General features: G+C 55.1%; 47 protein-coding genes, 1 pseudogene and 1 riboswitch. Of the genes and pseudogenes, 17 read left to right on the top strand and 31 right to left on the bottom strand.

Translation table 11 applies throughout. The features are described from left to right. Positions 1-335, bottom strand: a 335-nt coding sequence (locus tag APU02_RS24845; RefSeq protein ID WP_275477532.1) for a DNA-binding protein, incomplete at its 3' end; no start/stop codon positions are given. A 4-nt stretch (positions 336-339) separates the two neighbouring features. Continuing rightward, positions 340-603, bottom strand: coding sequence for a helix-turn-helix domain-containing protein (locus APU02_RS24850; RefSeq protein ID WP_038637756.1), 264 nt, complete (start codon positions 601-603; stop codon positions 340-342). 159 nt (positions 604-762) lie between these two features. Here APU02_RS24850 and APU02_RS03435 point away from each other — a divergent pair, with 159 nt between their 5' ends. After that, a complete protein-coding gene (locus APU02_RS03435) occupies positions 763-1,530 on the top strand; it encodes a helix-turn-helix transcriptional regulator (protein WP_239692845.1) in 768 nt (255 codons plus the stop codon). A 169-nt stretch (positions 1,531-1,699) separates the two neighbouring features. Here APU02_RS03435 and cpsG read toward each other — a convergent pair whose 3' ends face one another. The 15 genes from cpsG to APU02_RS03510 form a co-directional block, all read right to left on the bottom strand. Continuing rightward, a complete protein-coding gene (gene cpsG / locus APU02_RS03440; RefSeq protein WP_060569270.1) occupies positions 1,700-3,067 on the bottom strand; it encodes a colanic acid biosynthesis phosphomannomutase CpsG in 1,368 nt (455 codons plus the stop codon). A gap of 121 nt (positions 3,068-3,188) precedes the next feature. Continuing rightward, entirely contained in the window at positions 3,189-4,625 is a 1,437-nt protein-coding gene (cpsB, locus tag APU02_RS03445; protein WP_060569271.1) for a mannose-1-phosphate guanyltransferase, read from the bottom strand. A gap of 3 nt (positions 4,626-4,628) precedes the next feature. Next, a complete protein-coding gene (wcaI, locus tag APU02_RS03450) occupies positions 4,629-5,852 on the bottom strand; it encodes a colanic acid biosynthesis fucosyltransferase WcaI (RefSeq protein WP_060569272.1) in 1,224 nt (407 codons plus the stop codon). Then, positions 5,849-6,328, bottom strand: a complete 480-nt coding sequence (locus APU02_RS03455; RefSeq protein WP_060569273.1) for a GDP-mannose mannosyl hydrolase — start codon at positions 6,326-6,328, stop codon at positions 5,849-5,851. Before APU02_RS03455 ends, wcaI begins: the two co-directional genes overlap by 4 nt. A 2-nt stretch (positions 6,329-6,330) precedes the next feature. Further along, a complete protein-coding gene (locus APU02_RS03460) occupies positions 6,331-7,296 on the bottom strand; it encodes a GDP-L-fucose synthase (RefSeq protein WP_060569274.1) in 966 nt (321 codons plus the stop codon). 2 nt (positions 7,297-7,298) lie between these two features. Further along, a complete protein-coding gene (gene gmd, locus APU02_RS03465; protein WP_042284320.1) occupies positions 7,299-8,420 on the bottom strand; it encodes a GDP-mannose 4,6-dehydratase in 1,122 nt (373 codons plus the stop codon). Positions 8,421-8,450: 30 nt separating this feature from the next. Next, positions 8,451-9,044 carry a colanic acid biosynthesis acetyltransferase WcaF gene (wcaF, locus tag APU02_RS03470; protein ID WP_060569275.1) on the bottom strand — a complete coding sequence of 198 codons (594 nt, stop codon included), beginning with the start codon at positions 9,042-9,044 and terminating at the stop codon, positions 8,451-8,453. 15 nt (positions 9,045-9,059) lie between these two features. Next, a complete protein-coding gene (gene wcaE, locus APU02_RS03475) occupies positions 9,060-9,806 on the bottom strand; it encodes a colanic acid biosynthesis glycosyltransferase WcaE (RefSeq protein WP_042284324.1) in 747 nt (248 codons plus the stop codon). Positions 9,807-9,819: 13 nt separating this feature from the next. Further along, complete coding sequence (gene wcaD, locus APU02_RS03480) at positions 9,820-11,040, bottom strand: colanic acid polymerase WcaD (protein ID WP_042284327.1); 1,221 nt, start codon at positions 11,038-11,040, stop codon at positions 9,820-9,822. Further along, on the bottom strand, positions 11,015-12,232 hold the full coding sequence (gene wcaC / locus APU02_RS03485) for a colanic acid biosynthesis glycosyltransferase WcaC (protein WP_060569276.1): 1,218 nt from the start codon (positions 12,230-12,232) through the stop codon (positions 11,015-11,017). Before wcaC ends, wcaD begins: the two co-directional genes overlap by 26 nt. Beyond that, positions 12,229-12,717, bottom strand: coding sequence for a colanic acid biosynthesis acetyltransferase WcaB (wcaB, locus tag APU02_RS03490; RefSeq protein WP_060569277.1), 489 nt, complete (start codon positions 12,715-12,717; stop codon positions 12,229-12,231). The genes wcaC and wcaB overlap by 4 nt, the downstream gene beginning before the upstream one ends. Before the next feature lie 2 nt (positions 12,718-12,719). After that, positions 12,720-13,562, bottom strand: a complete 843-nt coding sequence (wcaA, locus tag APU02_RS03495; protein ID WP_042284758.1) for a colanic acid biosynthesis glycosyltransferase WcaA — start codon at positions 13,560-13,562, stop codon at positions 12,720-12,722. A 61-nt stretch (positions 13,563-13,623) separates the two neighbouring features. Further along, positions 13,624-15,786, bottom strand: a complete 2,163-nt coding sequence (gene wzc / locus APU02_RS03500) for a tyrosine-protein kinase Wzc (protein ID WP_060569278.1) — start codon at positions 15,784-15,786, stop codon at positions 13,624-13,626. Continuing rightward, complete coding sequence (gene wzb, locus APU02_RS03505) at positions 15,786-16,232, bottom strand: low molecular weight protein-tyrosine-phosphatase Wzb (RefSeq protein ID WP_042284338.1); 447 nt, start codon at positions 16,230-16,232, stop codon at positions 15,786-15,788. Before wzb ends, wzc begins: the two co-directional genes overlap by 1 nt. Positions 16,233-16,237: 5 nt before the next feature. After that, positions 16,238-17,374 (bottom strand): polysaccharide export protein, encoded by a 1,137-nt coding sequence (locus tag APU02_RS03510; RefSeq protein WP_042284340.1) that lies wholly within the window; start codon positions 17,372-17,374, stop codon positions 16,238-16,240. A gap of 674 nt (positions 17,375-18,048) precedes the next feature. Between APU02_RS03510 and APU02_RS03515 the strand changes: the two genes are divergently transcribed. Continuing rightward, positions 18,049-19,632: a TerC family protein gene (locus APU02_RS03515; protein ID WP_060569279.1), complete on the top strand. Its 1,584-nt coding sequence runs from the start codon at positions 18,049-18,051 to the stop codon at positions 19,630-19,632. Positions 19,633-19,701: 69 nt separating this feature from the next. Here the strand turns inward: APU02_RS03515 and asmA are convergent, their stop codons facing one another. From asmA to udk, 3 genes are all read right to left on the bottom strand, one after another. Next, complete coding sequence (gene asmA, locus APU02_RS03520; protein WP_060569280.1) at positions 19,702-21,555, bottom strand: outer membrane assembly protein AsmA; 1,854 nt, start codon at positions 21,553-21,555, stop codon at positions 19,702-19,704. A gap of 21 nt (positions 21,556-21,576) precedes the next feature. Next, positions 21,577-22,158: a dCTP deaminase gene (dcd, locus tag APU02_RS03525; RefSeq protein ID WP_042284348.1), complete on the bottom strand. Its 582-nt coding sequence runs from the start codon at positions 22,156-22,158 to the stop codon at positions 21,577-21,579. Between the two features lie 91 nt (positions 22,159-22,249). After that, entirely contained in the window at positions 22,250-22,891 is a 642-nt protein-coding gene (gene udk, locus APU02_RS03530) for a uridine kinase (RefSeq protein WP_042284352.1), read from the bottom strand. A 259-nt stretch (positions 22,892-23,150) separates the two neighbouring features. Between udk and APU02_RS03535 the strand changes: the two genes are divergently transcribed. Further along, positions 23,151-26,123 carry a diguanylate cyclase gene (locus APU02_RS03535; RefSeq protein WP_060569281.1) on the top strand — a complete coding sequence of 991 codons (2,973 nt, stop codon included), beginning with the start codon at positions 23,151-23,153 and terminating at the stop codon, positions 26,121-26,123. Here the strand turns inward: APU02_RS03535 and alkA are convergent. Continuing rightward, positions 26,091-26,960: a DNA-3-methyladenine glycosylase 2 gene (alkA, locus tag APU02_RS03540; protein ID WP_060569282.1), complete on the bottom strand. Its 870-nt coding sequence runs from the start codon at positions 26,958-26,960 to the stop codon at positions 26,091-26,093. The two genes, APU02_RS03535 and alkA, sit on opposite strands and share 33 nt — an antisense overlap. 136 nt (positions 26,961-27,096) lie before the next feature. Here alkA and yegD point away from each other — a divergent pair, with 136 nt between their 5' ends. Beyond that, entirely contained in the window at positions 27,097-28,449 is a 1,353-nt protein-coding gene (gene yegD / locus APU02_RS03545; RefSeq protein ID WP_060569350.1) for a molecular chaperone, read from the top strand. A gap of 101 nt (positions 28,450-28,550) precedes the next feature. Here yegD and APU02_RS26840 read toward each other — a convergent pair. Further along, positions 28,551-28,607 (bottom strand): annotated as a pseudogene (locus APU02_RS26840) (type I toxin-antitoxin system Ibs family toxin); the annotation flags it as partial. Between the two features lie 279 nt (positions 28,608-28,886). Here APU02_RS26840 and APU02_RS03555 point away from each other — a divergent pair. From APU02_RS03555 to yegS, 8 genes are all read left to right on the top strand, one after another. Next, positions 28,887-30,134 carry an MdtA/MuxA family multidrug efflux RND transporter periplasmic adaptor subunit gene (locus tag APU02_RS03555; RefSeq protein ID WP_060569284.1) on the top strand — a complete coding sequence of 416 codons (1,248 nt, stop codon included), beginning with the start codon at positions 28,887-28,889 and terminating at the stop codon, positions 30,132-30,134. Continuing rightward, a complete protein-coding gene (locus APU02_RS03560) occupies positions 30,134-33,256 on the top strand; it encodes an MdtB/MuxB family multidrug efflux RND transporter permease subunit (protein WP_060569285.1) in 3,123 nt (1,040 codons plus the stop codon). Before APU02_RS03555 ends, APU02_RS03560 begins: the two co-directional genes overlap by 1 nt. Next, complete coding sequence (mdtC, locus tag APU02_RS03565; RefSeq protein WP_060569286.1) at positions 33,257-36,337, top strand: multidrug efflux RND transporter permease subunit MdtC; 3,081 nt, start codon at positions 33,257-33,259, stop codon at positions 36,335-36,337. Beyond that, entirely contained in the window at positions 36,334-37,749 is a 1,416-nt protein-coding gene (locus APU02_RS03570; protein ID WP_060569287.1) for an MFS transporter, read from the top strand. Before mdtC ends, APU02_RS03570 begins: the two co-directional genes overlap by 4 nt. Next, entirely contained in the window at positions 37,746-39,149 is a 1,404-nt protein-coding gene (baeS, locus tag APU02_RS03575) for a two-component system sensor histidine kinase BaeS (RefSeq protein WP_042284375.1), read from the top strand. The genes APU02_RS03570 and baeS overlap by 4 nt, the downstream gene beginning before the upstream one ends. Next, positions 39,146-39,868: a two-component system response regulator BaeR gene (gene baeR / locus APU02_RS03580; protein WP_060569288.1), complete on the top strand. Its 723-nt coding sequence runs from the start codon at positions 39,146-39,148 to the stop codon at positions 39,866-39,868. The genes baeS and baeR overlap by 4 nt, the downstream gene beginning before the upstream one ends. 172 nt (positions 39,869-40,040) lie before the next feature. After that, on the top strand, positions 40,041-41,402 hold the full coding sequence (gene yegQ / locus APU02_RS03585; protein ID WP_042284379.1) for a tRNA 5-hydroxyuridine modification protein YegQ: 1,362 nt from the start codon (positions 40,041-40,043) through the stop codon (positions 41,400-41,402). A gap of 306 nt (positions 41,403-41,708) precedes the next feature. Beyond that, the gene (gene yegS / locus APU02_RS03590; RefSeq protein WP_060569289.1) at positions 41,709-42,608 is read left to right on the top strand and encodes a lipid kinase YegS; all 900 of its coding nucleotides are present in this window, start codon (positions 41,709-41,711) and stop codon (positions 42,606-42,608) included. Between the two features lie 55 nt (positions 42,609-42,663). Here yegS and fbaB read toward each other — a convergent pair whose 3' ends face one another. Continuing rightward, on the bottom strand, positions 42,664-43,716 hold the full coding sequence (fbaB, locus tag APU02_RS03595; protein WP_042284383.1) for a class I fructose-bisphosphate aldolase: 1,053 nt from the start codon (positions 43,714-43,716) through the stop codon (positions 42,664-42,666). A gap of 249 nt (positions 43,717-43,965) precedes the next feature. Here fbaB and APU02_RS03600 point away from each other — a divergent pair, with 249 nt between their 5' ends. Genes APU02_RS03600 through APU02_RS03610 form a run of 3 tightly spaced genes read left to right on the top strand, consistent with a single transcriptional unit; the run spans position 43,966 to position 47,197 of the window. Then, a complete protein-coding gene (locus tag APU02_RS03600) occupies positions 43,966-45,237 on the top strand; it encodes a nucleoside permease (RefSeq protein WP_060569290.1) in 1,272 nt (423 codons plus the stop codon). Further along, positions 45,234-46,238: an ADP-ribosylglycohydrolase family protein gene (locus APU02_RS03605; protein ID WP_060569291.1), complete on the top strand. Its 1,005-nt coding sequence runs from the start codon at positions 45,234-45,236 to the stop codon at positions 46,236-46,238. Before APU02_RS03600 ends, APU02_RS03605 begins: the two co-directional genes overlap by 4 nt. After that, a complete protein-coding gene (locus tag APU02_RS03610; RefSeq protein ID WP_060569292.1) occupies positions 46,235-47,197 on the top strand; it encodes a PfkB family carbohydrate kinase in 963 nt (320 codons plus the stop codon). The genes APU02_RS03605 and APU02_RS03610 overlap by 4 nt, the downstream gene beginning before the upstream one ends. Before the next feature lie 69 nt (positions 47,198-47,266). On the opposite strand, the gene APU02_RS03615 is transcribed toward APU02_RS03610, so the two are convergent. Genes APU02_RS03615 through thiM form a run of 3 tightly spaced genes read right to left on the bottom strand, consistent with a single transcriptional unit; the run spans position 47,267 to position 49,640 of the window. Further along, entirely contained in the window at positions 47,267-48,013 is a 747-nt protein-coding gene (locus APU02_RS03615) for a GntR family transcriptional regulator (protein WP_060569293.1), read from the bottom strand. Between the two features lie 41 nt (positions 48,014-48,054). Further along, on the bottom strand, positions 48,055-48,855 hold the full coding sequence (thiD, locus tag APU02_RS03620) for a bifunctional hydroxymethylpyrimidine kinase/phosphomethylpyrimidine kinase (protein WP_060569294.1): 801 nt from the start codon (positions 48,853-48,855) through the stop codon (positions 48,055-48,057). After that, on the bottom strand, positions 48,852-49,640 hold the full coding sequence (gene thiM, locus APU02_RS03625; protein ID WP_060569295.1) for a hydroxyethylthiazole kinase: 789 nt from the start codon (positions 49,638-49,640) through the stop codon (positions 48,852-48,854). The genes thiD and thiM overlap by 4 nt, the downstream gene beginning before the upstream one ends. 31 nt (positions 49,641-49,671) lie before the next feature. After that, positions 49,672-49,768, bottom strand: a riboswitch (TPP riboswitch). A 499-nt stretch (positions 49,769-50,267) separates the two neighbouring features. Here thiM and APU02_RS03630 point away from each other — a divergent pair. Next, the gene (locus APU02_RS03630; RefSeq protein WP_060569296.1) at positions 50,268-50,663 is read left to right on the top strand and encodes a hypothetical protein; all 396 of its coding nucleotides are present in this window, start codon (positions 50,268-50,270) and stop codon (positions 50,661-50,663) included. Between the two features lie 243 nt (positions 50,664-50,906). Next, positions 50,907-51,239, top strand: a complete 333-nt coding sequence (rcnB, locus tag APU02_RS03635; RefSeq protein WP_060569297.1) for a Ni(II)/Co(II) efflux transporter accessory subunit RcnB — start codon at positions 50,907-50,909, stop codon at positions 51,237-51,239. Between the two features lie 43 nt (positions 51,240-51,282). On the opposite strand, the gene APU02_RS03640 is transcribed toward rcnB, so the two are convergent. The 5 genes from APU02_RS03640 to apbC form a co-directional block, all read right to left on the bottom strand. After that, on the bottom strand, positions 51,283-52,305 hold the full coding sequence (locus tag APU02_RS03640) for a fimbrial protein (RefSeq protein ID WP_060569298.1): 1,023 nt from the start codon (positions 52,303-52,305) through the stop codon (positions 51,283-51,285). A 15-nt stretch (positions 52,306-52,320) separates the two neighbouring features. Further along, positions 52,321-54,807, bottom strand: coding sequence for a fimbrial biogenesis outer membrane usher protein (locus APU02_RS03645; RefSeq protein WP_060569299.1), 2,487 nt, complete (start codon positions 54,805-54,807; stop codon positions 52,321-52,323). 28 nt (positions 54,808-54,835) lie between these two features. Beyond that, positions 54,836-55,516 (bottom strand): fimbrial assembly chaperone, encoded by a 681-nt coding sequence (locus tag APU02_RS03650; protein WP_060569300.1) that lies wholly within the window; start codon positions 55,514-55,516, stop codon positions 54,836-54,838. Between the two features lie 55 nt (positions 55,517-55,571). Continuing rightward, positions 55,572-56,105, bottom strand: coding sequence for a fimbrial protein YehD (gene yehD, locus APU02_RS03655; protein ID WP_060569301.1), 534 nt, complete (start codon positions 56,103-56,105; stop codon positions 55,572-55,574). Between the two features lie 436 nt (positions 56,106-56,541). Then, positions 56,542-57,651, bottom strand: coding sequence for an iron-sulfur cluster carrier protein ApbC (gene apbC, locus APU02_RS03660; protein WP_060569302.1), 1,110 nt, complete (start codon positions 57,649-57,651; stop codon positions 56,542-56,544). Between the last annotated feature and the right edge of the window lie 20 nt (positions 57,652-57,671).

The following is a 57,671-nucleotide window of genomic DNA, read 5'->3' on the forward strand; positions in this document are numbered from 1 at the left end:
CCCACCTCACGTTCAAGAAGAGCCGGGCACTGGCGGATTAATACCAATTCTTCGCGCGGTTTGACTGAGCTGTTTTTTCGTGACACTTCACAAACATCATTTTTTGTTGTGAGTATGCTCTGATAGAGCTGGTCACGTAGGGCTTCTTGGGCAGTAAGAGGTAAGCTATCTACTGAATATTCAATACCTCCCCCCCGACCAGATCTTGATCGTGAAATCCATTGGTGCTTTTTAGCTCTTGCAGCTATACCTGGTCGTGTCTCCGGCAATCCCGGTAAGCGCAACAAGGCCAACTCTTGAGCTGTATAATGTGTTTTCAGGTTAATCTGGTTCATATGATTAATTCCATTCACCTGAAAATGCTTTATGATAACGAGTAGGCCAGATGCTTTCTGGTGCGATGCCGATAGCTTCAGCAATGATTTGCTGACCTTTCGGCCACGGTCGGTCCAATGCGTTTTTCAATGCCCCAGCACTTTTGTATCCATGGTGCAAAGACAAACGACGAAGCGACCAACCTTGCTTATGAAGAGCTGCAACGATATCGGCTCTATGCCAGTCAGAATCTTTCTGGCTTTTTTTTGCGCTCTCGAATGTACTCATTAGTTAATCTCCGTGGTTCAACTCATAAGTACAATATGATCGAATTCGAGTTATGTAAACCTGAAAACAAACTAAATTTTCTGTTTTCAGGTTACTCTCGCCATCAAAACAGCCAAAAAAAAGACTGTTTTGTTTTGAATTCAATCTCTTACATCAAACATGAAAAACTTGAAAATAAGTTGGGAGATTTTTCTAGATATGGCCAATAAACCTGAAAACGAACTGAAGAGTGAAATTGGTACTCGTATTCGAACTCAGAGAGAGGCTTTAAAGCTTTCGAGGAGTTATGTTGCGGATAAGCTTGGGGTCGCGCTATCAACGCTCCAGGCATGGGAGAATGAAGACAGGGAACCAAGTGCTACCCATATACTCAAGCTTTCTGAGTGCCTGAATGCATCTGTAGCATGGCTAGTCGCAGGTGATGAAGTGGCAGAGCCTTCCAGTTCTTTGCCAGTAGTAACATCAGGTTCAACTGCCGTTGATGTAAAGGGCAACGAAGTGGATCTAGAAGAGTTTGTCTTTGTACCTAGATACAATGTCTCTGCATCGGCTGGTTACGGGGCTTTAAATGACGATGAAAGCCCGATGTTTACTGTCAGCTTCCGCCGATATTGGGTTGTGAATCATCTTAAGGCTGACCCTAGGAAACTATCTGTTATCAGTGTCATAGGTGACTCAATGATGGGGGTCCTAAATGATAAAGACGTCATCCTTGTTAACCATGGGGATAGAGATCCTCATGAGGGCATTTATGTCATTCGCTTAGATAGCCAATTGCTTGTCAAACGTGTGCAACGCTTACCGGGTGCTCAGCTCAGGATTAGCAGCACAAATCCAGCCTTTGAGCCTTTCCTGATTGATTTGGATAACATCCCAAGTGATTTCGACGTGATTGGTAAAGTAGTCTGGTACGGAAGAGTAATTTAATAGGCTTTAAAATGTGTTTAATAGCGATCCTCTCGCTATCATAACAGTGCAAAATTTAGTGCAATTTTCCTCATAATTTATCATTTTTCGTCGAGCCGTGCGGAATACCCCTCGCGCCTCGCATCCCTTGCTATCCAAGGCTTCCGCCGACTTATCAAGCTTCTTTCCCTCATGCAGAAACGATCACCTCCCCACACGTTCGCGCTTCCATCAGCGGGATATCACCGCGCGATTCGACGTTCAGGCGTACCACCGGCTCGGTGTTTGACGAACGCAGGTTAAAGCGCCAGTCGGCAAACGACATGCTGATGCCGTCAGTGCGATCCACCGACAGCGCCTCTTTCGCGAAATGCGCCTCCACGCGGGCGATCGCCGTCGCCGGTTCCGCCAGTTGGCTGTTGATTTCACCGCTCGCCGGGAACGCCGCCATCCGGTCGCGAACCAGCTCGCCCAGCGACTGCCCCTTCAGGCACACCAGCTCCGCCACCAACAGCCACGGGATCATCCCGCTGTCGCAGTAGGCGAAATCACGAAAGTAGTGGTGGGCGCTCATTTCGCCGCCGTAAATAGCATCTTCCGCACGCATCCGCTCTTTGATGAACGCATGACCGGTTTTCGACATCACCGGCGTGCCGCCTGCGGCCTTCACCACGTCGACAGTGTTCCAGGACAGGCGCGGGTCGTGGATGATCTTCGCGCCCGGGTGTTTTTCGAGGAACGCTTCCGCCAGCAAGCCGACGATGTAGTAGCCCTCAATAAACTGCCCTTTTTCGTCGAACAGGAAGCAGCGGTCGAAATCGCCGTCAAAAGCAATCCCCATGTCCGCGCCGTGCTCAATCACCGCATTGCGGGTATCGTCGCGACATTCCGGCAGCAGCGGATTAGGAATACCGTTCGGGAAGTTGCCGTCCGGGGTGTTATGCACCTTGATGAACTCCACCGGTACGCCCCGGGCCTTAAAGCGCGCTTCAATAGCGTCCACCACCGGACCCGCCGCGCCGTTACCCGAGTTGATCACCAGCTTCAGCGGGGTCAGGTTGTTGACGTTGATGTAGCCAAACAGATGATCGATATAGGCGTCGCGCAGGGTGATCTGTTTATAGCTGCCGCGCTTAGCCATATTGACCGGCGGGAAGTCGTTGGCTTCCGCCAGGCGCTGGACGTCGCGCAGGCCGGTGTCGCCGCTGATTGGGCGCGCACCCTCGCGCACCAGCTTCATGCCGTTGTAGTCCATCGGGTTATGGCTGGCAGTGACTTCAATGCCACCGTCAACGCCGAGGTGGAAGGTGGCGAAATAGATCTCTTCGGTGCCGGAAAGGCCGATATCCAGCACATCGACGCCCGCGTCCTGTAACCCCTTCGCCAGCGCCAGCTTCAGCGCCTCACTGGTCAGACGCACGTCGCCGCCGAGTACAATGGTTTTCGGTTTGAGAAATTCGCCGTAGGCGCGGCCAATCCGCCACGCAATATCTTCGTTTAATTCTTCGCCCAGTCTGCCGCGAATATCGTAGGCTTTGAAACAGGTTAATTTTGTCATGTTTTTTTACCCTTCTTCAGGCAACAGTTAGCCCTCTCCCGGAAGGAGAATAATCATTTCGGATACCCATTCTGTTTCGCGTTACAGGAAGCCTGCGCCCCTGCGCCGCGAAAGATGATGGTCAGACGCGGCCGTAGCGATCCTCGAAGCGAACGATGTCGTCCTCTTCCAGATAGGCGCCGGAGCGCACCTCAATTAAGTCGAGCGGAATTTTTCCCGGGTTTTCCAGACAGTGGGTCGCGCCCAGCGGAATATAAACAGACTCGTTTTCACCAAGCAGTTTGATCTCGCCGTTGATGGTGACTTTGGCGGTGCCCGCCACCACCACCCAGTGTTCGGCGCGGTGGTGGTGCATCTGCACCGACAGCCCCTCGCCCGGTTTAACGGTAATGCGTTTCACCTGGTAGCGGTCACCGGCGTCGATAGAGTCGTATTTGCCCCACGGACGGTACACTTCACGGTGAATATGGTGTTCATGACGCCCGTCGGCTTTGATTTGTTCAACCACTTTTTTGACATCCTGCACCGCGTTGCGATCGGCAATCAGCACCGCGTCTTTGGTCTGCACCACCACCAGGTCTTTCACGCCAACGGTCGTCACCAGGCCAGACTCGGCATAGACGTAGCTGTTCTCGGTTTTGTGGCTGATCACATCGCCGTGGTGTACGTTACCTTCGGCGGTATGCGCGCTAATCTCCCATAGCGAGGACCAGGAACCCACGTCGCTCCAGCCCGCGTCCATCGGCATCACTACCGCATCCGCCGTGCGTTCCATCACCGCGTAATCCACCGATTCTTCCGGACAGGCGAGAAACGCCTCTTCATCCACCCGAATGAAGTCCAGATCCGGGTCAACGACGCTCATCGCTTTTTCGCAGGCCGACAGAATATCGGGACGGTATTTTTGCAGTTCTTCCAGATAACGACCGGCGCGGAACAGGAACATACCGCTGTTCCAGTAGTAATCGCCGGTTGCCACATACGCCTGAGCGGTCTCCAGATTCGGTTTTTCGACAAACTGCGCCACCTCAAAGGCCACCGCGTCTTTCTCGCCCGGCACCACCTCACCGCGACGAATATAGCCATAGCCAGTTTCCGGCAGATCCGGCACGATGCCAAAAGTCACCAGCTTACCCGCCTCAGCGTACGGCATGGCGTTACGTACGGCCTCACGGAAAGCGTCTTCGTTGGCAATCACATGATCGGCTGCCAGCACCAGCATCAGCGGATCGCTGTCCGGACTGTGGCGTTTTGCCGCCAGCGCAGCCAGCGCGATCGCCGGCGCGGTGTTACGACCCGCCGGTTCGAGAATGATGTTTTCCGTGAGTTTATTGAGCTGTCGCAGCTGTTCGGCGACAATAAAACGGTGCTGCTCGTTGCAGATCACCACCGGGCTTTCGCACTCCACGCCGTTCAGACGACAAATGGTCGTTTGCAGCATGGTCAGATCGCCCTTCAGGCATAAAAACTGTTTTGGATAAAGTACGCGGGAAAGCGGCCACAAACGGCTACCGGAGCCACCAGCCATCACAACCGGATAGAGTTTATTTTGCCCCATGATTCATCCCCGAATATCTGTAATAAATTGACGTAACACGTTCTCTTTATCGAGCGTGCGTTCGGCATATTCACGTGCCACCGTGTTGTGTTTTGGCATGGCGAGTGCAGAGGTAATCCCCGCGACCAGCGCCGGGACCGATTCCGGCTCAACGCAAACGGCGATACCCGGCGCGTTGCTGCACAGCTGGCCCAGTTCCGTTTCCGGTTCGGCGGTGATGACCGCGTTGCCGCCGACCGCCAGAATGTTGGTTAACTTGGACGGTAAAACCGCATCCGCCGCGCCGCGCTTTTGCACCACCAGATGGCAATCGCCCATTTTCAGCAGCGCAGGCAGCGCTTCGTAAGGCTGCAACGGAAAAAACCTGATGTTATCGAGGCCGCGCTCACGGGCCATTTTTTCCAGTCGCGCTTTGCCGCCACCCTGCCCGACAATGGCGAACACCAGCGGCTTATCGCGCAACTGAGCCGCGGCTTCGATGACGTTTTCCAGCCCCTGCTTTTCGCCGATATTGCCGGAATAAAGCACGATTTTTTTGTCATCCGGCAGACCAAGCTGATTGCGCAGCGCAAGCACATCCGCGTCATTGACGTTCTGAAAGCGCGCCACTTCCGACCAGTTCGGAAAGAAAATCACTTTTTCCGCCGGGACGCCTTTTTCCTGCGCTTTATTCATCATTGAACGCGAAATGGTGGAAACGTTGTCGACGTTATGCAGGCCGCTGCGCTCAAAGGCGGAGGCCAGCTTTGCCACTTTGCCGCTCTTGCCCTTTCCGGCCAGACCGAGTCCAAGCATCGCGTCCACTTCATAATCCTGAATATGCAGTAAGGTGCGCGCGCCAGAGAGCTTCGCCAGCAGGCGCATGCCCGGTGTGCAAAACAGCGTCGGCACCACGCCGATAATGCGATCCGGCTTCCAGCGGCGCTGGGCCATCAGCGGGAAAAAGCTGCTCAGCGCGAAACTGCCGAGATGCAATAATCGTTTCAGCGTCGAGGGCTGCTTCGGCACATACAGCGGGCAACGCCAGACGGTGGCATCGCCCTCTTCCCGGCGGTAGCGCCAGGCGGAATAGCGCTCGCCCACCTTCCACTGCGGGTAGTACGGCGGCGCGGTAATGACCCGCACCTCATGCCCCTGGCGCGCCATCCACTCGACCATCTCGCCGGTGTATTTGCCGATGCCGGTCAGCTCCGGCGAGTAGTTGATTCCATACACCAAAATTTTCATAAGCCCGGCACTCCGGACTGACGATCGGCCAGGAAATAGGCACGACTGTTGTCGTGCACGTTGTCGCTGGCAAGCAGCGCCTCTGGCGTCAGCCAGCGGTAGTCGTCATGCTGAGAATCAGGCAGAGGCAAGTCTGCCTCTCTCACCTTCAGACGGAACCCCAGCACGATGTAGTGCGTGGTGAAGTCGCTGCCCGAAAAGTTATCGTCATAGAAGTGCTGCCAGACCCCGTAAAACTGGCCCGCTGCCATCGGCAATCGCAGACCCAGTTCCGCCAGAGTAAGGCGCGCAAAGGCATCGCTGAGCGTCTCATCCTTCTGCACACGCCCGCCGGGCACGAACCAGAAGCCCTGTGCAGGACGATTCGTTCGTTTTCCCAGCAGGAACTCGCCGCGTTCGTTTTCCACAATCAAATCAATGGAGATCAGCGGCGTGGAACGAACGATCGTGGCAAAATCTTCCTGACGTAAAAACATGCTTACCCCCGGAACCGGTGCTGATTCTCAAGGAACCACTGGTAGGTGCTGGCAAGGCCTGCGTCCAGCGAGATCTCGTGATACCAGCCCAGTTGATGCAGGCGGGTGACGTCGAGCAGTTTGCGCGGCGTGCCGTCCGGTTTGGTGGCGTCGAACACCACGCGGCCCTTGTAGCCCACCACCTGCGCGATCGTCTGCGCCAGCTCGCGGATGGTGCAGTCAATGCCGGTACCGACATTAATGTGCGACAGCATCGGCTGGGTGTTTTCCTGCCAGACTTCGCGATCCAGCTCCATCACGTGAATGCTGGCGGCGGCCATGTCGTCAACGTGGAGGAATTCACGCATCGGCGTACCGCTGCCCCACACCACCACATCCGGCGCGTTTTCCACGGTCGCCTCATGAAAACGACGCAGCAGCGCCGGGATCACATGGGAATTGCTCGGGTGGAAGTTGTCGTGCGGCCCGTACAGGTTGGTCGGCATCACCGAGCGATAGTCGCGGTCATACTGACGGTTGTAGGACTCGCACAGCTTGATCCCGGCAATTTTGGCAATGGCGTACGGTTCATTGGTTGGCTCAAGCGTTCCCTGCAACAGCTCGCTCTCAGCCATCGGCTGTTTCGCCAGCTTCGGGTAGATGCACGATGACCCGAGGAACAACAGCTTATTGACGTTATTCAGGTGCGCGGCATGGATGATGTTGCTTTCCATCATCATGTTCTCAAAGATGAAATCCGCCGGGTAGGTGTTATTCGCGACAATGCCGCCCACTTTCGCCGCCGCCAGATACACCTGATCGATGCGTTCACTGGCGAAGAAGTCATGAACGGCACGACTGTCCAGCAGGTTCAGTTCCTCGCGGGTGCGCACGATCAGTTCCACGTCGCCGCGCTGTTCAAGCTGGCGTTTTATCGCGGAACCGACCATCCCGCGATGGCCGGCAATGAAAATTCGTTGTTTGCTCATTCTCAGGACTCCAGCGCGATGGCAACCTCGTAGCCGTGAGACTTCAGCAGGGAGTGTTTCTTCGCCGCTTCCAGATCTTTCGCGACCATTTCGGAAACCATTTCCTGCAGGGTAATTTCCGGTTTCCAGCCCAGCTTCTCGTGCGCTTTACTCGGATCGCCCAGCAGGGTTTCCACTTCCGCAGGACGGAAATAACGCGGGTCGACGGCAACAATCACATCGCCTGCCTTCACGCCTGGCGCGTCGTGGCCCGTGACGGAGACGACAATGCCTTTCTCATTTACGCCTTCGCCTTCAAAGCGCAGTTTGATGCCCAGCTGTGCCGCGGCCATCTCAACGAACTGACGCACTGAGTACTGCACGCCGGTGGCGATAACAAAGTCTTCCGGCTGTTCCTGCTGCAGCATCATCCACTGCATCTTGACGTAATCTTTCGCATGGCCCCAGTCACGCAGGGAATCCATGTTGCCGAGGTACAGGCATGACTCCAGGCCCTGCGCGATGTTAGCGATCGCGCGGGTAATTTTGCGGGTGACAAAGGTTTCGCCGCGGCGTGGAGATTCGTGGTTGAACAAAATGCCGTTACAGGCGTAAATGCCATAAGACTCGCGGTAGTTAACGGTGATCCAGTAGGCATACAGTTTCGCCACGGCATACGGTGAACGCGGATAGAACGGCGTAGTCTCTTTCTGCGGAATTTCCTGTACCAGACCGTACAGCTCAGAGGTAGACGCCTGATAGAAACGGGTTTTCTTTTCGAGGCCCAGGAAACGAATCGCTTCCAGCAGACGCAGGGTTCCCATGGCGTCAACGTCGGCGGTGTATTCCGGCGACTCGAAGGAGACCGCAACGTGACTCATCGCGCCCAGGTTATACACTTCATCCGGCTGCACTTCCTGCAGGATACGGGTCAGGTTGGAAGAGTCCGTCAGGTCACCGTAATGCAGATGGAATTTGGGGTTGCTGGCGTGCGGATCCTGATAAATATGATCAACACGTTCCGTGTTAAAAGAAGAGGCACGACGCTTAATACCGTGCACTTCATACCCTTTTTCCAGTAGCAGCTCTGCCAGGTAAGAACCATCTTGTCCGGTAACGCCGGTGATGAGAGCGACTTTAGACATGTTTATTTTCCTCTGTACTTATCAAAGTTTTCAAACCCTGCTCATAAGGCTATCTGTCTTGCCATTCTGAACCGGGCTCTTCGTTTCAACGCGTTCGCGTATCACCACTGCGGGATTGCCACGGCAAATCGTATTTGCCGGTAGCGATTTAAAAACGCTGCTGCGGGCGCCAACGACCGTGCCATCGCCAATCGTCACACCGGGTGCAACGAAGACATCGGTTGCCAGCCAGCACTTCTCGCCAATCACAATCGGCGTGGCGGTAATATCAAAATGCGCGCTGGCGTGATCGTGACTGCCGGTACATAAATAACTTTTTTGCGAGACCACCGAGTTTGCGCCGATAATAATCTCGCCGAGGGTGTATAAATTGACCTCATCGCCGACCCAAGCGTAATCCCCTAACGTTAATTTCCACGGATAGGTAATTTTTACCGAAGGTCGGATGACTACGTTTTTTCCTATTTTTGCGCCAAATAAACGAAGCAAAAATGCGCGCCAGCGATAAAGGACCTGCGGAGACCAGGCAAATAATGTCGCCTGTACCGCCCACCACAATTGAACTTTTATGCCATTCGCGCCACGAAAACCTTTCGGCACGGAAAAGCCGCGTAAATCCTGCATATTATTTCCTTATATTTATGATTTGTTATATAAGGCTTTCGTTTTACCCGTCGTGCGCTGGCGTAAATGCCATGACAACTCCGCCCAGAAACCGGGGACACGTAATATGTTACGCTGAACCTTTTTCGCATCTTCGCAGAGTTCAAGATTATTCGTTGTCGACACGCCGCCCATAGAAAATTCAGACACCAGACCATTTAATTTTTTAAAACGATAACCCGCTTTATACATTCTGGCGGCCAGCGCATAGTCGGATGACACTTTATATTGCAAATCGTAATGCCAGATTTTTAACCCTCTGACCGGGAAAAAGATCGCCTGATGGCTGGCTGGCAGACTGTGATAGATATACCAGCCGGGTTTCGCGCTGCGTTTAATTTTATGACCATTGCCAAAATCCAGCAGCGCATCACCGGTCATCATGGCGTCATCTTTTTGTGTCTTCAGCTGACGCACGAACCGGGCAGCATCCGGATGAAAAATATCACCGGAATTGAGGAACAGCGCAAACGTTCCCTGCGCCATCTCTATGCCTTTATTCATCGCATCATAGATGCCATTATCCGGTTCGCTCACAAAGCGTAAGTCGTACTCGCCATTGAGGTTTTCGAGAAACTCGCGGGTCCCGTCGTTCGAGCCGCCATCCACCACAATCCACTCGAAGCTGATATCATTTGCCTGGGCCAGGTGCGCAAGTGACGCATGGGTTTTGACAATGCCGTCCAGATTGCGAAACGCGACGGTGATAATGCTGAGCAGCATAGGAATAACCTCATCATACTTTTGTAATATTGAGCGCTTTGCGCAAAATAAACGGACAGACAATTAGAAACGCATATTCCGGGCTAAATATTGAACCGGTAAAAAACAGTGACACCGGGGTAAAAAGATAAAGCTGCACCCGAAAATTCTGATTATCACCAAACGCATTAAGCGTCATTTTTACCACTTTCCCCATGTACCACAGAGTCATGAGCACCGCGAACCAGGAAAAATAAATAATCAGCAGATACAAACCATTGTCTATTGTTTTTCCGACATCCGCACCGTTAAAGATTCCGAATGATGCGACATATTCGTAAAGTGAGCCAAATCTGACAACGCCGTCAATATGGGTCAAAGAATAGCCGACCATAACCAGCGGGCCGACGATACGATAATAAGACGATGACCCTTCTGTGCCTAAATCACCGAGGCGCGTGGAGATATAAGGAAATGCGAACATCACCCCCACCAGAAATACGGTTAATGAAATTATCGCCAGCGGCAGTTTTTTCTTAATCGCATCCTTATTCAGATACTGAAATGCCCATTCCAGCAGGTAAAACAAGATAAATGTCATTACCCCTGAAAACGATCCTGATAATACTATCCCTGCCAGAATCATAGCATCGGTTTTAGGTGTTTTGATACCAAACTGTTTGATGCTGAGCCAAATTGAGATTAACGCCAGAGCAAAAAAGGCCGGTTCGAAATAGAGTGCGGTGGTTCGCTTGCCGCCAAATTTAATAAAGTTCAGTACATAACTGTTACTGTAAATAAGATATTTCGAAATCGCTTCCATTAAGCTGCTGCCGCCGGTGAGGATAATTTGCGCCATCTCGGCAGCGGCGAGCAGTACCACCAGCCCTACCACCAGATAAAAAAAGCGCAGGATCTTGCGGTGGTTGTGCGGCGAAATGGTTTTAAAGCGAATACTCCAGACCATGCCGATAATGATCACAATGTAAACAAACAGCATGGTGGAAGTGACGTACTTGCTGGCGTCCAGCGACTGGCCGAAAAGGTAGTTAAACGCCGTCAGCCCGGCGCCGATCCCCAATGCAATCATCAGTTTTTTCAGGTTGATGCGTTCCACATAAAGCAGCAGCAAAACCGGCAAAAAGGTGACGATGGTGATGGGAAAACTTTCGCCCAACTGGGCAATTTTGACGTTGACCAGCAGGTAGATCAGCGGCAGCAGCAGATAGCTACAGATTCTGATAGAACGAGACATATTCCTCCAGCATCTGTTGTCCACTGTAGGCCGCCCGGCTGCGCTCGCGAAAGGCGTCGAGCGAAGTGCCAAAGACGGCCTGCGCGATATCGGCTTTGCTTAACTGCGCCAGGCGAAGTACGTCGCTGTCGTCGAAGGTTTTACCGCCGGATTTTTGCAGGACCTCCTGCGCCGCCTCGCTATGGGTGGCAATAACCGGCACGCCAATCGACAATGCTTCGCAGAGAATCAACGGATAGTTATCCACCCGTGAACTGAACACCAGCGCGTCCATCTGGTTCAGTGCGCTCATCAGCTTACGCTTGTCGGTTTCAAATCCGTGATTGACCACGTTCGTTCCGTCAAACGGCGAAAACTTACCAAAAGTATGTAATTCGATCGCCTCGCCCAGCGCCATCATTTCGCGCACCAGCCGCTGGTTGGTTTTACCGTCATAGCGCAGATCGTGGGCCACCACCGCGATTTTCGGTTTTCCTTCCGTCGCGCTGACCGGGGTCAGCTCCGCGAGAATCGCTTCGGTCGCCACGTCGATACCGTTATTGATGATGCGGCAACGCCCTGCCCCGTACAGGCTGTTAAAGGCATCGGCGACGTGCTGGCTTGGTGAGATAAACTGACAGCCGAGCGCCAGCATGTCACGGAAAAGCTGGCGCTTACCGTGCACCAGCGCATGGGCGCGGTCGACCTTCACCGGTGGGTAATTGTTCAGCGTCGGGCATTTCCGGCAGTCCGACTTCCAGCCTTCGCAACCGTCGGTAAAGGCGCAGCGGCCAGTTACGCTCCAGTGGTCGTGCAGCGTCCAGACCAGCGTGACGTCCGGCTTGTGGTTTTTCACCTTTTCGCAAAACGCCACCACCTCGGCCAGATTCAGCCAGTAGCTGTGCAGGACGTGAAAATGCAGCACCAGCGGCCCCGGCGTGCGGATCACGCTGCGGTATACATTATTGAGATTGCCAAACAGGTCGCGGTTAAACAGACGAAACAGAGCGATATTCGCCACCGACGTCAACCGTGGCGTCTGCTTACTCACATGCGGATAATGATTGTGGCTGACGCTTTTCTTTCCGCCTTTGCCGTAGCCGTACACGAAACGTGAAGCCAGTCCTTTTTGCAGCGCGCGCTGATGCAGATCTAATGCCACCCCAGCTGCACCGCCTTCCGCCAGACGCACATTAAATTGCAGAATGTTCATTTTATTCCCTTCATTCGTGCCTTCTCGCCTACCACCAGCGCATTGTCCGGCACAGCGTCAAGCACCACGCTCCCGGCGCCAATGGTCACGTTATTACCAATAGTGATATCACCCAGCACAATGACGTTCGCGCCCAGCTCCACACCGTTGCCAATCACCGGGCAGGCGAGGCTGTCGGCGCCGCGGTTGCCAATAGTGACACCATGACGAATCGTAAAATCGTCCCCGGCGACCACGTTTTTATTTATCACCACGGCATAACCGTGATGAATAGTGAAACGTCGGCCAATGGTCGCTGCCGCCTGTATCTCGTAGCCAAACAGGCATTCGGTGATCAGGCGATACAGCACCAGCACCGGCGCGGCCCACAGGTTGTTAAGGACATTTTTTTTGCGCCAGACGGAACAAAAGTGGGCGACGCGATAAGCCAGCACCATGCAGCACGGGCGCAGACTCCAGCTGTTGGCGCGAATATCTTCCAGCATGCTTAACGCCCTCGCAGTCCGTCAGCCAGCCGTTTGCCGTTACGAACGGACAGCAGCGTGAGCAACGTGCGCCAGGTCATCCGTTTATTGCGGATCTGGTAAAGGGTGAACAGCTGATATTTCTTGCTCGCGCGGTCGAATTTATCTTTGTGCTTGCGATAAAAATGGAAATAGCCGGAGAATTTTTTCGGCGACGAGGTGATCTGCATTTCGCCGTGGTTGATATGCAGGATCTGCGTCGCGTCTTCCACCTTCCACGGTTCGCCGTACTCCACCACCATGCGCAGGAAAATATCGTAATCCTGCGCCGCCTTCAGTTCAGTGTCGAACAGGCACTCTTTAAAACGCCACGCCCAGGTAAACACCTGGTTGCCGATGATGTTGCGCTTGTAGAACAGGCGGCGAGAGTACGGGGACTTCGGGTAGAGCGGCAGACTGGCCGGTTGCGAATAGACTTCGCCTTCACAGACATAATCGTTCGCGTAAAGGAACGCATGAGTGACTAACTGATGCTTATGGGCGAGAAACACGCTCAGGCGATTTGGCGTCCATTCATCGTCATCGTCAATACCCGTGATGTACTGCCCGTTCGCCTGTCGGATCGCCTGGTTACGCACCGCGCAGGCGCCGGAATTGACGTCGTTATGGGTATAACGCACCCGTGGATCGTTTAACCCTTCGACGAACTGTTGCAGCTGTTCATAGGCGCTGGAGCAATCATCGACAATGATCATTTCCCAGTGGGTATAGTCCTGGCGCAGCACCGATTTGATGGCCCGAATCGCCAGTTGTTGCCTGTTCCAGGTGGGCATATAGATTGAAATCAGCGGGTTGTCTTTATTCATGCTCGTTCCCCAAAGCGTTTTCGCCGGATGGCGTTTCGCTGCCATCCGGCATTCTCGTTTTTTATTTGGAATCTGACTTATATTCGTACTCGTAATACCCGTAATCCTGGTATCCGGTGGCGCGACGGAAGATAGAGTTGAGGATCACCCCTTTCACCTGAATGCCGTTTTGCCCGAAGCGGCTGAGGCTGGTCTCCACCTCTTTCAGAGTATTCACGGCGTAACGCGCCACCATCAGGGTGGTTCCCGCGTGGCGACCGACAATCGCCGCGTCAGTCACGGCCAGAATCGGCGGCGTATCGATCAGCACCAGGTCATAGTGACTGCTGGCCCACTTGATCAACTCGCCAAAACGTTCACTCATCAGCAGTTCCGACGGATTTGGCGGCACCTGGCCGCGCGGGACGAGATCGAAGTTTGGGATAGAGGTTGGTCTGGCGCAGGCGGAAATATCTCCCTTGCCGACCAAGATATCGGACAGGCCGTTCACGTTGTTGGTGCCGAGCAACTCATGGGTGTACCCCTTACGCATGTCGCAGTCGATCAACAACACGCGCTTGTTGGTCTGGCTGATGACCGCCGCCAGGTTGGCGCAGACAAAAGTTTTACCGATTGATGGGCTGACCCCGGTCAGCATCAGCACGTTGTTCTGCGCCTGCATCATGGCGAAGTGCAGGCTGGTACGCAGACTACGCACCGCTTCAATCGCCAGATCGGTCGGGTTCCCTACCGCCAGCAACTGGCTCTGCTTGTAACGCTTCACGCCTTTGATGGTTTTCACGTTATCGCGCGCTTTCTGCCATTCCGACAGCGGAATGCTGGCGTAAACGCTGATCCCGTTCTCTTCAAGCACCTGCGGGCTTTCGATACCGCGATTGAACAACGAACGCAGCAGGACGCCGACGATTGACAACATCAGGCCAAGAATAATGCTGCCCAGTATGATCAGCCCCTTCTTCGGCTTCAGTACACCCGGTTGGGCAATCGCCGGGTCAACAATCCGCACGTCGCCGACGGTGCTGGCCTCGTTGATCTGCAGCTCCTGTTGCTTATTCAGCAGCTGCATGTAGACCTGCTGACCGGACTCCACGTCACGGGTCAGGCGCACGATCTCCTGCTGCGTTTTCGGCATTGCCGTCACGCGCCCGTTGAGCTTCGCTTTTTCATCCTCCAGCGCCTGGCGTTTTTCCAGCAGCGTGCGGTAAGCCGGGTGCGCTTTGGTGTACAGCTTGGAGATTTCCGCTTCTTTAAAGGTCAGCTCATTCAACTGGGCGTCGATATTGACCATTGAGTCCAGCACCGCTTTTGCTTCCAGCGGCAGGTCAACGGAGTCTTTATCCTGGCGGAAGGCGTTGAGTTTGTTCTCCGCGACGTCCAGACGGCTGCGCACTTCCGGCAGTTGTTTTGCCAGGAATGCCAGGCTTTTCGCTGCCTCTTCCGATTTACGCGCCACGTTCTGTTCAAGGTAGTTGCGGGTAATGCTGTCGAGAATTTCGCGGATTTGTTCGCGATCCTCACCCGTAAACGTCAGGCTTAACACGCCGGTGTCCTTGCCGGTTTCGGTTACCGTCAGGTTGTTTTGCAGGGTGTTGATCATCCCGAGCGTGGAGAATTTATTGACGGTAAATTCGGTGTCCGGGCGGGCATGGATCTCACTCACTACCATCGTCACGCCGTCTTTGTTCAGGGTTTGACCGATCTGCCCACGGGCGCTAAACCCGCCGTCGCTGGTCAGCGCGTAGGACTTATCGTCCAACACGTTCAGCGTGAAAACCTGGTCGTTCATTCCCTTCGGCAAGGTAAAGGTGGTAACTTTCACCGTCTCATTCTGGCGTCCCATCAGCCGTTCCCAGCCTGCGCCAAACAGCGGGAAGGTGTTTTTGCTGACGGAGATATCCAGGTCCAGGTCATCCACAGTTTTGCCTAACACCAGACGCGAGCGAATCAGCTGAATTTCGGCCTCAGAGGCGGGAGGTTTATCGGACAACGCCGAGTTGATATCCTGCACCAGCGAGCTGCCAGCGTTCTGTTCAATCTGCACCAGCGCATCCGCACTGTAGATTGGCGTGGCGAAGAGCGTGTAAATCACTGCGCAAAGTGCGAATAATGCCGTAATCCCCAGCACCCACCAGCGTGCTTCAATGACGGTGCCCACCAGGCGGCCGATATCGATTTCATCATTGCCCGTTACCGGAGCGGCAGACTGTCTTACTTTTTCTGTCATTATTTTACCTGCTCTGCGTTCAATGCCTGCGCCCACTGGCGGGCAGACCGTTCAAGTAATGCGTACACCGCTTCAAACGCCTCGCGGCTTTTACGATACGGGTCGGGAATGTCGCGCTCATCGTCCCAGTGACCAAACAGCATGACTTTGCCGCGCATTTCCGGCGCCAGCTCATGCAGAGACGCAATGTGTCTTTTCTCCATTGCCAGGATCAGGTCATAGTCCCGGCACAGCCGTCCGGTGATTTGCCGTGCGCAGTGTCCTTCCAGCGACAGACCGTGATCGGCCGCCACGCTAAGGGCAGACGCGTCTGCGCCCTTTCCCACCAGCGCGCCAAGCCCCGCCGACTCGACGGTCAGCGCCGGGTGGTAGCGCTTCAATAAGCGTTCTGCCGTTGGGGAACGGCAAATGTTCCCCACGCAAACAACTAATATTTTGTTAAACATGACGATTACCAGGCGTGAATGTCGCTGGCCGTATCCGTCATATAACGGACACCGCTGATGGTCGGCAGCAACTGATTGATCAGACGGTTCCAGCGCGCAACCGGTGCGGTGGTGACATACACCACGTCATAAGGCTGCAGACGGAATTCCGTCGCCATGACCAGAGAGGTCGCATCAGACATATCGAGCTGATAAATATTGGCAATCTTGCCGCCCGGACCTTTGCCTTTCAGCGGACGGATCACGAAGATGCCGCTGGCGTTGGAGGTGGTCAGATCGATACCTTCGGCGTTGCCCAGCGCTTCGGTCAGCGTCATGCCGCTGAAGTCCATTTTGAGCGTGCTCTGTTTCTTCACTTCACCCATCACAAACACTTTCAGATCGTCATTGCGCGGAACATAAAGAATGTCGCCCGGATACAGCAGGCGGTTCTGGCTGAGATCGCCGTTTTGCATCAGCGCCTGCAGGGAAATCCGTTGTTCTTTGCCGTTATGGGTCAGCACCACGTTGCGCCAGTCGGCGTCTTCGGTCAGGCCGCCTGCGGCGTTGATCGCATCCAGTACGGTGAGCGGCACGTTGGTGATCGCCTGCTGGCCGGATTTGTTCACCTGGCCGGAGATATAGGCTTTTTGCGAACGGAACGCGGCGATATTAACGTCCACCTGCGGGTCGGCGATGTACTTCGCTAAGCGCCCGGTAATATCACTGCGGATCTCTGCGAGTGTTTTCCCCACCACGCTAACCTTGCCGATATAGGGATAAAACATCGTGCCGTCCGGCTGCACCCAGTTGCCGGTGTCGCTGGAGCTGCGGTACTGCCCCGCTGGCGTTGTCAGCTCAGGGTGGTCCCATACCGTCACGTTCAGAACATCCCCTGCCCCGACGCGGTACTGATAGCTGGCAAGCTCCTGGTCCAGCGACATATTCGGCTGCGCCACGTTTGGCCGCGGACGCAATTGCTCAACCAGTCGCGGGGTGAGTGGATACACATTCACCATCCGGTCGAGATCAAAATCAGCGTCCTGCTGTTTAATCACGTCTTTACCCATCGTAGACATATTGCTGCCCGGAAGTACTGTGCAACCGCTTATCAAGGTTACCGACACCAATAATGGCATCAATTTCATTTTGGATTTCATCATTGATTATTTATCACTTTGGCAGAGTAATTATCCTGTGCAATTTAAATAGCGACTTCGCCGTACACATTTACATTGCAGTTAATTGAAAAGAAATTTAACTGGCATCAGTCCTAAAAAATTTGAATTCATCCGTAAGCTATTGACAGAATAATGCAGACTCGTCATCAGGCGTTCAGGCACGCTACCGCCCTTGGCTTTTTAGCTACCAATACACTGATTAAGTTAGATTTTTGCAAACCTCGTGATTTTTCTCCTGCCACAACAGAGAAATACGTAAGGTAATAAGAATGTCGGCGGTTAATGATTTACGATGCCGGTCAATATATTTCTTCACACCTCATTAACGCTGGAAGAATTGTTACAGCTAACGTATTAGCAGGCAAGGCAACAAGCCTGCTATTTTGTCTTTTTAAGATTAATATTAAGTCATATAAAGCTGCATTTTTAGGAATTACTTGATGTTGACAAAATGCATATATTCCACCGACCCTGCGATATATCCGAAATTGTTTTTAATCCAGAATTTATTCCCGACAGAAACATTAAGGTTATTATTACGGGTGGGACGAAATACAAAAGCAGGATAAATCCCGCTCTGGCATTGCATTTTCCGCCAGCTTTATCCATGATCGAATTGTGACAATTGTCATATAACGAAGGGTTTTACGCTTACTATGGAATGGATTGCCGATCCGTCAATCTGGGCCGGTCTCGTCACGCTGGTGGTGATCGAGCTGGTCCTCGGCATTGATAATTTAGTCTTTATTGCCATCCTCGCCGAAAAACTGCCGCCCGCGCAACGAGACCGCGCGCGCATCACCGGCCTGATTCTGGCGATGCTGATGCGCCTGCTCTTGCTGGCGTCAATCTCCTGGCTGGTCACCCTGACGAAGCCGCTCTTTAGCGTTCAGAGCTTAAGCTTTAGCGCGCGCGACCTGATCATGCTGTTCGGCGGGTTCTTCCTGCTGTTTAAAGCCACGATGGAGCTTAACGAACGGCTGGAAGGGAAAGACAGCGACAACCCCACCCAACGCAAAGGGGCTAAATTCTGGGGCGTGGTGGCTCAAATCGTGGTGCTGGACGCCATCTTCTCGCTCGATTCGGTCATTACCGCCGTCGGTATGGTGGATCACCTGGCGGTGATGATGGCGGCGGTGATTATCGCGATTACGCTGATGCTGCTCGCCAGCAAATCACTGACCCGTTTTGTCAACAGCCACCCGACCATCGTCATTCTCTGTCTGAGTTTCCTGTTAATGATCGGCTTTAGCCTGGTGGCGGAAGGTTTTGGCTTCCACATTCCGAAGGGCTACCTGTACGCCGCCATCGGCTTCTCGGTGATGATTGAAGCCCTGAACCAGTTGGCTATCTTTAACCGCCGCCGCTTTCTTTCCGCAAACCATACGCTGCGCCAGCGAACGACCGAAGCAGTGATGCGCCTGTTAAGTGGGAAGAAAGAGGACGCCGAACTGGATGCGGAAACAGCCTCGATGCTGGTGGATCATGACGACACGCAAATTTTCAACCCGCAGGAGCGGCGGATGATTGAGCGCGTACTCAACCTGAACCAGCGCACCGTCAGCAGCATTATGACCTCGCGCCATGATATCGAGCATATCGATCTCTGCGCGCCTGAGGCGGATATCCGCGCCCTGCTCGAAAAAAACCAGCATACGCGACTGGTGGTCACCGGCGAAGATGACCAGGAGGATCTGCTTGGCGTGGTGCACGTTATCGATCTGCTCCAGCAGTCGCTGCGCGGAGAGCCGCTCAACCTGCGGGTACTGGTGCGCCAGCCGCTGGTGTTCCCGGAAACGCTCCCGCTGCTGCCGGCGCTGGAGCAGTTCCGCAACGCCCGCACGCATTTTGCCTTTGTGGTTGACGAGTTTGGGTCTGTCGAAGGGATTGTGACGCTGAGCGACGTGATGGAAACCATTGCTGGTAATTTGCCGAACGAAGTGGAAGAGATCGACGCCCGCCATGATATTCAGAAAAATCAGGACGGTTCGTGGACGGCAAACGGTCATATGCCGCTGGACGATCTGGTGCAATATGTTCCCCTGCCGCTCGATGAGAAACGCGAGTATCACACCATCGCCGGCCTGTTGATGGAATATCTGCAGCGCATTCCGAAAGAGGGTGAGGAGGTTCAGGTGGGCGACTACTTGCTGAAAACGCTACAGGTAGAAAGTCATCGCGTACAGAAGGTGCAACTGATTCCGTTACGCGCGGACGAAGACGGGGAATACGACGCGTAGTGGCAATCGCCGGACAGCGGCGCTTCACGCCCTGTCCGGCCTTACAAAAAGGGACTCGCCAGAGGCGGTTTACAGCTTATCCAGCAGCTTCCTGACGTCTTTGCCGTCGCGGGTATCTTTGTTCCGCTCCGCCCAGTCATTGAGACGACGTTTCGCTTCATCCTGGACATGCTTACGCAGCACTTGATCAACCTGCAGGTTATAATTCAGCGCCTGCCACTTACCGTAAACCCGCAGCGGCACCGGCGTGTTTTTCAGGAAATCGATCAAATTACTTTCCCCTTTCCAGCCGCCGAGCACCCGCACGTTAAACTGCGTGTCGCACGACTCTCCGACCAGATCGAGCGTACCTTTACCGGTCAGGGCCAGCACAGAGGATTCGCCTTCCATGCTGTTCAGCCCCAGCTTACCGTGGTCGAGCGTCAGGTCAGTGACGAAACGATCGAGACGGGTGGCGTTATCGTAATTACGCATCGCCTCAACGTCGCCGCCGCTGCGTTCCACCGCCTGCTGAACCAACTGCTGAAAGTTCATGCCATCCATCCGCGTATCGCGCATCTCGACGCGCGCCTGACCTTGCCAGTTATGGCGAAACGCCTGGGCATCAATGTCCGCGCCGGAGAAATCGCCCGTCAGCGACATTTTACCGGTCAGGGCAATGGGATAATGGAACGCTTTCAGAATCGTGCCTATCTCCACATCATTAAGACGCGGCTGGAACACCACGCGCGGAGTGTCAGCGCTGGCATCCAGCGTGCCAGGCAGTGAAATCGTGCCGCCATCAAGCGTGCCCTCGAGCTGCGCGATTTTCAGCACGCCGGCCTGATTCGTCATTCGCGTCGAAACGGACGAGAAATTCATCCCGCGCCATAATACGCTCTCCGCATTCAGCGCGATCTCCGCGGAAAACCCCTTCAGCCCCTGGTAGGCCGGTTCATCGACCCGGCTGGCGATGACCGGTCGGGCCAGAGACGATGACGTCACGCCCTGCTCGCCACCGCCGTTAGCGCCGCTGCTGTTTTCCGACAGCGGAATAATGGAATCCAGATTCAGCTTGCCGAAATTCAGGTTAATGCGCCAGGCCGGTTGCTCCGTCAACGTCACCTGGGCGCTTCCGGTCAGCGTACTGTCGTTCGCGGTCAGGTCAAGCTGGCTGAACGAGAGTAATTTCGCGTCTTCCTGCCACTGCGCCTGAAGCTGTCCTTGTCCCTGAATCCCCTGTTTCGGCAGATCGGCTCCCTGGAGCTGCCAGCTAAGCTGCTGGATCCCGGCAGAGAGGTTATGCGGATAGTCGGACGCATCCACCGTACCGTTTAAGGCCAGATTCAAATCACGCTGATCGCGGTTAATCCGCCCGGAAAACTCAAAAGCGCCGCGATGCTGCGCATCCTGCTCCATTTGCAGGCGGATGTCGCGAACGGTGACCTGCTCATCATTTTCATGCTGGAACACCAGCACGCTGTCGGCTACCCGCAGGCTGGCGATATCAAACGACCAGCCGCGATCTTCCGCGACGTCCGGTAAGTTATTGTCTTTGGGAGGCACCGGCGCGTTTTCATTGCGCGCCGCTTCCGTTTGCGGGGTGAGCTGAATCACCGCGCCTTTGAGCATCACCTGCTTGACGCTCAGCTGATGGCTAAGCAACGGCCACAGCGCAACGTCAAGCCGCATGTTATCGGCGCGCACCAGCGGTTCACTGGCACCTTTCGCCGTCAACGCCATGCGTCCGGAGAGGATACTGAGCTGAGGCCAGACGTGCCAGCGCAGTGGGCCATCCAGCTGTAGCTGATAGCCGCTACGCGCCGCGACCTGTTGCACCATATAGGTACGGAAGTCGTTCGGGTTGACCAGCATTACTAACGCAGAAAAGCCGGCCACCAGCACGACCAGCAAAATCATCAGCGTCGTCAGAAATCGTCTCATGCTATCCTCAGTGGATCAGACTCAGTCTTTATCAATCCGGCTGGCGACCGCGCCCTGCTGATCGCGATATTTGGCATCTTCGCGACGGTTATAGGGGCGAAGCGCCGGACCGGAAAGCGGTTCAAAGCTCAGCGCGCCGATCAACATGCCGGGGCGCAGCGCCAGCGGCAGTTTACCGGAGTTATAAAATTCCAGCACGATACAGCCGGACCAGCCGGGATCGATACGGTGGGCGGTCACGTGCACCATCAAGCCAAGTCGCGCCAGGGAGGAGCGGCCATCCAGCCAACCGACTAAATCCGCGGGTAAGGTCACCGACTCATAGGTCACCGCCAGCGCCAGTTCGCCCGGATGGAGATAAAACGCTTCGCCGTCGGCCAGCGCAATCTCGTCGCTCATTACGCGGTCGAGCGCGGCGCTGACTTCATCTTTTGGCCCACTTAAATCGATAAATGCTGCGGTGTGGCCGCTGAAGGTACGGAATTTATTGCCAAGGCGCACATCCACCGTCGCGCCATTAATACGCTCCACAGGCGGACGCGGGTTGATCGACAAACGGCCTTCATCAAGCCAGGCTTCAATATCTCGGTCACACAGACGCATGGCACTTTCTCCTTTCGTGCAGCAGGCCCTTAACGCATTGTGTCGTAAGGGCAAACCAGGTTATCACTGAACGGTACACAATTCGCAGGGCTTATTCAAAGAACTGACTGATTTTCGCTTTCAGAATATCGATGGCGATGCGGTTTTTCCCGCCGCGCGGCACGATAATATCCGCATACTGCTTGGATGGCTCGATAAACTGCAGGAACATCGGACGCACCGTTTTCTGGTATTGCGCCATCACGGAATCCATGGAACGCCCACGCTCGTTAACGTCGCGCTTGATGCGGCGCATCAGGCAGATATCCAGCGGCGTATCGACAAAAATAGAGAAGTTCATCTCTTCGCGCAAACGGGCGTCGGTGAGCAGCAAAATGCCTTCCAGAATAATGACTTTCTTCGGCTCCACGCGCACGGTTTCTTTCATGCGGGTGTGTTCGACGTAGCTGTAGACCGGCAGTTCAATCGCGCAGCCGCGCTTAAGCGCTTGCAGATGTTGAAACAACAGGCTGTGATCCATCGCGTTGGGATGGTCATAGTTGGTTTTTACGCGTTCTTCCATCGACAGATGGCTTTGATCTTTATAGTAGCTGTCTTCGGGGATCACGCCGATATGTTCGTCACCGACTTGTTCACGTAATTCACGATAAAGAGTACTGGCAATAAGACTTTTGCCAGAAGCCGATGCGCCAGCAATACCGATAATGACGCACTGATGAGACTGATCAGTCATAAATTTAGCGACCTGAATAACCTGTAAGGAAGGGAGACGCCGGAGCGTCAAACGCCGGCAATTATACACAAATTCAGACAAGATGCATCGCGGCGAAACGTCACGCCAGCCCCGTCCCTGCGCCCTGATGACTTCTAGATTGACGGCAAATTATGCGCAGCCGGGATATAAAAGGTAAAAAGTTTGTACTAGCATAAACACAGACTCACACTGACGCGTCCTGGCGTGCTTCGACGTTCCCGGCTATTCGGATAGGGTAATGAGTAAACCAACCCAACATGTTTTAGTTCCCTTACCGCACCCTCTGCTGCGCTTCGTCAGTTTAGGTCTGGCGGCGTTTGTTTTTACGCTCTTTTCACTGGAATTATCCCAGTTCGGCAATGCGTTAGCGCCTCTGTGGTTTCCTACCTCCATTATGATGGTGGCTTTTTACCGCCATGCCGGTCGCATGTGGCCGGGCATCGCCCTCGCCTGTTCTCTGGGCAGTATTGGCGCCTCGCTGGTGCTGTTTCCCCCGGGCGCGCTCAACTTTACCTATACGGCGATAAACATTATTGAAGCGGCAACAGGCGCGCTGTTGCTGCGCAAGCTCCTGCCTGGATATAACCCGTTACAGAATCTGAACGACTGGATCCGTCTGGCCTTCGGCAGCGCGGTGATCCCCCCACTGCTCGGCGGGATGCTGGTCTGGATGTTGTCTCCGCACGATACCCCGCTGCGGGCGTTTCTGTTCTGGGTGCTGTCAGAATCCATCGGCGCGCTGGCGCTGGTGCCATTGGGCTTGCTGTTTAAGCCACACTATCTGCTGCGCCACCGCAACCCTCGCCTGCTGCTGGAAACGTTGCTGACGCTGATCGTCACGCTGGTGCTAAGCTGGCTGGCGATGAAGTTTGTTCCCTGGCCGTTTACCTGCGTCATCGTGTTGCTGATGTGGAGCGCGGTGCGCCTGCCGCGCATGGAAGCTTTTTTAGTCTTTCTCGCCACGGTGATGGTGGTTTCACTGATGCTGGCCGCCGACCCGTCGCTGCTGGTTACGCCGAAGGTGAATCTGCTGACGCATCTGCCGTGGCTGCCGTTCCTGATGATCCTGCTGCCGGCGAATATCATGACCATGGTGATGTATGCGTTTCGCGCGGAACGTAAACACATTACGGAAAGCGAAGAACGCTTCCGTAACGCCATGGAATATTCCGCCATCGGCATGGCGTTGGTCGGTACCGAAGGACAGTGGTTACAGGTCAACAAAGCGTTGTGTCAGTTTCTTGGCTACCCGCAGGACGAACTGCGCACGCTCACGTTTCAGCAACTGACCTGGCCGGAAGATCTGCATAACGATCTGGAGCAGCTCGACATGCTGGTGCGCGGCGACATCAACAGCTATTCGCTGGAGAAGCGCTATTACACCCGCAGCGGTGAAGTGGTGTGGGCGCTGCTGGCGGTTTCTCTGGTTCGTCATACTGACGGCACGCCGCTCTACTTTATTGCTCAGATTGAAGACATTAACGATCTTAAACACACGGAATGGGTAAATAAGCGCCTGAATGAAGCGCTGTTTCAGGAAAAAGAGCGGCTGCACATTACCCTCGACTCCATCGGCGAGGCGGTGATCTGTGTAGACGTCGATATGAAAATCACCTTTATGAACCCGGTCGCTGAAAAAATGAGCGGCTGGCAGCAAGAAAACGCCATCGGCGTACCCTTACTGACAGTGCTGCACATTACCTTCGGCAATAACGGTCCGCTGATGGAAAACATCTACAGCGCGGATATGTCCCGCTCGGCCATCGAACAGGACGTGGTGCTGCACTGTCGCAACGGCGGCAGCTACGATATTCACTACAGCATCACTCCGCTCACGACGCTGGACGGCGGGAACATTGGTTCGGTTCTGGTGATCCAGGATGTCACCGAGTCACGCAAGATGCTGCGCCAACTGAGCTACAGCGCCACGCATGATGCGCTCACACAGCTGACTAATCGCCCCAGCTTTGAGACCCGGCTAAAGCAGTTGCTGCAAACGGTGCGCAGTACCCACCAGCATCATGCGCTGGTATTTATCGATCTCGACCGTTTTAAAGCTGTCAATGACAGCGCCGGTCACGCCGCGGGCGACGCGTTACTGCGCGAACTCGCCCAACTGATGCTCGGTTTGCTTCGTCCTGGCGACGTACTGGCGCGTCTGGGTGGTGATGAGTTTGGCCTGTTGTTACCGGACTGTCATCTTGAAAGCGCGCGCGTTATCGCCACCCGGCTCATCACCGCGGTTAACGAGTACCCTTTTATGTGGGAAGGCCGTCTGCACCGGGTTGGGGCCAGCGCGGGCATCACCCTCATTGACGACGACAACTGCCAGCCGGTGGAAGTGATGTCACAGGCCGATATCGCCTGTTACGCCTCGAAAAATAGCGGTCGCGGTCAGGTCACCGTCTACGAGCCGCAGCAGGAAATGGCGCAGCACCCGCGCGCCATGATGTCGCTGGATGAACAGTGGCACATGATAAAAGAAAACCATCTGCTGATGTTAGCCCGCGGCGTCGCGTCGCCGCGTATTCCGGAAGCGCGCAGCCTGTGGCTCATCTCACTTCGTCTGTGGACCAGCGAGGGCGAGGTTATGGAAGAACAGGCGTTTCGCGCCGGGCTGGCAGACCCGGCGCTCAATCATGCGTTGGATCGGCGAGTCTTTCATGCCTTTTTCCATCATGCCGCCCCGGCGGTCGCGCACAAAGGACTGAGCATCGCCCTGCCGCTGTCCGTCGCCGGATTAACCAGCGCGACACTGATAGACGAACTGCTGCAACAGCTGGAAAAAAGTCCGCTGCCGGGGCGTCTGCTGCACCTGATTATTCCGGCGGAAGCACTGCTGCTCCACGCGCAAGAAGCCGCGCCCGCCTTGCAGACTCTTCGTCAGGCGGGCTGTCGCATTATCCTCAGCCAGATCGGGCGCGACCTGCAAATCTTTAATCTGCTGGCCCCCAATATGGCCGACTACCTGCTGCTCGACAGCGAGCTTAGCGCCAGCATCCACAGTTACCTGATGGATGAAATGCTGGTATCGATCATCCACGGTCACGCCCAGCGTCTGGGATGCAAAACTATCGCCGGCCCGGTGCAGACGGCGGTAGTCATGGATACGCTGTCGGGTATCGGCATCGACCAGATCTATGGCGACATCATTACGGAAGCCCAGCCGCTGGATCTGCTACTGAATACCAGTTACTTCGCCATCAACTGACGGTTGCCAGCCGTCGGTATACCAAATGTGCAACAGGGCGTAGGAGCGCCAGGGTTTCCAGCGCTCCGCGTAGCGCCGGATCTGCGCCGACGTCATGCCCGCAAATCGCTGTTTGATCAGGTAATCATCCGGCAAAAACACGTCTTTCGCCTGCCAGCCTCTGAGTGCGAAATAGTTCGCCGTCCAGCGTCCAATCCCCGGAAACGCCTGTAGCGCTTTCACCCCAGACTCAACATCTTCAGGCGCGCTGGTGGGCAGTATCCCGTCACGCGCGGCCAGCGCGAGGTGGATCAGCGCCTCAGCGCGTTTAAGCGGCATCCCCAGCGCTTTCAGATCCAGCGGATCGGCGCCGGCAAGGATGTCAGGGCCGGGGAAACAGACGTAGCCTGGCGCGTCGGCCAGCGGTTCGCCATAGCGCTGCGCCACTTTTGCAGTGAGCTTTGCCGCCATCGCCACGCTGACTAACTGCCCCAGGATTGCCCGTACACCCTGCTCAAAGGCATCTACCGAACCGGGCAGGCGCAACCCCGGACGCGCCGCGCCCAGATCGCCAAGGGCCCGGATGATTTTCGTCGGCTCGCAGCCGAGATCGAACAACCGCGCCATTTTTTCCAGACAGACATCCGCTACCGGCAGCAGCCCCCCGGTTAAGGTGACCGCCAGCGTATGCGTCCGTTCATCGGGCACCACGGTGACTATCCCCCGATGCTCCCCTACCGCCAGGCTGCGCGTATAGCGCATATCACCGACCCTTTCCACACCGCTCACCGCACGAGCGGCGAGAAAACCCAACATCCAGGACCAGTCATAAGGCGGCTGCCAGTTCAGGAAAAACATCACCCACTCCTTTTTCTGCAAACCCTGAGCATAACCCCTATTCCATTGTTACGCCTTGCTTTCATATTCCAGTTGTCGGCGCGATGACATTTCGCTAAAGTCACGCCCCTTCTTCACTGGCATGGGGATTTATAAGGTGTTTATTGGCTTTGATTACGGTACCGCGAACTGCTCGGTCGCGATCATGCGCGACGGCGCGCCGCAGTTACTGAAAATGGAAAACGACAGCACGCTGTTACCGTCAATGCTCTGCGCGCCCACACGGGAAGCCGTGAGCGAATGGCTGTTCCGCCATCACGCTGTACCAACGCCGGATGAAGAGACGCAGGCGCTGCTGCGCCGGGCGATCCGCTTCAACCGCGACGAAGATATCGAGGTTCACAGCGGCAGCGTCCAGTTCGGCCTGTCTTCGCTGGCGCAATACGTTGACGATCCGGAAGAGGTCTACTTCGTTAAGTCGCCCAAGTCTTTTTTGGGCGCCAACGGACTCAAACCACAGCAGGTTGCGCTGTTTGAAGATTTGGTTTGCGCCATGATGCTGCACATCCGAAATCAGGCGCAACATCAGCTTGCCGACGCGATTACCCAGGCCGTCATCGGTCGCCCGATCAACTTTCAGGGGCTGGGCGGTGACGAAGCCAACCGTCAGGCGCAGGGCATTCTGCAGCGGGCCGCTACCCGCGCCGGATTCCAGGATGTGGTCTTTCAGTACGAGCCGGTCGCGGCAGGGCTGGATTATGAAGCCACCCTGCAGGAAGAAAAACGCGTACTGGTCGTGGACATCGGCGGCGGAACCACCGACTGTTCGCTGCTGCTGATGGGACCCCAATGGCACCATCGCGCCGACCGTGGTTCCAGCCTGCTCGGACACAGCGGTTGCCGCGTCGGCGGCAACGACCTCGACATCGCGCTGGCGTTCAAAAACCTGATGCCGCTACTCGGCATGGGCGGCGAGACCGAAAAAGGCATTGCCCTACCGGTGCTGCCGTGGTGGAACGCCGTGGCCATCAACGACGTTCCGGCGCAGAGCGATTTTTACAGCAGTGCCAACGGTCGCCTGTTGGACACGCTGGTACGCGATGCCCGCGAACCGGAAAAAGTGGCGTTGCTGGTGAAAGTCTGGCGTCAGCGGCTGAGCCATCGTCTGGCGCGCCGCGCCGAGGAGTGCAAAATCGCCCTTTCCGACCAGCCAGAATTTACCGCCACACTGCCGTTTATTAGCGATGAACTGGCGACCGCCATCAGCCAGCAGGGGCTGGAAACAGCGCTGGATCAACCGTTAACGCGCATTCTGGAACAGGTGCGACTGGCGCTGGATAACGCTCAGGAGAAACCGGATGTGATCTACCTGACCGGCGGCAGCGCCCGCTCGCCGCTGATTAAAAAAGCGCTGGCGAGGCAATTGCCGGGCATTCCGATTGCCGGCGGCGATGACTTTGGTTCGGTGACTGCCGGACTGGCGCGCTGGGCGGAAGTTGTTTTCCGCTAACCGCCTCGCTGGCTGCAAGCAAACGCATTGACATGAGCGTTGGTGTGGCTTAGTTTCAGGAGTGAGGGTAAGGGAGGGTCGCCCCTCCCCCTGGTGTCTGAGTAAGCCTGGAAGCTCATGACTAAGAGTCTCACCAGTATGATGACTGACTTCATCATAACCCTTTCCTTATTCTGGCCCCTTCCTCGGGAGGGGCTTTCCCTTTTCAGCGTCATGCTGAAATCCGTGGCTTACCTCCTTCATCGCCTTGCCGCCACTCTATCGCCATTTTCCGCCAGCGCTTTTTTCGTTATCGATTGTTGCGTAACGTCTCGCAAAGCGCGCCGCCATTAGGATGAATCCGTACCGGGTTTCATAATTCCTCCATTTTTCTCCCTTGATGGCTGTCTAAACTAGTATCATTCCGTGAAACGTTTCAGGATGAGAAACTCATAACGATGAAAGGCAGTAACAAATCCCGCTGGGTGATAGCTCTCGCGGTGGTCGTGGCGGCCATCGCCGCAGTCTGGTTCTGGCAAAACCATAGCGAGCCGCAGAGCGCGGCCCCGGGCGCGACCGGGCAGGCGAAAGCGCCTGCGGGCGCGGGTCGTCGCGGGATGCGCGCCGGTCCGCTGGCGCCCGTACAGGCGGCGACCGCCGTTGAACAGGCGGTGCCGCGTTATCTCAGCGGATTAGGAACGATTACCGCCGCCAATACCGTGACGGTGCGCAGTCGCGTCGACGGGCAGCTACTGGCGCTGCACTTCGAAGAAGGCCAACAGGTCAAAGCGGGCGACCTGCTCGCTGAAATCGACCCCAGCCAGTTTAAAGTCGCGCTGGCACAGGCGCAGGGCCAACTGGCGAAAGATAAAGCGACGCTGGCGAACGCCCGCCGCGATCTGGCCCGTTACCAGCAACTGGTCAAAAGCAACTTAGTTTCTCGCCAGGAGCTGGACGCCCAACAGGCGCTGGTCAGTGAAACCGAAGGCACGATTAAAGCCGATGAAGCCAGCGTTGCCAGCGCGCAATTGCAGCTTGACTGGAGCCGTATCACCGCGCCAGTGGACGGTCGCGTGGGGCTGAAACAGGTGGATGTGGGTAACCAGATTTCCAGCGGCGATACCACAGGTATTGTGGTGATCACCCAGACGCATCCGATCGATCTCATTTTTACCCTGCCGGAAAGCGATATCGCCACGGTGATGCAGGCGAAAAAAACCGGTAAGCCGCTGGTGGTGGAAGCCTGGGATCGCACCAACGCGCAGAAGCTGAGCGAAGGCGTGCTGCTGAGCCTCGACAATCAGATTGACCCCACCACCGGCACCATCAAAGTGAAAGCCCGCTTCACGAACCAGGATGACACGCTGTTCCCCAATCAGTTTGTTAACGCGAGAATGCTGGTGGATACCGAACAGAACGCGGTGGTTATACCCACCGCCGCCCTGCAGATGGGCAACGAAGGTCACTTTGTCTGGGTGTTAAATGACGAAAACAAAGTCAGTAAGCATCGGGTACAAACCGGTATTCAGGACAGCCAGAAGGTGGTGATCAGCGCCGGGATTTCCGCTGGCGACCGCGTGGTTACCGACGGTATTGACCGTCTTACCGAAGGGGCGAAAGTGGAGGTGGTGGAGGCGCAAAGCGCCACCGCGCCTGAAGCAAAAGCCACCGCGCGCGAATACGCTAAGAAAGGAGCGCGCTCCTGATGCAGGTATTACCTCCAGGCAGCACCGGCGGCCCGTCGCGTCTGTTTATTATGCGTCCTGTCGCCACCACCCTGTTGATGGTGGCGATACTGCTGGCCGGGATCATCGGCTATCGTTTTCTGCCCGTCTCCGCACTGCCGGAGGTGGACTATCCAACCATTCAGGTGGTCACGCTCTATCCCGGCGCCAGTCCGGATGTGATGACCTCCGCCGTCACCGCCCCGTTGGAACGCCAGTTCGGCCAGATGTCCGGCCTCAAGCAAATGTCGTCGCAAAGTTCCGGCGGCGCTTCGGTGGTCACGCTTCAGTTCCAGCTCACCCTGCCGCTGGACGTGGCCGAACAGGAGGTGCAGGCGGCGATTAACGCGGCGACCAACCTGCTGCCAAACGATCTGCCGAACCCACCGGTGTACAGCAAAGTCAACCCGGCGGATCCGCCCATCATGACGCTTGCCGTCACCTCCAGCGCCATGCCGATGACGCAGGTTGAAGATATGGTGGAAACGCGCGTCGCGCAGAAAATTTCCCAGGTATCCGGCGTCGGTCTGGTGACCCTCTCCGGCGGGCAGCGTCCGGCGGTGCGGGTGAAACTCAACGCCCAGGCGATCGCCGCGTTGGGACTGACCAGCGAAACGGTACGCAACGCCATCACCGGCGCCAACGTTAACTCGGCGAAGGGGAGCCTTGACGGCCCGACTCGTGCGGTGACGCTCTCTGCCAACGACCAGATGCAGTCCGCCGAGGAATACCGTCAACTGATCATCGCCTATCAAAACGGCGCGCCGGTGCGGCTGGGCGATGTCGCTACCGTCGAACAAGGGGCGGAGAATAGCTGGCTCGGCGCCTGGGCCAATAAAGAACAGGCGATTGTGATGAACGTTCAGCGCCAGCCCGGCGCCAATATCATCGCTACCGCCGACAGCATTCAACAGATGCTGCCGCAACTGAAAGAAAGCCTGCCGAAGTCGGTAAACGTGACGGTGCTGTCCGACCGCACCATGAACATTCGCGCTTCGGTCAGCGACACCCAGTTTGAACTGATGCTGGCGATCGCGCTGGTCGTGATGATTATTTATCTTTTCCTGCGTAACGTTCCCGCCACCATTATTCCCGGCGTCGCCGTTCCGCTGTCGCTGGTGGGCACCTTCGCGGTGATGGTGTTTCTGGATTTCTCGATCAACAACCTGACGCTGATGGCGCTGACCATCGCGACCGGTTTTGTGGTCGACGACGCCATCGTGGTGATTGAGAATATTTCGCGTTATATCGAAAAGGGCGAAAAACCGCTGGCCGCCGCACTGAAAGGGGCGGGCGAAATCGGTTTTACCATTATCTCCCTCACCCTCTCGCTGATTGCGGTACTGATTCCGCTGCTGTTTATGGGCGATATCGTCGGACGCCTGTTTCGCGAGTTTGCCGTCACGCTGGCGGTGGCGATACTTATTTCTGCCGTGGTGTCGCTTACCCTGACGCCGATGATGTGCGCCCGAATGCTGAGCCAGGCATCCTTGCGCAAGCAAAATCGCTTTTCCCGGGCCTCGGAACGTCTGTTTGAGCGGGTGATCGCCGGGTATGGCCGCTGGCTGGCGAAAGTGCTTAACCACCCGTGGTTGACGCTCAGCGTGGCGTTAGGCACGCTGCTGTTAAGCGTGGTGCTGTGGGTGGTCATCCCGAAAGGCTTCTTCCCTGTGCAGGATAACGGCATTATTCAGGGCACCCTGCAGGCGCCGCAGTCCAGCTCGTTTGTCAGCATGGCCCAGCGTCAGCGGCAGGTGTCCGACGTGATCCTCAAAGACCCGGCGGTGGAGAGCTTAACGGCGTTTGTTGGCGTCGATGGCACTAACCCGTCGCTGAACAGCGCGCGGCTGCAAATCAACCTGAAGCCGCTCGACGATCGTGACGATCGGGTGCAGAAGGTGATCGCCCGTCTGCAGGAGGCGGTGGCGCGCGTTCCCGGGGTTAACCTCTATCTTCAGCCGACGCAGGATCTGACCATCGACACCCAGGTGAGCCGCACCCAGTATCAGTTTACGCTTCAGGCCACGTCACTGGACGCCCTCAGCGCCTGGGTGCCTCAGTTGATGGACAAACTGCAGCAGTTGCCGCAGCTTTCCGATGTCAGCAGCGACTGGCAGGACAAGGGCCTGGTGGCGTATGTGAAGGTCGATCGCGACAGCGCCAGCCGGTTAGGCATCAGCATGGCGGATGTCGATAACGCCCTGTATAACGCTTTTGGCCAGCGGCTGATTTCAACGATTTATACCCAGGCTAATCAGTACCGCGTGGTCCTGGAGCATAATACCGAAAGCACGCCAGGACTGGCGGCGCTGGACACCATTCGCCTGACCAGCAGCGACGGCGGCATCGTGCCGCTGAGCGCTATCGCCAGCGTTGAACAGCGCTTTGCGCCGCTCTCCATTAACCATCTGGATCAGTTTCCGGTCGCCACCCTGTCGTTTAACGTCCCGGACGGCTATTCGCTGGGCGATGCGGTGCAGGCGATTCTCGACGCGGAAAAAACGCTTAATCTGCCAGTGGACATCACCACCCAGTTCCAGGGAAGCACCCTCGCCTTCCAGGCTGCGCTGGGCAGTACGGTGTGGCTGATTGTCGCGGCGGTGGTGGCGATGTACATCGTGCTCGGCGTGCTGTACGAGAGCTTTATTCATCCGATCACCATCCTGTCCACCCTGCCAACCGCTGGCGTCGGCGCGCTGCTGGCGCTAATGATCGCCGGAAGCGAACTGGATGTAATAGCGATCATCGGCATCATTTTGCTGATCGGCATCGTCAAGAAAAACGCCATCATGATGATCGACTTTGCCCTTGCCGCCGAACGCGAACAGGGCATGGCGCCGCGCGACGCGATTTATCAGGCCTGCCTGCTGCGTTTTCGCCCGATCCTGATGACCACCCTTGCCGCGCTGCTGGGCGCTCTGCCGCTGATGCTTAGCACCGGCGTTGGTGCAGAGCTGCGCCGTCCGCTGGGGATCGGCATGGTCGGCGGTCTGTTGGTAAGCCAGGTGCTGACGTTGTTTACCACGCCGGTTATTTATCTGCTGTTTGATCGGCTGTCGCTGTACGTAAAAAGCCGCTTCCCGCGTCAGGATGAGGAAGCGTAAATGAAATTTTTCGCTCTGTTCATCTATCGCCCGGTGGCGACGATTTTGATTTCCGTCGCCATTACCTTGTGCGGCGTGTTGGGGTTTCGTCTGCTGCCCGTCGCCCCGCTGCCGCAGGTGGATTTTCCCGTGATTATGGTCAGCGCCTCGCTACCGGGCGCGTCGCCGGAAACCATGGCGTCGTCGGTGGCGACGCCGCTGGAGCGATCGCTGGGTCGCATCGCCGGCGTCAGCGAAATGACCTCAAGCAGTTCGCTTGGCAGCACGCGGATCATTCTGCAGTTTAATTTTGATCGCGACATTAACGGTGCGGCGCGCGACGTACAGGCGGCGATCAATGCCGCGCAAAGCCTGCTGCCCAGCGGGATGCCGAGCCGCCCCACCTACCGTAAAGCCAACCCATCCGATGCGCCGATCATGATCCTGACGCTCACCTCGGACACGTATTCGCAGGGCGAGCTGTATGACTTCGCCTCCACGCAGCTGGCGCAGACTATCGCGCAGATCGACGGCGTCGGGGATGTTGACGTGGGCGGCAGTTCGCTGCCCGCCGTGCGCGTGGGATTAAATCCGCAGGCGCTGTTTAATCAGGGCGTGTCGCTTGACGACGTGCGCACCGCCATCAGCGATGCCAACGTGCGAAAACCGCAGGGCGCGCTGGAGGATGCCAGCCATCGCTGGCAGATCCAGACCAACGACGAACTGAAAACCGCAACAGACTATCAGCCGCTGGTGATCCACTATAACAACGGCGGCGCGGTACGCCTGGGGGACGTCGCAACGGTGACCGACGCTGTGCAGGACGTGCGCAACGCCGGGATGACCAACGCTAAACCGGCTATTTTGCTGATGATCCGCAAGCTGCCGGAAGCCAATATTATCCAGACGGTCGACAGCATCCGGGCAAAGCTGCCGGAGCTACAGTCCACCATTCCGGCGGCAATCGATCTGCAAATCGCCCAGGATCGCTCTCCCACCATCCGCGCCTCACTGGAAGAAGTCGAGCAAACGCTGGTGATTTCCGTCGCGCTGGTGATTCTGGTGGTCTTTTTGTTCCTGCGCTCCGGGCGGGCAACGCTGATCCCCGCCGTGGCGGTACCCGTTTCGCTGATAGGCACCTTCGCCGCGATGTATCTCTGCGGCTTTAGCCTGAACAACCTGTCTCTGATGGCCCTGACGATTGCTACCGGCTTTGTCGTCGATGACGCCATCGTCGTGCTGGAAAATATCTCGCGTCATCTGGAAGCAGGGATGAAACCGTTGCAGGCGGCGCTGCAGGGAACGCGCGAGGTGGGCTTTACCGTCCTCTCGATGAGCCTGTCGCTGGTGGCGGTGTTTTTACCGCTGCTGCTGATGGGCGGCTTACCGGGACGCCTGCTGCGCGAATTTGCCGTCACGCTGTCGGTCGCCATTGGCATTTCGCTGCTGGTGTCCCTGACGCTGACGCCGATGATGTGCGGCTGGATGCTGAAATCCAGCAAACCGCGCGAACAAAAACGGCTGCGCGGCTTTGGCCGGATGCTGGTTGCCCTGCAGCAGGGATACGGCAAATCGCTAAAATGGGTATTGAATCATACCCGCCTGGTGGGCGTGGTGCTGCTCGGCACCATTGCCCTTAACGTCTGGCTGTATATTTCGATTCCGAAAACCTTTTTTCCGGAACAGGATACCGGCGTGCTGATGGGCGGGATCCAGGCCGACCAGAGTATCTCCTTCCAGGCAATGCGCGGGAAACTCCAGGACTTCATGAAAATCATTCGTGACGACCCGGCCGTGGATAATGTTACGGGTTTCACTGGCGGTTCGCGCGTTAACAGCGGGATGATGTTCATTACCCTAAAACCTCGCGGCGACCGTAATGAAACGGCGCAGCAGGTGATTGACCGCCTGCGCGTGAAGCTGGCAAAAGAGCCGGGAGCAAACCTGTTCCTGATGGCGGTGCAGGATATTCGTGTCGGCGGACGCCAGTCGAACGCCAGCTATCAGTACACGCTGCTGTCGGACGATCTGGCCGCCCTGCGGGAATGGGAGCCGAAGATCCGTAAAGCGCTGGCAGCCCTGCCCCAACTGGCGGATGTCAATTCGGATCAACAGGATAACGGCGCCGAGATGAATCTGGTTTACGATCGCGAAACCATGTCGCGCCTCGGTATCGACGTGCAGGCGGCAAACAGCCTGTTGAACAACGCCTTTGGCCAGCGGCAAATCTCCACCATTTACCAGCCGATGAACCAGTACAAAGTGGTGATGGAAGTCGATCCGCGCTATACCCAGGACATCAGCGCGCTGGAGAAAATGTTCGTGATAAACAGCGATGGCAAGGCAATTCCGCTCTCCTATTTCGCCAAATGGCGACCGGCTAACGCGCCGCTGTCGGTGAATCATCAGGGGCTGTCTGCGGCCTCGACCGTTTCCTTTAACCTGCCGACCGGTTCGTCGCTGTCTGAGGCCAGCGAGGCTATCACCCGCGCGATGACCCAGCTTGGCGTGCCGTCGACCGTACGCGGCAGTTTCGCCGGCACCGCGCAGGTGTTCCAGGAAACCATGAATTCACAGGTGATCCTGATTATCGCCGCCATTGCCACGGTTTATATCGTGCTCGGAATACTGTATGAAAGCTATGTTCACCCGCTCACAATTCTCTCCACCCTGCCTTCAGCGGGCGTTGGAGCATTGCTGGCGCTGGAAATTTTCAACGCCCCGTTCAGCCTGATTGCGCTGATTGGCATCATGCTGTTAATTGGTATTGTAAAGAAAAATGCCATTATGATGGTCGACTTTGCGCTGGAAGCGCAAAGACAGGGTAACCTCAGCCCGCAGGAAGCGATTTTCCAGGCCTGTCTGCTGCGTTTTCGCCCGATAATGATGACCACGCTGGCCGCGTTATTTGGCGCGCTGCCGCTGGTGCTTTCCGGCGGCGACGGCTCCGAACTGCGCCAGCCGCTGGGGATCACCATTGTCGGCGGTCTGGTGATGAGCCAGTTGTTAACGCTCTATACCACACCGGTGGTGTATCTCTTTTTCGACCGCCTGCGGCTGCGTTTTTCCCGGAATAAAGGTGACCCGATAACTGACCTATGACAGAACTTCCTAACAGCACCCGCTGGCAACTGTGGATTGTGGCCTTCGGCTTTTTTATGCAGTCGCTGGATACCACCATCGTGAATACCGCGCTTCCCTCGATGGCGACAAGCCTCGGGGAAAGCCCGCTTCACATGCATAGGGTGATTGTGTCATATGTACTGACCGTGGCGGTGATGCTCCCCGCCAGCGGCTGGCTGGCGGATCGGGTGGGCGTGCGGAATATCTTTTTTACGGCGATTACGCTGTTTACGCTGGGATCGCTGTTCTGCGCGTGGTCCAGCACGCTAAACGAACTGGTGATGGCGCGCGTATTACAGGGCGTGGGCGGCGCAATGATGGTGCCGGTTGGCAGGCTGACGGTGATGAAGATCGTTCCGCGCGCGCAGTACATGGCGGCGATGACTTTCGTCACGCTGCCGGGTCAGGTCGGTCCGCTGCTGGGACCCGCGCTGGGCGGGATCCTCGTGGAATACGCCTCCTGGCACTGGATCTTTCTGATTAATCTGCCGGTGGGCATCGTCGGCGCCATTGCCACGCTGATGCTGATGCCCAACTACACCCTGCAAACCCGGCGTTTCGACCTGTCGGGTTTTCTGCTGCTGGCCGCCGGCATGGCGCTGCTGACTATTGCGCTGGACGGCAGCAAAGAGACGGGAATGACTCACTTCACCCTCGGCGCGCTGGTGGTATGCGGCATCGCGGCGATTTTGCTGTACCTCAACCATGCCAGAAACAATCCACGCGCCCTGTTCAGCCTGACCCTGTTTCACACGCCGACCTTTTCGCTCGGTTTGCTGGGCAGTTTTGCCGGACGCATCGGCAGCGGCATGCTGCCCTTTATGACCCCGGTCTTTTTGCAGATTGGCCTTGGCTTCTCGCCGTTTCACGCCGGGCTGATGATGATCCCGATGGTCCTTGGCAGCATGGGCATGAAGCGCATTGTGGTGCAGGTGGTTAACCGCTTTGGCTATCGTCGGGTACTGGTATGCACCACGCTGGGGCTCGCAGGCGTAACGCTGCTGTTTATGTCCGCCGCCCTGCTGGGCTGGTACTACGTGCTGCCGTTTGTCCTGCTGTTGCAGGGGATGATTAACTCGACGCGTTTCTCATCCATGAACACCCTGACGCTGAAAGATCTGCCGGATGAGCTGGCCAGCAGCGGCAACAGTTTATTGTCGATGATTATGCAACTGTCGATGAGTATCGGCGTAACCGTGGCTGGCCTGCTGTTGGGTATGTTCGGACAGCAGCACATCACCGCCGACAGCGGCGCAACCCACACCGTTTTTATATACACCTGGCTTTGCATGGCGGTGATCATCGCTCTGCCCGCCGTTGTCTTTGCCCGTGTCCCCAATGACACGCATAAAAATGTCGTCATTGCGCGGCGCAAAAGGAGAACCAGATGAAGCTCTGGCGGCCCGGCATTACCGGCAAACTGTTTCTGGCGATTTTCGCCACCTGCATCGTGCTGCTTATCAGTATGCATTGGGCGGTTCGCGTCAGCTTTGAGCGCGGGTTTATCGACTACATCAAGCACGGCAACGAGCAGCGCTTAACTCTGCTGGGCGACGCGCTGGGCGAACAGTATGCGCTGCACGGCAACTGGCGCTTTTTGCGAAATAACGACCGCTTTGTGTTTCAGATCCTGCGCTCGTTCGAGCATGAGAGAGATGACGACAAGCCCGGGCCCGGCATGCCGCCGCATGGCTGGCGCACTCAGTTCTGGGTGGTCGATCAAAACGCCAGAGTCCTGGTCGGCCCACGCGGTCCGGTGCCGCACGACGGCTCACGGCGGCCGATTATCGTCAATGGCGTGGAGGTTGGCGCAGTGATCGCCTCTCCTGTAGAGCGCCTGACCCGCAATACCGACATTAATTTCGACAAGCAGCAGCGGCGTACCAGTTGGCTTATCGTCGCGCTCGCCACGCTTCTCGCGGCCCTGGCGACCTTCCTGCTGGCGCGTGGGCTGCTGGCCCCGGTCAAACGCCTGGTTGACGGGACTCACAAGCTGGCGGCGGGCGATTTTACTACCCGGGTGACCGCCACCAGCGCTGACGAGCTGGGCAAACTGGCGCAGGACTTTAACCAGCTGGCCAGTACGCTGGAAAAGAACCAGCAGATGCGCCGCGATTTCATGGCCGATATCTCTCATGAACTGCGCACGCCGCTGGCGGTACTGCGCGGAGAACTGGAGGCGATTCAGGACGGCGTTCGCCAGTTCACGCCGGAGTCGGTGGCATCATTACAGGCTGAAGTGGCGACGCTGACCAAGCTGGTGGACGATCTGCACCAGCTTTCCATGTCCGACGAAGGCGCGCTGGCCTATCAAAAAACGTCCGTGGATTTAATCCCGCTGCTGGAAGTGGCGGGAGGCGCGTTCCGGGAACGCTTTGCCAGCCGTGACCTGACGTTACAGCTTTCCCTGCCGGACAGCATCCAGATGTTTGGCGATCGGGATCGTCTGATGCAGCTTTTTAACAACCTGCTGGAAAACAGCCTGCGCTACACCGACAGCGGCGGAAAATTGCACATCAGCGCCGAACAGCGCGACAAACGGGTGCTTCTCGTTTTTGCCGATTCTGCGCCGGGCGTCAGCGATGAGCAGTTACATAAACTGTTTGAGCGCTTTTACCGCGCCGAAGGCTCCCGCAACCGCGCCAGCGGCGGCTCCGGACTGGGGCTGGCGATTTGCGTCAACATTGTTGAAGCGCACAATGGCCGCATCCACGCTGCCCATTCGCCTTTTGGCGGGGTTAGCATTACAGTAGAATTTCCGCTGGAACGCGATATACAGAGAGACGTATGACTGAGTTACCCATTGATGAAAACACACCGCGTATTCTAATCGTGGAAGATGAACCCAAGCTGGGGCAGTTACTGATCGACTATCTGCGCGCCGCGAGCTATGCCCCGACGCTGATTAGCCATGGCGACAAGGTGCTGCCCTATGTGCGCCAGACGCCGCCCGACCTGATCCTGCTGGATCTGATGCTGCCGGGGACTGACGGCCTGACCCTGTGCCGTGAAATACGCCGCTTCTCTGACGTGCCGATTGTGATGGTCACGGCCAAGATTGAAGAGATCGACCGTCTGCTGGGGCTGGAGATTGGCGCGGATGATTACATCTGCAAACCGTACAGCCCGCGAGAAGTCGTCGCCCGCGTGAAGACCATCCTGCGCCGTTGTAAGCCGCAGCGCGAGCTACAACAGATGGACGCCGAAAGCCCGCTGATTGTCGACGAAGGCCGTTTCCAGGCCTCCTGGCGCGGGAAGATGCTCGACCTGACCCCGGCGGAATTTCGTCTGCTTAAAACCCTTTCGCACGAACCGGGAAAAGTGTTTTCCCGCGAACAGTTGCTCAACCGTTTGTATGATGATTATCGGGTCGTCACCGACCGCACCATTGACAGCCATATCAAAAACCTGCGCCGTAAGCTGGAAGCGCTGGACAAAGAGCAGTCGTTTATCCGCGCGGTGTACGGCGTAGGCTACCGCTGGGAAGCGGACGCCTGCAGGATGGCTTGATGACGCCACGCTTATCCGGCCTGTTTATCCTCCTTCAGGTCGGATACGGCGTTTCCCTTTACTTTACCTCCCCTCTTCGCGGCGCTACAATGCCCGCCCTTAACGTGAGGACTCTCCTCCTGCCGCTTCATCAGGTGAAGCGGATCTGACCTGTCATCAGAACGAGAACACTATGTTTAAACCGGAACTCCTTTCCCCGGCGGGAACGCTGAAAAACATGCGTTACGCTTTCGCCTATGGCGCTGACGCCGTGTATGCGGGCCAGCCGCGCTACTCCCTGCGCGTGCGCAACAACGAATTCAACCACGAAAACCTTCAGCTTGGCATCAATGAAGCCCATGCGCTGGGGAAAAAATTCTACGTGGTGGTGAACATCGCGCCGCACAACGCAAAGCTGAAAACCTTTATCCGCGACCTCAAACCGGTGGTGGAAATGGGTCCGGATGCCCTGATCATGTCTGACCCCGGGCTTATCATGCTGGTGCGGGAAAACTTCCCCGATATGCCGATCCATCTCTCCGTGCAGGCCAACGCCGTCAACTGGGCAACGGTAAAATTCTGGCATCAGATGGGGTTAACGCGCGTGATCCTTTCCCGCGAACTGTCGCTGGAAGAAATAGAAGAGATCCGCAATCAGGTGCCGGACATGGAGATCGAAATTTTCGTGCACGGCGCGCTGTGCATGGCCTACTCCGGCCGTTGCCTGCTCTCTGGCTACATCAATAAACGTGACCCGAATCAGGGCACCTGCACTAACGCCTGCCGCTGGGAGTACAACGTCCAGGAAGGCAAAGAGGATGTGGTCGGCAATATTGTTCACAAATACGAACCGATTCCGGTGCAAAACGTCGAGCCGACGCTGGGTATTGGCGCGCCTACCGATAAAGTGTTCATGATAGAAGAAGCCCAGCGTCCCGGCGAGTACATGACCGCGTTCGAGGATGAGCACGGCACCTATATCATGAACTCAAAAGATCTGCGCGCCATCGCTCACGTTGAGCGCCTGACCCACATGGGCGTGCACTCGCTGAAAATTGAAGGCCGCACCAAATCTTTCTACTATTGCGCCCGCACCGCGCAGGTGTACCGGAAAGCCATTGACGACGCCGCCGCCGGTAAACCGTTCGATCCGCAGTTACTGGAAACCCTGGAAGGTCTGGCGCACCGTGGCTACACCGAAGGCTTCCTGCGTCGTCATACCCACGACGACTACCAGAACTATGACTATGGTTATTCGGTGTCTGAGCGCCAGCAGTTCGTGGGGGAATTCACCGGCGAGCGTAAAGGTGAGTTAGCCGCCGTTGCGGTAAAGAACAAGTTTTCTGTCGGCGACAGCCTTGAGCTGATGACGCCGCAGGGCAACGTCAACTTTACTCTGGAACAAATGGAAAACGGCAAAGGCGAAGCGATGCCGGTCGCACCGGGCGACGGCTATACCGTATGGATCCCTGTACCGCAGGATCTTACGCTGGATTATGCTCTGCTGATGCGCAATTTTTCCGGTGAATCAACGCGTAATCCGCACGGTAAATAGTTAATCAGGGTTATTTTTTCATGCCAGAATGATTCTTAGAAACCGATCACATACCGCTTCGTTCTTTAAGGGTATTATCCGCCGTGCTGAAAAACATAACCCATAAATGCTAGCTGTACCAGGAACCACCTCCTTAGCCTGCGTAATCTCCCTTACGCAGGCTTATTTTTTTGGGCGGCTGTTTTTTTATTTCCAGACGCCCTTCTGCGAAAAGCGGAACCCTTTTTCAGTCAGTTCTGTCCGCGCGGTTTTTCATTCTGCTATACACTTCTTGTGTTCTGATAAAACAATAAGGCAAAAACGAGAATGGCTAATTTTCCCGCCAGTTTACTGATTCTGAACGGCAAGGGGGCCGATAACCCCACGCTTCGTGAAGCGATTGGGCTGCTTCGTGACGAAGGCGTAGAAATTCATGTTCGCGTTACGTGGGAAAAAGGCGACGCGCAGCGCTATGTTGAAGAAGCCCGCCGTCTCGGCGTGGAAACGGTGATTGCCGGCGGCGGCGACGGAACAATTAATGAAGTGGCGACCGCGTTAATTCAGTGCGAAGGCCAGGCCGTTCCGGCGCTGGGTATTCTGCCGCTCGGCACAGCCAACGATTTCGCTACCAGCGTCGGCATACCAGACGCGCTGGATAAAGCGCTGAAGCTGGCCATCGCCGGGAACGCCGTCGCGATTGATATCGCAAAAGTGAACGACAAAACCTGCTTTATCAATATGGCGACCGGCGGATTCGGTACCCGCATTACCACCGAAACGCCGGAAAAGCTGAAGGCCGCGCTGGGGGGCGTGTCGTATATCATCCACGGTCTGATGCGCATGGATACGCTGAAACCTGACCGCTGCGAAATTCGCGGCGAGAACTTTCAGTGGCAGGGTGACGCGCTGGTGATCGGCATTGGCAACGGTCGCCAGGCGGGTGGCGGACAGCAGCTCTGCCCGGACGCGCTGATTAACGATGGTTTACTGCAACTGCGAATCTTTACCGGCGAGGAGATCCTGCCCGCGCTGTTTTCCACCCTCAAGCCGCCGGAAGAAAATCCCAATATCGTCGACGGCGCCTCCTCGTGGTTCGAGATACGCGCGCCGCACGACATTACCTTTAACCTGGACGGCGAACCGCTGAGCGGTCAGTCTTTTCATATTAAAACCCTCCCCGCCGCGCTACGCTGCCGTTTACCACCGGACTGTCCGTTGTTGCGTTAATGCTTCCTTCTGGTCGTGATGAAAAAGCTGCGACCACGCGCCGCAGCCCTGCTGGTCAGGCGATTGTGACCTTATTGTCGAGGTAGACATCCTGTACAGCGTTGATCAGCTTCACACCGTCCGCCATCGACTTTTTGAAGGCTTTGCGGCCGAGGATCAGCCCCATACCGCCAGCACGTTTGTTGATGACCGCCGTACGTACCGCGTCGGTCAGATCGGTCTCGCCGCCTGCCGCGCCGCCGGAGTTAATCAGACCCGCACGTCCCATATAGCAGTTCGCCAACTGGTAACGCACCAGATCGATCGGGTTGTCGCTGGTCAGTTTGCTGTAGACGCGATCGTCGGTGTAGCCGAAATTAACCGCTTTATAACCGCCATTATTTTCCGCCATTTTCTGCTTCACGATATCCGCGCCGATGGTCGCCGCCAGATGGTTAGCCTGCCCGGTGAGATCCGCAGAAACGTGGTAGTCGGTCCCCTCTTTCTTAAACGCCGAATTACGCAAATACGCCCACAGCACGGTGACCATCCCCAGCTCATGCGCCCGTTCAAAGGCCGCGGAAATCTCTTCAATTTGCCGACGGGACTGCTCGGAACCGAAGTAGATCGTCGCGCCGACGGCGACCGCCCCCATATTGAACGCCTGCTCGACGCTGGCATACAGGGTCTGATCGTATTCCGTTGGGTAGCTTAACGTTTCGTTGTGGTTCAGCTTCACCAGGAACGGAATACGGTGGGCGTAGCGGCGCGAGACGGAAGCCAACACGCCGTATGTGGATGCCACACAGTTACAGCCGGCTTCAATCGCCAGCTCAACAATATTCTTTGGATCAAAATAGAGCGGGTTGGCGGCAAACGACGCGCCTGCCGAGTGTTCCACGCCCTGGTCAACCGGTAAAATAGACAGATAACCGGTTCCCGCCAGACGTCCGGTATTATACAGCGTCTGCATGTTACGCAGCACCGCAGGCGGACGGTTATTGTCCACCATCACGCGGTCAACGTAGTCATGTCCTGGCAGATAAAGTTGGTCAGAAGGTATGGTCATACAACGATGCTGTAACAGGCTGTCGGCGTCTTTGCCAAGCAACTGCGCAATATCAGTCATAGCTATGCTCCCGTAAGTTCCGAGGGATTCGGAATGTGGATTGTCCTGACCCGCTTTTGCGGGCAGCATTAAGCCTGGTACCGACCGGCCATTTTTTCCATTTTCAGCGCACTTTTCAGCGCTATCTGCTGGCACGATTCACTGACGAAAAAGTGTTATGACGGTCAAGATTTCGCCGCAAAGGTATTTTAAAGGTATTATTTAATGGTACTGTCATGACGTACCTTACCTGTCATGAAGGATTTAATGATGAAAACTACAGTGAAACTGTCATTCATGATGTTCGTTGAGTGGTTTATCTGGGGGGCCTGGTTCGTTCCGCTGTGGCTCTGGTTAAGCAAAAGCGGCTTTACTGCCGGTGAGATTGGCTGGTCTTACGCCTGTACGGCGATAGCGGCGATCCTCTCGCCGATCCTTGTGGGTTCGCTGACCGACCGCTTTTTCTCGGCGCAAAAGGTGCTCGCTGTGCTGATGTTCGCAGGCGCGGCGCTGATGTATTTTGCCGCCCGACAAACGACCTTTACCGGGTTCTTTCCGTTGCTGCTGGCCTATTCGCTGACCTATATGCCCACTATCGCCCTGACCAACAGTATCGCTTTCGCCAACGTGCCGGACGTGGAACGTGATTTTCCGCGCATCCGCGTAATGGGTACGATTGGCTGGATTGCGTCGGGTCTTGCCTGCGGGTTTCTGCCGCAGATGCTGGGTTATAACGATATCTCGCCGACCAATATTCCGTTGCTGATTACCGCCGCCAGTTCCGCGCTGCTGGGCGTGTTCGCTTTCTTTTTGCCGGACACCCCGCCAAAAAGCACAGGGAAAATGGACTTCCGGGTCATGCTCGGGCTGGACGCGCTGATCCTGCTGCGCGACCGCAACTTCCTCGTTTTTTTCTTCTGTTCGTTTTTGTTCGCGATGCCGCTGGCGTTTTATTACATCTTCGCCAACGGGTATCTGACGGAAGTCGGCATGAAAAACGCCACCGGCTGGATGACGCTCGGTCAGTTCTCCGAAATCTTCTTTATGCTGGCGCTGCCGTTTTTCACTAAACGCTTTGGTATTAAGAAGGTATTATTGCTTGGTCTTATCACCGCGGCGATCCGGTACGCGTTCTTTATCTACGGCGGCGCAGAAGAATACTTCACCTATGCGTTGCTGTTTCTTGGCATTTTGCTGCACGGCGTCAGTTACGACTTCTACTACGTGACCGCCTATATCTACGTGGATAAAAAAGCGCCAGTGCATATGCGCACCGCGGCCCAGGGGCTGATCACCCTGTGCTGTCAGGGCTTCGGCAGCCTGCTGGGCTATCGTCTTGGCGGCGTGATGATGGAAAAAATGTTTGCTTATCAGGAACCGGTTAACGGTCTCACCTTCAACTGGGCGGGAATGTGGACGTTCGGCGCGGTGATGATCGCTGTCATTGCCGTACTGTTTATGATTTTCTTTCGCGAATCAGACAAAGAGATCACCGCTATTGAGGTTCGCGATTCTGCGTTGACACAAGGAGAAGTAAAATGAAAGCAGAGCGTATTCTCGGTGCTCTTTACGGGCAGGCGTTAGGGGATGCGATGGGGATGCCCTCTGAGCTGTGGCCGAGAAGCCGCGTGAAAGCGCACTTCGGTTGGATCGACCGCTTTCTGCCAGGTCCGCAGGAGAACAGCGCGGCCTGTTATTTCAATCGTGCGGAGTTTACCGATGATACTTCGATGGCGCTCTGTCTGGCAGATGCGCTCCTGGCGCGCGACGGCGACATTGATCCCGACCTGATTGGCCACACGATTCTCGACTGGGCGCAGGGCTTTGACGCTTTCAATAAAAATGTTCTCGGGCCGACGTCGAAGATTGCACTTAATGCCATACGCGACGGTAAACCGGTAGCGGAACTGGAAAACAACGGCGTCACTAACGGCGCGGCGATGCGCGTATCGCCGTTGGGATGCCTGTTGCCGCCGCGCGATCTCGACGCCTTTATTGATGACGTGACGCTGGCGTCCAGCCCCACCCACAAGTCGGATCTGGCCATTGCCGGCGCGGTAGTGGTGGCCTGGGCCATTTCCCGGGCGGTAGACGGCAACGCGTGGTCCGACATCGTGGCATCACTGCCCGCCATTGCCCGACACGCTCAGGAAAAACGCATCACCACTTTCAGTGCCTCGCTGGCTGCACGGCTGGAATTGGCGTTAAAAATCGTCCGCCAGGCCGATGGCCCTGAAGCCGCCAGTGAACAGCTGTATCAGGTCGTGGGTGCGGGCACCAGCACGCTGGAGTCGGTCGCCTGCGCCATCGCTATGGTCGAGCTGGCGCAGACCGATCCGAACCGCTGCGCGATACTTTGCGCTAACCTGGGCGGCGATACCGATACCATCGGCGCGATGGCGACCGCCATTTGCGGCGCGCTGCACGGCATTGATGCCATCGATTCCACACTGAAACGAGAGCTGGATACGGTGAACCGCCTCGATTTCACCCGCTATGCTACGGAGCTGGCGCGTCTGCGTCAGCGACGGGAGGGAATATGAACGCTTCACGCCTGTACGGGATGCTTGCGGATCTCGACTCCCGCCAGCCGGTCACGGTAGTCGGCGCGGCGGTCATTGATGTTATCGCCGACGCTTACGCTCTGCCCTGGCGCGGCTGCGACATCGAGCTTAAGCAGCAAAGCGTTAACGTCGGCGGCTGCGCGCTAAACATCGCCGTCGCGCTTAAGCGCCTTGGGATTACGGCGACCAATGCCCTGCCGCTCGGCCAGGGCGTATGGGCGGAGATTATCCGCAACCGGATGGCCAAAGAGGGCTTATACAGCCCGATTGATCATGCTCAGGGTGATAACGGCTGGTGTCTGGCCCTGGTTGAGCCGGACGGTGAACGCACCTTTATGTCTTTTAGCGGCGTGGAAAATGCCTGGAACGCCGACTGGCTGGCTCAGCTCTCGGTGCCGCGAGGTAGCCTGATTTATCTGTCCGGCTATCAACTTGCGTCGCCGTGCGGCGAATTACTGGCGCACTGGCTTGAAAACCTCACGGACGTGACGCCCGTTATCGATTTTGGTCCGCGGATTGGCGATATCCCCGATGCGCTGATGGCCCGTATTCTGGCCTGTCGTCCGCTGGTGTCGCTTAATCGCCAGGAGGCGGACATCGTCAGCGATCGCTTTACGCTAAGCAAGGAAATCCGGACATTTGGCGCAGAATGGGTCAGGCGTTTCGCTGCGCCACTGGTAGTGCGTCATGACAAAGACGGAGCATGGTATTTCACTGACGATGCCGCTGGCTGCGTCCCCGCCTTCCCGACAACGGTGGTTGATACCATTGGCGCGGGCGACAGTCATGCCGGGGGATTGCTGGCCGGTCTGGCCTCTGGCTGGTCAGTTGCGGACGCGGTGCTGCTTGGTAACGCCGTCGCGTCGTGGGTCGTGGGACACCGGGGCGGCGACTGTGCGCCGTTCCGTGAACAGTTGCTGGGTTCGCTCAAGAGATAAATCATAAAGCCGCATCGGCGCAAACCAGTGCGGCTTTTGCCTCATGCAGACGATCAGTCTGCAAAAGCGCTACTCCTCGCAAACAAAGACATATAAATCGCTACGGCAATAGCTAATACTGTACTCAATGGGCCGCTGCTGCTGGTCGAGCGCGACCTGTTTAATGACCAGCACGGGGATTTTAGCATCCAGCTGAATATGCGACTGGAATTCGGCGTCCGGCATTTTTGCGCTCACCCGTGAGCGGGTTCGCTGCGGATGAATATGCTGACTACGAAAATAATCATATAATGATACGCCGATATCATCCGCATCATGAATAAGATGCGCAGGCACCCAGGATTCCTCGATGGATACCGCCTCTTCATCAACATAGCGGATCCGCTTAAGTAAAAAGACGTCGCTTCCGGTTTCGACCGCCAGCTGTTGCGCCACGTCATCCGGGCATTTTACCACCCGCTTGTTGACCCACAGGGTGTCCGGTTTTTTCCCGCGCAGGACCACCTGCTGAGAGAAACCGCGCGCCTCTTTCAGGGAGTACTCAAAAATGTTGTTAATTTGCGTACCGTACCCACGCGCGCGCGTCACCACGCCTTCATCCTCAAGCGCCCGCATCGCCTTGCGCACCGTTATGCGCGAAACGCCGGTCAACTGACTCAGATCGCGCTCGCCGGGCAGAATATTGCCATGCTCCAGCACGCCGCTGCGCACGGCGTTTTTTACCGTTTCGGCGAACTTAATGTACAACGGTGTATTGTCCACCGCTGCGATACGTTCGTTGAGCTGTGCGATAAGCCGGGTATGCGCTTGTTCCATGGACGTTTTTCCTGACAGCAAGTCTTTTGCCAGTATATACGCTACCACCAGGCATGGAAATGATGAACCGGCCCAATCCCCTCCCCAACTTCCAGCGTATCCGCCTGGGCCAGCGCCGCAGAAAGCCAGCTTTTCGCCTCCTGCACCGTTTCGGTCCAGTCGGTATGGCGCGGGCGCAGCGCCGCGAGCGCCGCAGAGAGCGTACAGCCCGTACCGTGGGTATTTTTGGTCATCACCCGCGGCGCGGTAAAACGCTGCTCGCCCGTCGGCGTAAACAGCCAGTCCGGGCTTTGCGTATCGTCCAGATGTCCGCCCTTCATCAGCACCGCGCCACATCCCAGCGCCAACAACGCACGTCCCTGCTCCAGCATCTCTTTTTCCGTACGGGCATGCGGACATGACAGAAGCACCGCGGCCTCGGGCAGATTGGGCGTAATCAGCGAAACCTGCGGCAATAAACGCGTCCGCAGGGTGGCGACAGCCGAAGGCGATAGCAGCGGATCGCCGCTTTTCGCCAGCATAACCGTATCCAGCACCACATTTTTCACCTGATGGCGCCGCAGACGTTCAGCTACCGCTTCCACAATATCGGTTTCGGCGAGCATACCGATTTTGGTGGTATCGATACGCACATCGCTGAACACCGAGTCCAGCTGTGCGGCGACAAAATCAGGCTCAATACGATAAACCGACTGCACGCCACGGGTGTTTTGCGCCACCAGCGCGGTGATGACCGAGCAGCCATACGCGCCAAGCGCAGAAAAGGTTTTCAGATCGGCCTGAATGCCCGCGCCGCCGCTGGGGTCCGTCCCGGCGATAGTTAATGCGTTGATCCGTTTCATGCTATCGCCTCCTGGTCGAGTTGATACAGCGCGTCGAGGAATGCCGGGATAAAACTCCCCGGACCGCGACAGACTTCGCTGGCACGTTGTCCGGCGCGTTTCATCCACCAGCAGGCGGATGCGACATTTTCTGTCCGACTGCCCGGCAGCGCGCAGACAGCCGCCACTGCTGCCGAGAGCGCGCAGCCGGTGCCCACAACGCGGGTCATTAACGGATCGCCGCCGGCGACGATCAGGGTACGTTCGCCATCGGTAACATAATCTATTTCCCCGGTGACCACGACAACGGCCCCCACCCGTAAGGCCAGCCGCTTCGCCGCGGGCAACGCAGCGGCGGCAGCGTCGGTGGTATCCACACCGCGACCACCGGCTCGCTCACCGGCTAAGGCGAGAATTTCAGAGGCATTGCCGCGAATGGCGGCGGGTTTCATGTTCAATATGTCCAGGCAGAACTCACGGCGATAGTCGAGCGCTCCCACCGCGACGGGGTCGAGCGCCCACGGCGTATGCGCGCTGTTCGCCCGTTCAACCGCCGTCCGCATCGCTACTGCGCGCGGCTGGGTTAGCGTGCCGACGTTGATCAACAGCGCGCTGGCAATCGCGGCGAACTGACACGCTTCGTCAGGTTCAATCACCATCGCGGGGGAAGCGCCGAGCGCCAGCAGGGTATTGGCGGTAAAGCTCTGAACCACATCATTGGTCATGCAATGGGTTAACGGAGAGTGTTGTCGAAAATGTTGCAGAGTATGCACCGCAAGTGCGGGGCTGAGCAGGTCAGGCTGCATAGTTACGCTCCTGCCCGCGCGAAGAAGGGACACGAGCAGTGTCTGACTTCCCTACGCTGGCATTATCCAGATCAGGTGGTACGGGTATTTCTCAGCCTTCGCGTGGAAGGGCACCCCGAGTCAATGTGCATAAATGCGTTATGCAAGGTTAAAAGGGTAAGGTAAGCCTCTGCGCTTTGCAAGATGGTTTTAAACTGGAGGCAGGAAGGTTAAGGATCACCTTATATCAGATTATTTTCCCCGACGCCGCCTCCTGTTTTCAAATAACCCACGCTAATTATTTACGCAATCGCCACATTAACGTAATGTCATCATTTTATTTTTTGGCATTTATTTTCCAAGAGGCATTTCATATGATCTGCATCAACGTCATGCGGGCTTATTTAAAACATAGTCTTTATATTCAACAGGCCGATTGCTGACATTAATACAATGTCTCTCTCATTCCGCGCTTGATTCCAAATTCAGTCTGCCCAACGTGTACGTTAATTACCTTGAAAGACTTAAAATTTTTAATTTTGCAGGTCAGTATGTATTTTCTGTTTCTGCTTTGTGGCTTTTTCGCCGGGGCGATGTACGCCCAGCGACTAAGCTTTTGTGTATGGGGTTAAATGTAATGGTGATGATGTGAAAAACGTAACGAGGTTATGTCTGATTCCTGTTGTCGTCGCGCTGGCGGCATGTGCGTCGCCAGCCGACAGCATGGCAAAACACGGTGGGCAAAAAAATGTTAACGATATAGCGCAACATGCACAGGCAGCGAACGCCAGTCATGTTGCCGATCCATTGCGAATGGCAGAATTTAGCGGGCCGGGGATTAACGCCAGTATTAACAACGGATTTACCGTTGCGCATATTAATCACAAAAAAGCGACCGTCAAACGCGTCAATGCCGCTTACTACGAAGTCAGCGGTAACGGATATATCCTCTCCATCTCGCTTAATGATGAAGGGGTTGAAACGGCCTCTTACACTAAAGCGCATAGCCGCGTACACGGTATCCTTCAGGTGGTGCAGAAATAACCATCCCCCCGCCCGGCGCGGGGTTTTCCTCGAACGCTTTCCTCCAGTCAGCCTGTTCAGATAAGACATATCTCATGTCGCAATGAGATGCGGCGGAAGTAATCTCTGTTTGTGAAACGCCGGAGAGGAAGGTTACAATTTTTACTCAAAAGCCGGGAATCTCACAAAAAGGGGCTTGCCTGACCTGGCTCTGCGGTTGAATCATGTACGACCTTGATGGATAACCCGAAGAGTGGAGTGTGTATGGGTATAAAAAATACTATGTTGCTGGGCGCATTGCTGCTCGCTTCCAGCGCGGTCTGGGCCGCACCTGCTACAACCGTCGCCGCAAAGGGGATTGATCAATATGAGCTCAGCAGCTTCGTGGCTGACTTCACCCATTTTAAACCCGGCGATACGGTTCCCGAGATGTACCGCACCGATGAGTACAACATCAAACAGTGGAAATTACGTAATCTGCCCGCGCCCAATGCCGGAACCCACTGGACCTACATGGGCGGCGCGTATGTGCTGATCAACGACGCTGACGGAAAGATCATTAAAGCCTACGACGGCGAAATTTTTTATCATCGGTGACGCTATACGCACTCTCCTCCAGGAGAGTGCGGCAAGAAGATGCTCAGTTATAAGTCACAATGATTAACGCTTTGGATTGCAAGGCGCCTGCTTTAACTTTTTTGGGATCAATTACGTAGTAGGTGGCAAAAACAGGAATGGATTCTACCACGTTGACGGCGCTGCCTTTGCTAAACGTTTTGAACGTACTGTTTAGTGTGGTCCCTTTATTTATTTTGAGCGGTTGATGACCGGCATCCCTGAGTATAAATCCTACCCCGTTTTCTGTATCGGGGGTCAGTACTGCTTCATTTTCATCCCAGACAAAGTCGCTTCGCAGATTGACGGAAATCTGCCGGGATGCCAACGCAGCGTTACGCACCTGGTTTTTACAGTCTAAGAGAATATCGCCTTGTTGCATAAATTCATTCACTTCTCCTTTAGTACGAAGTTTGGTGACAGGGATCGGATCCAACGAAATAGTTAAATTTTGCGGGGCACAGGTGGTTTCTTTCCGATGATACGTTATTGTTAAATTAGACTTATAAACTCCCTGTCCATTCAGCGAAGCTAAAATTCCGGCTATACACTCACGATTACCCAGACACGCAAGGTACCGTAAACCGATGACTACCCATTCCCCTAAGCTCCTTTGATTTGTTGCACCTGACAATACGGCGATATTATCTATTGTGGCAGAGTACCCCCCCTGCGCAGAATACGTCACAGCTTCCGTGGTATTTATTTCAGATAGCGTAATTTTAAAAGGCGAATCGATTACACCATTTTTGTTACGCATACTTATCGAAGCACTGCTTTGCCATTCCACTTTCACTTTCAATTTAACGCTATCATTTGGACCCATGCCTATAATATGCTCAGACACTTCTAATTTAGAGACGGTATCATTACCAGTACAGTTAGTATCAGTAAAAGAGTTAGCAATAATAACTGTCTCCTCACCGCCCAGCATCAGGCTGTCGGAAATAATAGTATAATCTTTGGCATTCGTTATTGTCGCACTGCATGCTGCATAACTAAACTGAGACAATAACGATAACATAAACAAAAATAACAGTCTTTTCATAGCATCACCTGAGTATTAACGACAAATATAAATGTTGTTTTCATCTATCTGCTTATCAAATGTGATCTGACAGAAAAGACCTTGTTGTTTATCTGTAGCGATTTTAACCCACGAGGGGACGGTTTCAGTACGAATGAATATCCGGCTTCCCTGACCTACCAGCCCAACATTATTTCCGTGATGATCTTCAACCTCATACCCAAAGGGTAACGGTTCGCCATTTAGACGCCGGGCCTGAAAATGAAACGGTTTACTTTTTTCCGTATCAAATACCATTAACACGACTGCCCCACGGTAAGGTACAGTGACTTTCCGGTTACCCACCAGGGCGACCTCACTGTCGGTATCAGAGACGTCCAGTGAAATGAAATTTTGCCGATAGGGGGTTAATGCTTCATAGACAGCGTAACCCTTCGCATTGGTGCGTAAATATGATCGTCCCTGCACGGTCGCATCGTTAAGGTGCGGCGCCTTAATAATCGCAATAGTATCATTAAGACGCGGCGCTAAATGGACGCCATCGGACCAGGCCACTAGCCCCCCCTGGATATTACCGCCAACCTGATGATAATGACTGGACTGGCTGTAACTGCCTGCGACGGTCGCTAACGGTGTATTCCAGGTTAGCGCTCCGCCAAATGTCGTTTGGTGCTCCTGCCGCTGATTGCTTAGATTCGTGGTGTAATTAAACTGATCGCGTTGGCCAAAGGTACCACTTAAGCTGGCGTTATTCGACGCATAACCTTTTTCGTCAAAGGTGGTGGAATTCGAAAAATGGCTTTCGCGATGCACGCCAGACCCCGCTTCTCCCCACGAAAAAGGGACTGAGAAATAGAGATTAAAACGTTTGTCTTCCCGGTTGTTACTGTCATGCGTCTGAGTGGCGGATAAGGTAAAGCTCACGCGTTGCCATGCGGTGCTGTAACTTAACTGGTAGTCCTTTCCACTACCGCTACGTCCCCAATAGTCTCGCCATAACGCGCTGGCGGTAAAATAACCCCAGCCATCCGGCAAAGACTGGTTGATATTGAGCGTGAACGTATTTTTACGCCCAAAATCATTTTTGTAATAGTCTGCAATATCATATATATCATCCTCATCACGTTGATAATGATCCCGATTATTGGCCCAAATATGATCGTTAAAAGACCGATAGTTACGTGATGAATAACGATAAGCCGCAAGAGAAAAATGGGTAGCCGACTGCGGTAAATATTTATTCCAGGCGACCTGGTAGCTTTGCCCGTCCAATGCATCGCCATTGTCCTGCTTGCTATACGAGAGTGTTCCGTCGACTGAGACCGCACCAATAAATGTATTCCACCCTGACCCAAGGGTGAACGAGCGATAATCGTTGGCAAGTATTGTTCCGCCATATAGCGTCAACAGGTTATTGATCCCGTACTGGTAGGTTCCTTGCAAAAAATCGGTTTGCTCGGATGCTCCCTCAATATCACTTTTCCCGGCGACAAATTCATACTTCGCCACGCCTGGTTGAACCATATTGGTAACCGAAGAATAAGGAACGATATAACGAGAAACGGAACCATTTGTCTCTTTAACGCTCACGTCAAGATCGGCGCCGCCCCCGGCGAGCTGAAGATCCTCAAACATAAAAGGCCCCGGGGGCACTTCTTTTTGATAGACAATAAAGCCGTTTTGCTCAATCGTTACCAATGCATTGCTTTGCGCTACACCACGTACAACCGGAGCGAAATTTTGCTTAGAATGCGGCAACATCTGCATATCCCGCCAGAAGCGCACGCCGCGAAAGCGTACCGTTTCGAACATATCCCCGCTGCTGTACTGCTCGCCAATTCGCATCGTTCCCATCACCGAAGGGAAATCACGCTCCAGATATAAGGTATTGCTTTGCCATTTGCCTTTCGCGTTCTCGCTTTTGGAAAAATTCGCGTTTGAATATAATTGCCAGCCCAGTAGATTTACCCCACTGACAAAGTTCGCGTACGTATTTTTCTCGCTGCCACCCTTTTTATAATGGCTATAATATTCACTGGCATAGTAAGAGGTATAAAAAGCGTTAATCCCGCGATCCCATGTTTCCGGCGGCGAATACCCAGCTTCATATTCCAGCACAAACGCCTGCGGCACACTAAGATAAAGGTTAAAAGAACCCGTATCATAGAATACGCTACCACCTTGCACCACACTATTGAGAGGAACGCAGTCGTTTCTTAAACTTTCAACTGGAGACGGATATTTGATTCCCAGGCTGGCGATCAGTTCCCGGTGAATGCAGGTATTTTCCGTCTTATCCTGAATGTCAATATTATAAGTACCGCGCCACTCTTTATTGACATAGACATCCATCTCATAGACCCCGGCCATAGGTTTATTACTGTCGATCTGATATCGGGATACTTTTTCGCCTTTTATTCCGCCGAACATAAAATGCGTATCGAATGATTCTTCTTCTGCCCAAGCGGGCGAAATGAGCAATGCTGAAAGTATCGACAGAGTGATGGTGTTAAACTTTTCCATTACCTATCCTTAGATGTTATTTCCATTTTTAATTTATTGCTTTTATTGATTCACTCAAATAATTTCCTGAATCATCGATTAACGTCACGGTAAAGTCATTCGCAATTGACGTGCAAGTTATTGCCTGGGACGTTCCTGGGGCAAGCAGCAGCGTTTCTTTGTTGACTCTATCTTTCGCTTTAATTTCCGGAATGGTAATCCAATTCGCTGAATTATTTTTTAGCTTTATCCCGGTATGCGTACGGATAATCTGCAAGCGAGAAAACGTATTTTTATCAACTCTCCTGATACCTTGTGGTCGGTAAATTAATTTTATTCGGTTTTGCAAAGCAAATTTAATGACATTTTTATCTTTGCTGCTTTCTGAGTTTGGAGGAATATCCAGAACGTTCAGATAGAACATACTCTCACGATCCGACGGTAAATGATGAGCAAGCTGCTTAATTTTCAGCTGCTGACCTGAATTGGTCGCGACCCTGATGACGGGCGGCGTCACCATAAAGGGAACATGTATTTTCTCCGGCGGCAGACTGGTATCGCCATCATCTATCCATGCCTGAATCAGAGCGCTTCGCTTGTCATCATTCATTAATTGCACTGTAATATCTTTATTCTGTGCGGGATAAATAACGCGTGTTCCATAAATATAGATGCCGCTCCACGCTGGCATAGCGGCGCAGACCAGCCATAACGCTATAATTCTTTTCATGGCAGTTAACCTTTTAAATGTAAGGCAGGCGGCTAAATTTAGCCGCCCAAAATATTTAGTCGGTCAGGACTGTCATCGTCAGAACGGATTCAACAGGTCCGGGAGTGACATTCGTTGTCACCGCCGCATAGCGGGCAAAAAATTTCATAGTATAAACGCCATTGACAGCATCATCTTTGTTGAGAGGGAAATTACCCGCTTCATCGGGTTTTACCTGGCTCCCATTAAGATAAACCGCGAAACCGGCCCCATTATCGTCGGCGTTATTTCTGGTCACCTTTAACCCATCCACAAACTGTGAAGGGTTAAAACTAATACGCGGATTATTATTATCTGCACATTTAACTTGTAAGCTAACTTCCGGGCTTGTATATCCGCTGTAAACGTCACCTGCGTTTAAACCCGTTAATCTGTCGGCACCGACCTGGGACAGTTCAATAGTCGCGTTATTTTCTCCTTCGAAAGTACAGGATGTTCCCACAATTTCGCCTTTGATTTTTAATTCCCCCATATCTTCATTTGCAGCAAACGCCCCTGCACTCATAAAAATACCCGACAGTACTGCAGCAGCAATAATAGAATTGTTCATAGTCTTTTCCCTATTAAAGATATTTCCGTTTATTACAGTGTGTTTCCAACGCGGTGAAATTTACACTCTCAGAAAGTTATCGCAATGTGAACATGTTGTTTTATTGATTTAAAACAATTTACATTGTGCAATATAATTTCAACAAATGAATTAAGCTTAAAGGTATATTTAGAATTAATGAATTAATACGCATTTAAGAGGCTTTTTATTTTATTGAGGAATATAAAAATACAAATCATTCATTTAAATGATCTGTCTTACGTTACAGGCGTAAATATAACGTTATTCAGGGTGAGTAAAGAACGCGTTGTTTTTGCGGTCAACGCCAAAGGGAAGGCGCGAGGGGAATTTACCTGAAGTGAACCACTCAAATTATTCACCACATCAATATAGCACTGATGCGGTGAACGTTTCCATGTCAGGTGGTCGGGCGGTATTACACGGCGCGGAAGGCGATTTCTCCGGGGATCACTTCCCCCTGCCAGTACAATTGCGCGGCAACACGTCCCGCCAGCTCACGGTACATTGCGGTAAATTCGCTTTCCGGACGGCTGGTTACCGTTGGGGTACCGCGGTCAAGGTCTTCGCGCAGGCTAATATGCAGCGGCATCTGCCCCAGCAGCTGGGTGTGATATTGCGCAGCCAGCTTCTCCGCGCCGCCGGTACCAAAGATGGGCTCATGGTGGCCGCAGTTGCTGCAAATGTGCATGCTCATATTTTCGACGATACCGAGTACCGGCACCTCGACTTTTTCAAACATGACGATGCCTTTTTTGGCGTCGATCAGGGCGATATCCTGCGGCGTGGTCACCACCACAGCACCGGTTACCGGGATGTTCTGCGCCAGCGTCAGCTGAATGTCACCGGTGCCCGGCGGCATATCCAGTACCAGGTAATCCAGATCCGGCCACAGCGTCTCCTGCAGCATCTGCAACAGCGCTTTGCTGGCCATCGGGCCGCGCCACACCATCGCGTTATCGTCGGTTACCAGATAGCCAATGGAATTGGTTGCCAGGCCATGCGACATAATCGGCGCCATGTGGGTTCCGTCCGGCGACGTCGGGCGCTGATTTTCCGCCCCCAGCATGGTGGGGATCGACGGGCCATAGATATCGGCGTCAAGAATACCGACTTTTGCCCCTTCCGCCGCTAATGCCAGCGCCAGGTTAACTGCGGTAGAAGACTTACCGACCCCGCCCTTCCCGGAACTGACCGCGATGATATTTTTCACCCCGTTCACGCCCGGCTGATTTTTCACCCGCTTCAGGGTGGCGATGTTATGCGACAGTTTCCAGTCAATCGCTTTCGCCCCCGTGATACGCAGCAGATCAGCGCTGCATTGCTCTTTTAGCACCTCAAACGCGCTATGCCAGACGAATGGCATCACCAGCTCAACGTGCAGCGTGTCATCCATCCACGCGACATGGTGCAGCGCTTTCAGGGTCGTCAGATTATGCTTCAAAGTGGGGTGCTGAAAATTCGCCAGCGTCCCGGCGACCATCGCGCGCAGGGTCTCTGGTGATTTGGCCTGGGATTGTGCGTTCATCCCGACTCCTTTTTGTTGTT

The sequence above is a fragment of the Citrobacter sp. 50677481 genome, assembly GCF_001463265.1.
In the GTDB taxonomy this organism is placed as follows: Bacteria; Pseudomonadota; Gammaproteobacteria; order Enterobacterales; family Enterobacteriaceae; genus Citrobacter_A; species Citrobacter_A sedlakii.

What these genes read in the sequence shown, in the direction of transcription:
- APU02_RS03510 (WP_042284340.1), bottom strand. Translation starts at nt 17,374, where the DNA reads ATGATGAAATCCAAAATGAAATTGATGCCATTATTGGTGTCGGTAACC.
- APU02_RS03610 (WP_060569292.1), top strand. Translation starts at nt 46,235, where the DNA reads ATGAACGCTTCACGCCTGTACGGGATGCTTGCGGATCTCGACTCCCGC.
- APU02_RS03435 (WP_239692845.1), top strand. Translation starts at nt 763, where the DNA reads ATGAAAAACTTGAAAATAAGTTGGGAGATTTTTCTAGATATGGCCAAT.
- udk (WP_042284352.1), bottom strand. Translation starts at nt 22,891, where the DNA reads ATGACTGATCAGTCTCATCAGTGCGTCATTATCGGTATTGCTGGCGCA.
- wzb (WP_042284338.1), bottom strand. Translation starts at nt 16,232, where the DNA reads ATGTTTAACAAAATATTAGTTGTTTGCGTGGGGAACATTTGCCGTTCC.
- wcaB (WP_060569277.1), bottom strand. Translation starts at nt 12,717, where the DNA reads ATGCTGGAAGATATTCGCGCCAACAGCTGGAGTCTGCGCCCGTGCTGC.
- APU02_RS03555 (WP_060569284.1), top strand. Translation starts at nt 28,887, where the DNA reads ATGAAAGGCAGTAACAAATCCCGCTGGGTGATAGCTCTCGCGGTGGTC.
- APU02_RS03535 (WP_060569281.1), top strand. Translation starts at nt 23,151, where the DNA reads ATGAGTAAACCAACCCAACATGTTTTAGTTCCCTTACCGCACCCTCTG.
- wcaD (WP_042284327.1), bottom strand. Translation starts at nt 11,040, where the DNA reads ATGTCTCGTTCTATCAGAATCTGTAGCTATCTGCTGCTGCCGCTGATC.
- mdtC (WP_060569286.1), top strand. Translation starts at nt 33,257, where the DNA reads ATGAAATTTTTCGCTCTGTTCATCTATCGCCCGGTGGCGACGATTTTG.
- APU02_RS03570 (WP_060569287.1), top strand. Translation starts at nt 36,334, where the DNA reads ATGACAGAACTTCCTAACAGCACCCGCTGGCAACTGTGGATTGTGGCC.
- thiM (WP_060569295.1), bottom strand. Translation starts at nt 49,640, where the DNA reads ATGCAGCCTGACCTGCTCAGCCCCGCACTTGCGGTGCATACTCTGCAA.
- APU02_RS03650 (WP_060569300.1), bottom strand. Translation starts at nt 55,516, where the DNA reads ATGAAAAGAATTATAGCGTTATGGCTGGTCTGCGCCGCTATGCCAGCG.
- baeS (WP_042284375.1), top strand. Translation starts at nt 37,746, where the DNA reads ATGAAGCTCTGGCGGCCCGGCATTACCGGCAAACTGTTTCTGGCGATT.
- thiD (WP_060569294.1), bottom strand. Translation starts at nt 48,855, where the DNA reads ATGAAACGGATCAACGCATTAACTATCGCCGGGACGGACCCCAGCGGC.
- alkA (WP_060569282.1), bottom strand. Translation starts at nt 26,960, where the DNA reads ATGTTTTTCCTGAACTGGCAGCCGCCTTATGACTGGTCCTGGATGTTG.
- yegQ (WP_042284379.1), top strand. Translation starts at nt 40,041, where the DNA reads ATGTTTAAACCGGAACTCCTTTCCCCGGCGGGAACGCTGAAAAACATG.
- APU02_RS03600 (WP_060569290.1), top strand. Translation starts at nt 43,966, where the DNA reads ATGAAAACTACAGTGAAACTGTCATTCATGATGTTCGTTGAGTGGTTT.
- wcaF (WP_060569275.1), bottom strand. Translation starts at nt 9,044, where the DNA reads ATGCAGGATTTACGCGGCTTTTCCGTGCCGAAAGGTTTTCGTGGCGCG.
- wcaE (WP_042284324.1), bottom strand. Translation starts at nt 9,806, where the DNA reads ATGCTGCTCAGCATTATCACCGTCGCGTTTCGCAATCTGGACGGCATT.
- rcnB (WP_060569297.1), top strand. Translation starts at nt 50,907, where the DNA reads ATGGGTATAAAAAATACTATGTTGCTGGGCGCATTGCTGCTCGCTTCC.
- APU02_RS03640 (WP_060569298.1), bottom strand. Translation starts at nt 52,305, where the DNA reads ATGAAAAGACTGTTATTTTTGTTTATGTTATCGTTATTGTCTCAGTTT.
- cpsG (WP_060569270.1), bottom strand. Translation starts at nt 3,067, where the DNA reads ATGACAAAATTAACCTGTTTCAAAGCCTACGATATTCGCGGCAGACTG.
- apbC (WP_060569302.1), bottom strand. Translation starts at nt 57,651, where the DNA reads ATGAACGCACAATCCCAGGCCAAATCACCAGAGACCCTGCGCGCGATG.
- dcd (WP_042284348.1), bottom strand. Translation starts at nt 22,158, where the DNA reads ATGCGTCTGTGTGACCGAGATATTGAAGCCTGGCTTGATGAAGGCCGT.
- APU02_RS03455 (WP_060569273.1), bottom strand. Translation starts at nt 6,328, where the DNA reads ATGTTTTTACGTCAGGAAGATTTTGCCACGATCGTTCGTTCCACGCCG.
- APU02_RS03560 (WP_060569285.1), top strand. Translation starts at nt 30,134, where the DNA reads ATGCAGGTATTACCTCCAGGCAGCACCGGCGGCCCGTCGCGTCTGTTT.
- wcaA (WP_042284758.1), bottom strand. Translation starts at nt 13,562, where the DNA reads ATGAATAAAGACAACCCGCTGATTTCAATCTATATGCCCACCTGGAAC.
- cpsB (WP_060569271.1), bottom strand. Translation starts at nt 4,625, where the DNA reads ATGGGGCAAAATAAACTCTATCCGGTTGTGATGGCTGGTGGCTCCGGT.
- wcaC (WP_060569276.1), bottom strand. Translation starts at nt 12,232, where the DNA reads ATGAACATTCTGCAATTTAATGTGCGTCTGGCGGAAGGCGGTGCAGCT.
- APU02_RS03515 (WP_060569279.1), top strand. Translation starts at nt 18,049, where the DNA reads ATGGAATGGATTGCCGATCCGTCAATCTGGGCCGGTCTCGTCACGCTG.
- APU02_RS03605 (WP_060569291.1), top strand. Translation starts at nt 45,234, where the DNA reads ATGAAAGCAGAGCGTATTCTCGGTGCTCTTTACGGGCAGGCGTTAGGG.
- yegS (WP_060569289.1), top strand. Translation starts at nt 41,709, where the DNA reads ATGGCTAATTTTCCCGCCAGTTTACTGATTCTGAACGGCAAGGGGGCC.
- APU02_RS03645 (WP_060569299.1), bottom strand. Translation starts at nt 54,807, where the DNA reads ATGGAAAAGTTTAACACCATCACTCTGTCGATACTTTCAGCATTGCTC.
- APU02_RS03460 (WP_060569274.1), bottom strand. Translation starts at nt 7,296, where the DNA reads ATGAGCAAACAACGAATTTTCATTGCCGGCCATCGCGGGATGGTCGGT.
- fbaB (WP_042284383.1), bottom strand. Translation starts at nt 43,716, where the DNA reads ATGACTGATATTGCGCAGTTGCTTGGCAAAGACGCCGACAGCCTGTTA.
- APU02_RS03615 (WP_060569293.1), bottom strand. Translation starts at nt 48,013, where the DNA reads ATGGAACAAGCGCATACCCGGCTTATCGCACAGCTCAACGAACGTATC.
- baeR (WP_060569288.1), top strand. Translation starts at nt 39,146, where the DNA reads ATGACTGAGTTACCCATTGATGAAAACACACCGCGTATTCTAATCGTG.
- yehD (WP_060569301.1), bottom strand. Translation starts at nt 56,105, where the DNA reads ATGAACAATTCTATTATTGCTGCTGCAGTACTGTCGGGTATTTTTATG.
- wcaI (WP_060569272.1), bottom strand. Translation starts at nt 5,852, where the DNA reads ATGAAAATTTTGGTGTATGGAATCAACTACTCGCCGGAGCTGACCGGC.
- gmd (WP_042284320.1), bottom strand. Translation starts at nt 8,420, where the DNA reads ATGTCTAAAGTCGCTCTCATCACCGGCGTTACCGGACAAGATGGTTCT.
- APU02_RS24850 (WP_038637756.1), bottom strand. Translation starts at nt 603, where the DNA reads ATGAGTACATTCGAGAGCGCAAAAAAAAGCCAGAAAGATTCTGACTGG.
- wzc (WP_060569278.1), bottom strand. Translation starts at nt 15,786, where the DNA reads ATGACAGAAAAAGTAAGACAGTCTGCCGCTCCGGTAACGGGCAATGAT.
- asmA (WP_060569280.1), bottom strand. Translation starts at nt 21,555, where the DNA reads ATGAGACGATTTCTGACGACGCTGATGATTTTGCTGGTCGTGCTGGTG.